Annotated in this window: 60 protein-coding genes, 1 tRNA gene and 1 pseudogene (1 of these 62 running past the window's edge); 33 read left to right on the top strand and 29 right to left on the bottom strand. The window is 71.4% G+C overall.

The genetic code is table 11. The annotated features are described in order from the left end of the window. Window positions 1–55: 55 nt before the first annotated feature. Window positions 56–364, top strand: a complete 309-nt coding sequence (locus DT019_RS01255) for a hypothetical protein (protein ID WP_114034662.1) — start codon at window positions 56–58, stop codon at window positions 362–364. Between the two features lie 13 nt (window positions 365–377). Here DT019_RS01255 and nadE read toward each other — a convergent pair whose 3' ends face one another. Together nadE and DT019_RS01265 are read right to left on the bottom strand one after the other, a co-directional pair. Next, on the bottom strand, window positions 378–1,208 hold the full coding sequence (gene nadE, locus DT019_RS01260) for an ammonia-dependent NAD(+) synthetase (protein ID WP_114034663.1): 831 nt from the start codon (window positions 1,206–1,208) through the stop codon (window positions 378–380). A 133-nt stretch (window positions 1,209–1,341) separates the two neighbouring features. Continuing rightward, window positions 1,342–1,911: a PadR family transcriptional regulator gene (locus tag DT019_RS01265; protein WP_114034664.1), complete on the bottom strand. Its 570-nt coding sequence runs from the start codon at window positions 1,909–1,911 to the stop codon at window positions 1,342–1,344. Window positions 1,912–2,000: 89 nt separating this feature from the next. On the opposite strand from DT019_RS01265, the gene DT019_RS01270 reads away from it, so the two are divergent. Further along, the gene (locus DT019_RS01270) at window positions 2,001–2,432 is read left to right on the top strand and encodes a nuclear transport factor 2 family protein (protein ID WP_114034665.1); all 432 of its coding nucleotides are present in this window, start codon (window positions 2,001–2,003) and stop codon (window positions 2,430–2,432) included. Window positions 2,433–2,451: 19 nt separating this feature from the next. Here DT019_RS01270 and DT019_RS01275 read toward each other — a convergent pair whose 3' ends face one another. Further along, window positions 2,452–3,282, bottom strand: a complete 831-nt coding sequence (locus DT019_RS01275; protein WP_114034666.1) for a helix-turn-helix transcriptional regulator — start codon at window positions 3,280–3,282, stop codon at window positions 2,452–2,454. Between the two features lie 103 nt (window positions 3,283–3,385). Here DT019_RS01275 and DT019_RS01280 point away from each other — a divergent pair, with 103 nt between their 5' ends. The 3 genes from DT019_RS01280 to DT019_RS01290 all read left to right on the top strand — a co-directional run bounded on the left by DT019_RS01280 (window position 3,386) and on the right by DT019_RS01290 (window position 5,786). Further along, window positions 3,386–4,093: an SDR family NAD(P)-dependent oxidoreductase gene (locus DT019_RS01280; protein ID WP_114034667.1), complete on the top strand. Its 708-nt coding sequence runs from the start codon at window positions 3,386–3,388 to the stop codon at window positions 4,091–4,093. Between the two features lie 209 nt (window positions 4,094–4,302). Beyond that, window positions 4,303–4,794 (top strand): (2Fe-2S)-binding protein, encoded by a 492-nt coding sequence (locus DT019_RS01285; RefSeq protein WP_223279244.1) that lies wholly within the window; start codon window positions 4,303–4,305, stop codon window positions 4,792–4,794. Beyond that, window positions 4,791–5,786, top strand: coding sequence for an FAD binding domain-containing protein (locus tag DT019_RS01290; RefSeq protein WP_114034669.1), 996 nt, complete (start codon window positions 4,791–4,793; stop codon window positions 5,784–5,786). The genes DT019_RS01285 and DT019_RS01290 overlap by 4 nt, the downstream gene beginning before the upstream one ends. A 26-nt stretch (window positions 5,787–5,812) precedes the next feature. On the opposite strand, the gene DT019_RS01295 is transcribed toward DT019_RS01290, so the two are convergent. The 4 genes from DT019_RS01295 to DT019_RS01310 form a co-directional block, all read right to left on the bottom strand. Then, a complete protein-coding gene (locus DT019_RS01295) occupies window positions 5,813–6,367 on the bottom strand; it encodes a hypothetical protein (RefSeq protein ID WP_114034670.1) in 555 nt (184 codons plus the stop codon). 82 nt (window positions 6,368–6,449) lie between these two features. Then, window positions 6,450–6,526: transfer RNA gene (locus tag DT019_RS01300), tRNA-Trp, on the bottom strand. Between the two features lie 83 nt (window positions 6,527–6,609). After that, a complete protein-coding gene (locus DT019_RS01305) occupies window positions 6,610–7,176 on the bottom strand; it encodes a cysteine hydrolase family protein (RefSeq protein ID WP_114034671.1) in 567 nt (188 codons plus the stop codon). A gap of 215 nt (window positions 7,177–7,391) precedes the next feature. Further along, window positions 7,392–7,607 carry a hypothetical protein gene (locus DT019_RS01310; protein WP_114034672.1) on the bottom strand — a complete coding sequence of 72 codons (216 nt, stop codon included), beginning with the start codon at window positions 7,605–7,607 and terminating at the stop codon, window positions 7,392–7,394. A 289-nt stretch (window positions 7,608–7,896) separates the two neighbouring features. Between DT019_RS01310 and DT019_RS01315 the strand changes: the two genes are divergently transcribed. From DT019_RS01315 to DT019_RS01340, 6 genes and pseudogenes are all read left to right on the top strand, one after another. Continuing rightward, a complete protein-coding gene (locus DT019_RS01315) occupies window positions 7,897–8,709 on the top strand; it encodes a class I SAM-dependent methyltransferase (protein ID WP_114034673.1) in 813 nt (270 codons plus the stop codon). A 333-nt stretch (window positions 8,710–9,042) separates the two neighbouring features. Next, entirely contained in the window at window positions 9,043–10,593 is a 1,551-nt protein-coding gene (locus DT019_RS01320; protein WP_114034674.1) for an MFS transporter, read from the top strand. Between the two features lie 127 nt (window positions 10,594–10,720). Next, a complete protein-coding gene (locus DT019_RS01325) occupies window positions 10,721–11,164 on the top strand; it encodes a hypothetical protein (RefSeq protein ID WP_147267247.1) in 444 nt (147 codons plus the stop codon). A 234-nt stretch (window positions 11,165–11,398) separates the two neighbouring features. Further along, window positions 11,399–12,757, top strand: coding sequence for a cytochrome P450 (locus DT019_RS01330; RefSeq protein ID WP_189389022.1), 1,359 nt, complete (start codon window positions 11,399–11,401; stop codon window positions 12,755–12,757). A gap of 259 nt (window positions 12,758–13,016) precedes the next feature. After that, window positions 13,017–13,466: pseudogene (locus tag DT019_RS01335) on the top strand (FtsW/RodA/SpoVE family cell cycle protein); the annotation flags it as partial. Between the two features lie 131 nt (window positions 13,467–13,597). Then, on the top strand, window positions 13,598–14,233 hold the full coding sequence (locus DT019_RS01340) for a hypothetical protein (protein WP_114034677.1): 636 nt from the start codon (window positions 13,598–13,600) through the stop codon (window positions 14,231–14,233). Window positions 14,234–14,264: 31 nt separating this feature from the next. Here the strand turns inward: DT019_RS01340 and DT019_RS01345 are convergent, their stop codons facing one another. Then, on the bottom strand, window positions 14,265–15,464 hold the full coding sequence (locus DT019_RS01345; RefSeq protein ID WP_189389024.1) for a cytochrome P450 family protein: 1,200 nt from the start codon (window positions 15,462–15,464) through the stop codon (window positions 14,265–14,267). After that, window positions 15,457–16,524 (bottom strand): cytochrome P450, encoded by a 1,068-nt coding sequence (locus tag DT019_RS01350; RefSeq protein WP_114034679.1) that lies wholly within the window; start codon window positions 16,522–16,524, stop codon window positions 15,457–15,459. Before DT019_RS01350 ends, DT019_RS01345 begins: the two co-directional genes overlap by 8 nt. A 656-nt stretch (window positions 16,525–17,180) precedes the next feature. Here DT019_RS01350 and DT019_RS39300 point away from each other — a divergent pair. Continuing rightward, window positions 17,181–17,327 (top strand): hypothetical protein, encoded by a 147-nt coding sequence (locus DT019_RS39300; protein ID WP_189389027.1) that lies wholly within the window; start codon window positions 17,181–17,183, stop codon window positions 17,325–17,327. 69 nt (window positions 17,328–17,396) lie between these two features. Here the strand turns inward: DT019_RS39300 and DT019_RS01355 are convergent, their stop codons facing one another. The 3 genes from DT019_RS01355 to DT019_RS01365 all read right to left on the bottom strand — a co-directional run bounded on the left by DT019_RS01355 (window position 17,397) and on the right by DT019_RS01365 (window position 21,026). After that, window positions 17,397–18,380, bottom strand: coding sequence for an alpha/beta hydrolase (locus tag DT019_RS01355; protein ID WP_114034680.1), 984 nt, complete (start codon window positions 18,378–18,380; stop codon window positions 17,397–17,399). Between the two features lie 194 nt (window positions 18,381–18,574). Further along, window positions 18,575–20,050, bottom strand: coding sequence for a condensation domain-containing protein (locus DT019_RS01360; RefSeq protein WP_114034681.1), 1,476 nt, complete (start codon window positions 20,048–20,050; stop codon window positions 18,575–18,577). A gap of 604 nt (window positions 20,051–20,654) precedes the next feature. Continuing rightward, on the bottom strand, window positions 20,655–21,026 hold the full coding sequence (locus tag DT019_RS01365) for a hypothetical protein (protein WP_114034682.1): 372 nt from the start codon (window positions 21,024–21,026) through the stop codon (window positions 20,655–20,657). 212 nt (window positions 21,027–21,238) lie between these two features. Here DT019_RS01365 and DT019_RS01370 point away from each other — a divergent pair, with 212 nt between their 5' ends. Further along, on the top strand, window positions 21,239–21,736 hold the full coding sequence (locus DT019_RS01370) for an NUDIX hydrolase (RefSeq protein ID WP_114034683.1): 498 nt from the start codon (window positions 21,239–21,241) through the stop codon (window positions 21,734–21,736). 122 nt (window positions 21,737–21,858) lie between these two features. Here the strand turns inward: DT019_RS01370 and DT019_RS01375 are convergent, their stop codons facing one another. From DT019_RS01375 to DT019_RS01385, 3 genes are all read right to left on the bottom strand, one after another. Then, window positions 21,859–22,146: a hypothetical protein gene (locus DT019_RS01375; RefSeq protein ID WP_114034684.1), complete on the bottom strand. Its 288-nt coding sequence runs from the start codon at window positions 22,144–22,146 to the stop codon at window positions 21,859–21,861. Window positions 22,147–22,245: 99 nt separating this feature from the next. Beyond that, a complete protein-coding gene (locus tag DT019_RS40075) occupies window positions 22,246–22,797 on the bottom strand; it encodes a hypothetical protein (RefSeq protein WP_223279246.1) in 552 nt (183 codons plus the stop codon). Further along, a complete protein-coding gene (locus tag DT019_RS01385) occupies window positions 22,794–23,426 on the bottom strand; it encodes a hypothetical protein (RefSeq protein ID WP_114034685.1) in 633 nt (210 codons plus the stop codon). The genes DT019_RS40075 and DT019_RS01385 overlap by 4 nt, the downstream gene beginning before the upstream one ends. Before the next feature lie 202 nt (window positions 23,427–23,628). Between DT019_RS01385 and DT019_RS01390 the strand changes: the two genes are divergently transcribed. Next, the gene (locus tag DT019_RS01390) at window positions 23,629–23,871 is read left to right on the top strand and encodes a chaplin (RefSeq protein ID WP_411292684.1); all 243 of its coding nucleotides are present in this window, start codon (window positions 23,629–23,631) and stop codon (window positions 23,869–23,871) included. Window positions 23,872–23,964: 93 nt separating this feature from the next. Here the strand turns inward: DT019_RS01390 and DT019_RS01395 are convergent, their stop codons facing one another. Further along, a complete protein-coding gene (locus tag DT019_RS01395; protein ID WP_114034687.1) occupies window positions 23,965–25,212 on the bottom strand; it encodes a lanthionine synthetase C family protein in 1,248 nt (415 codons plus the stop codon). 153 nt (window positions 25,213–25,365) lie between these two features. Here DT019_RS01395 and DT019_RS39305 point away from each other — a divergent pair, with 153 nt between their 5' ends. Both DT019_RS39305 and DT019_RS01400 read left to right on the top strand, forming a co-directional pair. Continuing rightward, window positions 25,366–25,539, top strand: coding sequence for a hypothetical protein (locus DT019_RS39305; RefSeq protein ID WP_189389031.1), 174 nt, complete (start codon window positions 25,366–25,368; stop codon window positions 25,537–25,539). 41 nt (window positions 25,540–25,580) lie between these two features. Further along, window positions 25,581–27,464 carry an ABC transporter ATP-binding protein gene (locus tag DT019_RS01400; protein WP_114034688.1) on the top strand — a complete coding sequence of 628 codons (1,884 nt, stop codon included), beginning with the start codon at window positions 25,581–25,583 and terminating at the stop codon, window positions 27,462–27,464. 70 nt (window positions 27,465–27,534) lie between these two features. Here DT019_RS01400 and DT019_RS01405 read toward each other — a convergent pair whose 3' ends face one another. After that, window positions 27,535–28,140, bottom strand: coding sequence for a TetR/AcrR family transcriptional regulator (locus DT019_RS01405; protein ID WP_114034689.1), 606 nt, complete (start codon window positions 28,138–28,140; stop codon window positions 27,535–27,537). 89 nt (window positions 28,141–28,229) lie between these two features. Between DT019_RS01405 and DT019_RS01410 the strand changes: the two genes are divergently transcribed. From DT019_RS01410 to DT019_RS01420, 3 genes are all read left to right on the top strand, one after another. Next, window positions 28,230–28,667, top strand: a complete 438-nt coding sequence (locus tag DT019_RS01410; RefSeq protein ID WP_114034690.1) for a DUF4345 domain-containing protein — start codon at window positions 28,230–28,232, stop codon at window positions 28,665–28,667. Window positions 28,668–28,893: 226 nt separating this feature from the next. After that, window positions 28,894–30,006 (top strand): alpha/beta hydrolase, encoded by a 1,113-nt coding sequence (locus DT019_RS01415; protein WP_114034691.1) that lies wholly within the window; start codon window positions 28,894–28,896, stop codon window positions 30,004–30,006. Window positions 30,007–30,128: 122 nt separating this feature from the next. Beyond that, entirely contained in the window at window positions 30,129–31,103 is a 975-nt protein-coding gene (locus DT019_RS01420; protein ID WP_114034692.1) for an aldo/keto reductase, read from the top strand. Window positions 31,104–31,203: 100 nt separating this feature from the next. Here the strand turns inward: DT019_RS01420 and DT019_RS01425 are convergent, their stop codons facing one another. Next, a complete protein-coding gene (locus tag DT019_RS01425) occupies window positions 31,204–31,467 on the bottom strand; it encodes a DUF6225 family protein (protein WP_114034693.1) in 264 nt (87 codons plus the stop codon). 160 nt (window positions 31,468–31,627) lie between these two features. Next, entirely contained in the window at window positions 31,628–32,284 is a 657-nt protein-coding gene (locus DT019_RS01430; protein WP_223279247.1) for a peptidylprolyl isomerase, read from the bottom strand. A gap of 252 nt (window positions 32,285–32,536) precedes the next feature. Between DT019_RS01430 and DT019_RS01435 the strand changes: the two genes are divergently transcribed. Further along, window positions 32,537–32,932, top strand: coding sequence for an SH3 domain-containing protein (locus DT019_RS01435; RefSeq protein ID WP_147267248.1), 396 nt, complete (start codon window positions 32,537–32,539; stop codon window positions 32,930–32,932). A 158-nt stretch (window positions 32,933–33,090) separates the two neighbouring features. After that, the gene (locus tag DT019_RS01440; protein WP_114034696.1) at window positions 33,091–33,690 is read left to right on the top strand and encodes a DUF2867 domain-containing protein; all 600 of its coding nucleotides are present in this window, start codon (window positions 33,091–33,093) and stop codon (window positions 33,688–33,690) included. A gap of 56 nt (window positions 33,691–33,746) precedes the next feature. Here DT019_RS01440 and DT019_RS01445 read toward each other — a convergent pair whose 3' ends face one another. Continuing rightward, complete coding sequence (locus DT019_RS01445) at window positions 33,747–34,592, bottom strand: class I SAM-dependent methyltransferase (RefSeq protein WP_114034697.1); 846 nt, start codon at window positions 34,590–34,592, stop codon at window positions 33,747–33,749. A 177-nt stretch (window positions 34,593–34,769) separates the two neighbouring features. Here DT019_RS01445 and DT019_RS01450 point away from each other — a divergent pair, with 177 nt between their 5' ends. Further along, window positions 34,770–35,363: a TetR/AcrR family transcriptional regulator gene (locus DT019_RS01450; protein WP_114034698.1), complete on the top strand. Its 594-nt coding sequence runs from the start codon at window positions 34,770–34,772 to the stop codon at window positions 35,361–35,363. Window positions 35,364–35,373: 10 nt separating this feature from the next. Here DT019_RS01450 and DT019_RS01455 read toward each other — a convergent pair whose 3' ends face one another. Next, on the bottom strand, window positions 35,374–36,162 hold the full coding sequence (locus tag DT019_RS01455) for an amidohydrolase family protein (RefSeq protein WP_114034699.1): 789 nt from the start codon (window positions 36,160–36,162) through the stop codon (window positions 35,374–35,376). 101 nt (window positions 36,163–36,263) lie between these two features. Between DT019_RS01455 and DT019_RS01460 the strand changes: the two genes are divergently transcribed. The 6 genes from DT019_RS01460 (at window position 36,264) to DT019_RS01485 (ending at window position 43,641) form a co-directional block, all read left to right on the top strand. Further along, window positions 36,264–36,710, top strand: coding sequence for a MerR family transcriptional regulator (locus DT019_RS01460; protein ID WP_114034700.1), 447 nt, complete (start codon window positions 36,264–36,266; stop codon window positions 36,708–36,710). Window positions 36,711–36,948: 238 nt separating this feature from the next. Beyond that, complete coding sequence (locus DT019_RS01465; RefSeq protein WP_114034701.1) at window positions 36,949–38,676, top strand: TIGR03767 family metallophosphoesterase; 1,728 nt, start codon at window positions 36,949–36,951, stop codon at window positions 38,674–38,676. 212 nt (window positions 38,677–38,888) lie between these two features. After that, on the top strand, window positions 38,889–39,389 hold the full coding sequence (locus tag DT019_RS01470) for a hypothetical protein (protein WP_114034702.1): 501 nt from the start codon (window positions 38,889–38,891) through the stop codon (window positions 39,387–39,389). A 696-nt stretch (window positions 39,390–40,085) separates the two neighbouring features. Then, a complete protein-coding gene (locus DT019_RS01475) occupies window positions 40,086–41,399 on the top strand; it encodes an alpha/beta hydrolase family protein (protein WP_223279249.1) in 1,314 nt (437 codons plus the stop codon). Between the two features lie 393 nt (window positions 41,400–41,792). Next, window positions 41,793–42,968 (top strand): alanine--tRNA ligase-related protein, encoded by a 1,176-nt coding sequence (locus DT019_RS01480; protein ID WP_114034703.1) that lies wholly within the window; start codon window positions 41,793–41,795, stop codon window positions 42,966–42,968. A 52-nt stretch (window positions 42,969–43,020) separates the two neighbouring features. Then, window positions 43,021–43,641 carry an L-threonylcarbamoyladenylate synthase gene (locus DT019_RS01485; RefSeq protein WP_114034704.1) on the top strand — a complete coding sequence of 207 codons (621 nt, stop codon included), beginning with the start codon at window positions 43,021–43,023 and terminating at the stop codon, window positions 43,639–43,641. 32 nt (window positions 43,642–43,673) lie between these two features. Here the strand turns inward: DT019_RS01485 and DT019_RS01490 are convergent, their stop codons facing one another. After that, window positions 43,674–43,892 (bottom strand): ferredoxin, encoded by a 219-nt coding sequence (locus tag DT019_RS01490; protein ID WP_317617714.1) that lies wholly within the window; start codon window positions 43,890–43,892, stop codon window positions 43,674–43,676. Between the two features lie 5 nt (window positions 43,893–43,897). Further along, window positions 43,898–45,088 carry a cytochrome P450 gene (locus DT019_RS01495; protein ID WP_114034706.1) on the bottom strand — a complete coding sequence of 397 codons (1,191 nt, stop codon included), beginning with the start codon at window positions 45,086–45,088 and terminating at the stop codon, window positions 43,898–43,900. A 113-nt stretch (window positions 45,089–45,201) separates the two neighbouring features. Here DT019_RS01495 and DT019_RS01500 point away from each other — a divergent pair, with 113 nt between their 5' ends. Next, window positions 45,202–45,831: a TetR/AcrR family transcriptional regulator gene (locus DT019_RS01500; RefSeq protein WP_114034707.1), complete on the top strand. Its 630-nt coding sequence runs from the start codon at window positions 45,202–45,204 to the stop codon at window positions 45,829–45,831. A 141-nt stretch (window positions 45,832–45,972) separates the two neighbouring features. Here DT019_RS01500 and DT019_RS01505 read toward each other — a convergent pair whose 3' ends face one another. Beyond that, window positions 45,973–46,164 carry a ferredoxin gene (locus DT019_RS01505; RefSeq protein WP_114034708.1) on the bottom strand — a complete coding sequence of 64 codons (192 nt, stop codon included), beginning with the start codon at window positions 46,162–46,164 and terminating at the stop codon, window positions 45,973–45,975. A gap of 20 nt (window positions 46,165–46,184) precedes the next feature. Next, entirely contained in the window at window positions 46,185–47,405 is a 1,221-nt protein-coding gene (locus DT019_RS01510; protein WP_114035270.1) for a cytochrome P450, read from the bottom strand. 122 nt (window positions 47,406–47,527) lie between these two features. On the opposite strand from DT019_RS01510, the gene DT019_RS01515 reads away from it, so the two are divergent. Then, window positions 47,528–48,199 (top strand): TetR/AcrR family transcriptional regulator, encoded by a 672-nt coding sequence (locus DT019_RS01515; protein WP_189389032.1) that lies wholly within the window; start codon window positions 47,528–47,530, stop codon window positions 48,197–48,199. Between the two features lie 252 nt (window positions 48,200–48,451). After that, window positions 48,452–49,042 carry a hypothetical protein gene (locus DT019_RS01520; protein ID WP_114034710.1) on the top strand — a complete coding sequence of 197 codons (591 nt, stop codon included), beginning with the start codon at window positions 48,452–48,454 and terminating at the stop codon, window positions 49,040–49,042. Window positions 49,043–49,160: 118 nt separating this feature from the next. On the opposite strand, the gene DT019_RS01525 is transcribed toward DT019_RS01520, so the two are convergent. From DT019_RS01525 to DT019_RS01535, 3 genes are all read right to left on the bottom strand, one after another. Further along, a complete protein-coding gene (locus tag DT019_RS01525; protein WP_114034711.1) occupies window positions 49,161–50,375 on the bottom strand; it encodes a permease in 1,215 nt (404 codons plus the stop codon). Window positions 50,376–50,519: 144 nt separating this feature from the next. Next, entirely contained in the window at window positions 50,520–51,176 is a 657-nt protein-coding gene (locus DT019_RS01530) for a DUF305 domain-containing protein (RefSeq protein ID WP_114034712.1), read from the bottom strand. Between the two features lie 101 nt (window positions 51,177–51,277). Further along, window positions 51,278–51,697, bottom strand: a complete 420-nt coding sequence (locus tag DT019_RS01535) for a hypothetical protein (protein WP_223279251.1) — start codon at window positions 51,695–51,697, stop codon at window positions 51,278–51,280. A gap of 258 nt (window positions 51,698–51,955) precedes the next feature. Here DT019_RS01535 and DT019_RS01540 point away from each other — a divergent pair, with 258 nt between their 5' ends. Both DT019_RS01540 and DT019_RS01545 read left to right on the top strand, forming a co-directional pair. Then, on the top strand, window positions 51,956–52,873 hold the full coding sequence (locus DT019_RS01540) for a MurR/RpiR family transcriptional regulator (protein WP_114034714.1): 918 nt from the start codon (window positions 51,956–51,958) through the stop codon (window positions 52,871–52,873). A gap of 354 nt (window positions 52,874–53,227) precedes the next feature. After that, window positions 53,228–53,632 carry a hypothetical protein gene (locus tag DT019_RS01545; RefSeq protein ID WP_114034715.1) on the top strand — a complete coding sequence of 135 codons (405 nt, stop codon included), beginning with the start codon at window positions 53,228–53,230 and terminating at the stop codon, window positions 53,630–53,632. Window positions 53,633–53,641: 9 nt separating this feature from the next. Here DT019_RS01545 and DT019_RS01550 read toward each other — a convergent pair whose 3' ends face one another. Continuing rightward, window positions 53,642–54,038 carry the 3' portion of a saccharopine dehydrogenase family protein gene (locus tag DT019_RS01550; RefSeq protein ID WP_114034716.1) on the bottom strand. 674 nt of this gene lie beyond the right edge of the window, so only the last 397 of its 1,071 coding nucleotides appear in the window; the start codon falls outside the window, past its right edge; its stop codon occupies window positions 53,642–53,644.

Raw genomic sequence — 54,038 nt, forward strand, 5'->3', positions numbered from 1 at the left:
GGCCGTCACGGCCGCACCGCCCCCGCACCCACCAGGACAAGGGAGTACCCAAGACATGGTCCGAGACCGTGACGCGTTCACGAAGCCCGACGGCCAGGACCCCGCACCGGACGCCCCGGCGTCCGCCACCCCGCCCGTCCTCAACGCGGTGCCCGCCGGGGCGCCCGAGCCGACGGCCGCGGGCACCCAGCAGCTGCGGACCGCCCACGTCGTGGCGACACCGCCCGCACCGGACACCGAGACGAAGCGAGGCGGCACGCCGTGGCGCGAACTGCCGTGGCTGACGCTGCTCCTGGCCGTCGGCATCGTCGCGGCGCTGGCCTTCATCGCGGGTGTCCTGGTGGAGAAGCACCACCTCCAGTAGCGGGCGCGGCCGGTCAGGGGGCGATGGGCAGCCGGCGCTTGTGCTCGGTGAGGCGGTAGCGGTTGACGATCGTCTCGAAGGCCCGCGCGTCCACCGGCTTGCCCTCCAGGAAGTCGTCGATGTCGTCGTAGGTGACACCGAGGGCGTCCTCGTCGGCCTTGCCCGGGTCGAGGGTCTCCAGGTCGGCGGTGGGGGTCTTCCACACCAGTTCGGCGGGGGCGCCCAGGGCGTCCGCGACGGCTCGCACCCGCCGCTTGGTCAGACCCGTCAGCGGTACCAGGTCGGCCGCGCCGTCACCGAACTTGGTGAAGAACCCGGAGACCGCCTCGGCCGCGTGGTCGGTGCCGACCACCAGCCCGTTGTGCGCCCCGGCGACCGCGTACTGGGCGATCATGCGCTGGCGGGCCTTGATGTTGCCGTGCACGAAGTCCTGGTGGCCCTCGTCGCGGAAGCCCACCCCGGCGGCCAGCGCCGCCTGGAGCGCGGCGTCGCTCGCGGGCCTGATGTCCACGGTCAGCACGTGATCGGCGCGGATGAAGGCCAGCGCGACCTGGGCGTCGCGCTCGTCGGCCTGGACGCCGTAGGGCAGTCGCATCGCGTAGAACCGCGCCTCGTGTCCGGCGGCCCTGGCCCGCTCCACGGCGAGCTGGCACAGCCGGCCGGCCGTGGTGGAGTCGACACCGCCGCTGATGCCGAGGACGAGGGAGCGCAGACCGGTGGAGGTCAGCCGCTCGGCGAGGAAGGCCACCCGGCGCTCGATCTCCCGCTCGGCCTCGAAGATCTCGGCGACCTCCAGCTCCCGGGCGATCTCCTGCTGCAGGGCTATGGACGCCGACTCGCTCACGTCTGCTCCTTGTTCCGGTTTCACGGTGTTCATGCGGTGGATGTGCTGTCACGCCCACCCTAACCAAGCCGGTCCGGCGCGCCGGGCCCGGACCGATGTGCGCGAGTACACGGATCCCTCGCCGTACGCGCGCTCAGCCCTCGGCGTGGACCGTCCGCCTCTTCTTCAGGACGGCCGCGATCCTCCGGCACCAGTCCCGGTGCTCCTGCTCGAAGGCCAGGCCGCGCAGGCACGTCAGATAGGGGCCGACGCGCTCGCCGTGGAGCAGGAACTCCTCCTCGCTCGCCTCCCCTCTCAACTGCCGCAGCAGCGCGCCGAGCAGCTCGATCTTGGCATCGGCCGCGGCCGCCCGCTCCTCGAGCTGTTCGATCACCGGGGCGGTGCCGATGCGGTCGGCGGTCTGGACCTTGACGAGCAGGTCGTCGCGGATGAAGGACGGCTTCGAGGCGGTGGCGGCGAAGTGCTCCAGCTCGGCGCGGCCCGCCTCGGTGACCCGGAAGAGCCGCTTGTTGGGACGGGTCTCCTGGACCACCTGGCGCCCGGCGACGAGCCCGTCCTTCTCCAGTTTGGTGAGCTCGGCGTAGAGCTGCTGGGGCAGGGCGTGCCAGAAGTTCGCGACGCCGATGTCGAACGCCTTGGCCAGTTGGTAGCCGCTGTACTCGCCGTCGAGCAGCGCGGCGAGCACGGCATGTCGCAGGGCCATCGCGGCTCCCCCTTCCCTTTCCTCGCCCTCCGCTGCATCATACTCAAGGAATTGACTAGTCAGATTATTGAGTATGAGGAGGGGTTGTCATGGAGACCGCCGATCGCTTCCGCGAGGCCGTGGAGAAGCGTGATCTCGCCGCGTTCGAGGACTTGTTCACCGAGGACGTCCGGCTGTACAGCCCGGTGAAGTTCGTCCCGTTCGAGGGCAGGCCCATGGTGCTCGGGCTCTTCGGAGTCCTGCTCCGCGTCTTCGAGGACCTGCGCTACATCGGGCGGTTCGAGGGCACGGCCGAGACCAGCACCGACGGCGAAGAGGCCCCGTCCGTGGTCCTGCCGTTCCGGGCCACCGTGGACGGCAAGCAGATCCACGGCATCGACCTGCTCCAGTTCGACGACGCGGGCCTGATCAAGGAGTTCACGGTGATGGTCCGCCCGCAGTCCGCCGTGCAGGCACTGGGCCAGGCGGTGCTGGCAGGGCTGGTGGCCGACGGACTCGCCCCCGCGCCCGCCGACCATTGACCGGCGCGGCCCGGCCCCGCTATCCGGTCAGGGTCTGAGTGCCCAGGACCGCGAGGAGTTCGAGGCGCTCGGCGTCCTGGCTGCCGGGTTCGGCCGTGTAGATCATGATGCGGAGGTCGCTGCCCGCGACGCTCAGCAGGTCGCAGTCCAGGGTCACGGCCCCCACCTCGGGGTGGTCGACGGTCTTGCGGGACGCCTCGTGGTGGCCCACCGCTCCGCCGTCCCACAGCTCGGCGAACCGGTCGCTGTGCGCCCGCAGGTCGGCCACCAGCCGCCGAAGCCGCCGGTCCGCGGGATACCGCCGCAGCGCCGTACGCAGGTCGGCGACCACCGCGCTCTGCAGCGCGGCGCGTGACTGCGAGGAGTGGCGGACCCGGCCGCCCGGGCCGACGAAGGCGCGCCACGCGCCGTTGCGGTCCCGCCCCTGCCGCTCCCCCATCAGCGCCGTGTACAGCGGGTTGGCGAGCAGCAGCGTCCACGAGGCGTCGGAGACGGCGACGGGCGTGCCGCCCAGCCGGTCCAGCATCCGGTGCACGCTCGGCGTGATGTACGCGGGCACCGTGCCCTGCCCGGGCGGCACGAGCCCCGCGGCGTGGAACAGGTGCTCGCGTTCGGCGGCCGACAGCCGCAGCGCCCTCCCGAGGGCCTCGACGACCTGCTCCGACGGGTTGGCCGCCCGGCCCTGTTCCAGCCGGGTCACATAGTCGACCGAGATCCCCGCGAGCATCGCCAGCTCCTCGCGGCGCAGCCCGGCCGCGCGCCGATGCCCGCCGGTGGGCAGCCCGGCCGCCTCCGGGGCGACCCGGTCGCGCCAGTGCCGCACCATCCGTCCGAACTCCGTGCTCGCCATGCCCCCCACTGTGCACCGTCGCCCGGGCGTCGTCCTGGTACTGGCAGTCCCAGGAAGCGGGGACTCCTGGCTGCCACCCGCCGCGCGCCGTCAGCATGGAGCCATGACCACCACACTGATCACCGGAGCGAACAAGGGTCTCGGTTTCGAGACCGCCCGGCGCCTCGTCGCCGCGGGCCACACCGTCTACCTCGGCAGCCGCGACGAGGAACGCGGCCGGCTCGCCGCCGAGCGGCTCGGCGCGCGGACCGTACGGCTCGACGTCACCGACGACGCGTCGGTGCGGGCCGCGGTCGCGGTCATCGAGGCCGACGGCGGTCTCGACGTCCTCGTCAACAACGCGGGGATCGAGGTCCGGGAGGCCGGGAACGCCGTGGTCGGGGCGGCCGACGCGACCGCCGACCACATGCGGCAGGTATTCGAGACCAACGTCTTCGGCACCGTCCGCGTCACCCACGCCTTCCTCCCGCTGCTGCGGCGTTCGGCCGCCCCCGTCATCGTGAACGTGAGCAGCGGCCTGGCCTCCCTCACCCAGGTCACCGACCCGTCCACACCGGCGTACGGATACCCGGGCGTCGCCTACCCGGCGTCGAAGACCGCGCTCAACATGATCACCGTGCAGTACGCGAAGGCGTTCCCGGCCCTGCGGATCAACGCGGTGGAGCCCGGCTTCACCAGGACCGATCTGAACGGCAACACCGGCGTCCAGACCGTCGAGCAGGGCGCCGACATCATCGTCCGCATGGCCCAGACCGGTCCCGACGGCCCCACCGGCGGCTACTTCGACGCCAACGGCCCGCTCCCCTGGTAGTCCGCCCGTGCCGGGCGCCGGGACGCGGCCGTCGCAATGCCCGCGTCGAGATGCCGGAGGGAGGGAGCTGTACGAGGGTGGGTACGCGGTCAGGCTGCTGGCCGTCCGGACCGAGGAGCCCGTGAACCATGGAAACCAGACACGGCCGAAGTGAAGGCGGCCCGGGGCCTCGCGCCCAGGCCGCTCGCCCGGGTGCGACCGACTCACGTGTGACGCTGCGGGTCAACGACGCCGACCACACCGTCGAGCTGGAGCACTGCACCACCCTTCTGGAGGTTCTGCGCGACAGCCTGGGCCTGACCGGTTCGAAGAAGAGGTGCGACGACGGCCGGTGCGGGGCGTGCACGGTGCTGCTGGACGGTCGGCGGGTCAACAGCTGTCTGCTCCTGGCCGTTGCGCAGGAAGGACGAGAGGTCGTCACCGTGGAGGGACTCGCGGCCACCTCGGGAGCGCACCGCGACCTCCATCCCCTGCGGCGGCCCGCCGTCGACCGGGACGCCTTCCAGTGCGGCTACTGCACCCCCGACACCCCCGCCGGCGCCGGGATGGGCCAGCCCCCCGTCGTCACCGAGATGGAACTCCCCGAGGACCTCCCGGTACAACTCAGCGCCGCCGAGATCCGGGAGCAGCTGAGCGGCAACCTGTGCCGGTGCGGGGCGTACCCGAGCAGGGCCGCGGAGACACAGGACGTGATCACATGAAGCCGGTCGCCTATGTGTGCGCCCGGAACGTGGCGGAGGCGGCCGCCGCGCACGGCGGCCGTCCCGAAGCCCGCTATCTGGGCGGCGGCACCAACCTCGTGGACCTGATGCGGACCGGCGTCGAACGGCCCGACGTGCTCGTCGACATCACCCGGCTGCCCTTCGACCGCATCGAGGAGGAGGCGGACGGCTCGATACGGGTCGGGGCCACGGTACGCAACAGCGATCTGGCCACCCATCCGGCCGTCGCCGAGCGCTACCCCGTGCTGGCACAGGCGCTGCTGAGCGGGGCCTCGGGTCAGCTGCGCAACATGGCGACCACGGCGGGCAACCTCCTCCAGCGCACGCGGTGCGGCTACTTCCAGGACCTGTCCAGGCCCTGCAACAAGCGGGTTCCCGGCAGCGGCTGCGGTGCGCTGGAGGGCGTCAACCGCGAGCACGCGATCCTCGGCCACTCCCCCCACTGCGTGGCGACCCACCCCTCCGACCTGGCCGTGGCGCTGGCGGCACTCGACGCCCTGGTCGAGCTGGTGGGCCCCGGCGGAGCGCGGAGCGTCCCGGTGACCGAGTTCCACCGGCTGCCGCAGGACCGGCCCGAGCAGGACACGGTGATCCGGCCCGGCGAGCTCGTCACGGGCGTACTGCTGCCCCCGGTTGCGGCGGGCACCGTCTCCCGTTACCGCAAGGCGCGCGACCGGGCGTCGTACACCTTCGCGCTGGCGTCGGTCGCCGCCGTGGTGCGGCTGGACCACGGGGTGGTGCGGCACATCGCCGTCGCGTTCGGCGGCCTGGCACACCGGCCGTGGCGGGCCCGCGAGACCGAGGCCGCGCTGCTGGGCACCAAACCGGGCCCCGAGGCCGTCGAGCAGGCGGTGGAGGCGGAGCTGGCCCACGCCGTTCCGCTGCGGCACAACGGCTACAAGGTGGAGCTCGCCCGGGGCCTGGCCCAGGAGGTGCTCGGCTCACTGGCCACCGCGGGCCGCGGGACCTGAACGGCGCCGGGACGGACCGCCCCCGGCTACGCGGACCGCGCCCCGCGCCGTTCCACCTCGGTGGCCGTCATCGGGAAGGTGATGCTGTACACGTCGCCGACCCGCAGGTTGTCCGGGGTGCTGTACTCGCCGTAGGTGCCGACGACCGTGATGCCCACCTGCGCGCCGGGCTGCCAGTACGTCCGGTAGTAGGGGGCGTTGCACGAGTATCCGGAAACCTCCACCAGGGGCACGCCGCGTCGCTCCAGGAGACGGCGCAGCTTCTCGAACCGGAGCCTGGGCGTGAACCGGCCGTACCGGGCACGGAGCGTCTTGTTCAGGAAGGCGGGATCGCGGTGGGCGAGCCGGTGTACCTGCACGGTGACGTGGTGCCCCGCCCAGGGGTCACTGGCGCGCGCACGGCTCCAGTAGAACTCGGCGAGCCCGTAGTCACGCCACATGTTCCCGCCGCCGAAGTCGTTCTCACCGAAGTCGGCGCCCAGCACCTCGGTGACCCGGTCGGGAGAGTCCGATGGGCTGAGGCCGAGCAGGGTCCCGTTGGTGACGACGTCCACGTAGAACGCCAGGGAGTACGGGGTCAACTACTGTTCCTTAAGGCGGGGTTGAGCGGGCCGACGGCATACCGGACACCGCTGGAGAGCCGCCCGGGCGTCCCGCCACAGCTGGCAGGGGTGGCAGGAATCGAACCTGCGGCATCCGGTTTTGGAGACCGGCGCTCTGGCCAACTGAGCTACACCCCTTCGACAGGCGTCACCCTGCCACGTATGGCTCACCGTTCTCCACCACTTTTCCCGGCCCCTCCCAAGAGGGTCCCTCTCCTCGCCTACCGGGGTGTGATCGCCTGGACCCAGTCGTCCACGGTGAGCACGTCCGCCCACTGCGGAAACAGGTTCCCGATGAGGAACCGGTGCACCTCGGGGTCCAGGTCGAGGCAGGCGTCGCTCAGGACGGTGCGACCGAAGTCCAGGTCGTTGGCCTGGCACAGCGTGTGCAGCACCACCCCGCTGGTGGCGATGCCGCAGAGCACGAGGTGGTCGATGCCGCGCACCCTCAGGACCAGGTCGAGGTCGCTGCCCGAGAACGCGCTTCCGCGCCGCTTCGTCACCACGATGTCGCCCGGCTCGGGCGCGATGGCCGGGTGGACCTCCGTGCCGGTCGCGTCTTCGCTGAAGAGCCCTGCCTCCACCGCGGCCGTGACCACCTTGTTGCGCGGGCTCACGTCGGGCTGTCCCGGCCGCAATGCGATGACCACGTAGATCACGGGCAGGCCCGCCGCACGGGCCCCGTCGATCGCCCGGCGAACGCCGGGCAGATACCCCGAGCCCTCCTGGTCGGCCAACTCCACGATGTCCCGCTGGACATCCATCACGAGCAGGGCGCTGTTCCCCATACCTACCGTCCCGTCCCTTCCTCGGACCGCTCCCCCACCGGAAGCGCCGCCAAGTCACCCAGTAAATCAACAGGGTTGAGGTGAGGCGGAAGGGAGGCACTCCGCGAGACCCGCGACGGACGGGCCACCTCGCCGCCGTTGCCGAGGAGGGCGGACGCGCCGACCAGTACCGGTGGGATCTCCGGGACCGATCCGGCACGGCAGCTGACAGGTGGTCAGCTGCGGTAGTGGTCGGTCATCGTCGGCGGGGCGTTGTGGACCGCGAAGGTGCCGAAGGAGGTCCGGTCGCCGTGGGCCCGCATCCGGCTCTGCTGCTCGATGAGGAGGCCGTCCGCGGTCTCGGTCGGGGTGTTTCCGCGCCGCAGCAGCTTGACGATCAGGAACACCGCCGCCGCGACGAGCAGGCCGACGAACACATAGAGCGTGACCACGACTGTTCGCTCCTCCGTTGACCACGGCAGTGCCCGTGGGAGCCACATGATGGGGAGGAACCTCGGTAATGAGCGCCCCCTTCGGCGATCCTACCGAGAGATCGGACGGCGCGACATGGTGGTGCACCATAACCGATGAACCCCCGTCGGTTCGCGGGCACGCGAACTGTTCAACTCGCCAAGCACCGGGGTGCGTAGGGTGCCAGGACGCGCGTCCGAAGGGGCGCGCCGCACGGAGGCCGCGCCACCCACAGCTGTCGCGGCGGGATGGGGAGAGAGGCGGTCACCGGTGGAGTTCACGGCTTTCGACGCGAGCGAGCGGCGGATCTGGGCGGGGCGGGCCCAGGCGTACGCGGACGGCTTCGCCACGTTGTGCGCCCACCCGGTTCCCCGGCTGCTCGACGCCGCCCGGGTCAGACAGGGTGTGCGGGTACTGGATGTGGGGACCGGCACGGGCGCGGCCGCCGCCGCGGCATGTGAGCGCGGCGCGGCGGTGACCGGGGTCGATGCCGAGATCAGCATGGTCGAGCTGGCCGCCCGGGCCGTCCCGGCGGCCGAGATGCACTTGGCCGCTCTGCCTCAACTCCCCTTCTCCGACGGCATGTTCGACGCGGTGACGGGCAACTTCGTCCTCAACCACGTGGGCCGCCCCCAAGCCGCACTGGCCGAGCTGCGCCGCGTGGTGCGCCCGGGCGGCCGGCTCGCCGTCACGATCTGGGCCGCGCCCGCGGCGGCGGGGCAGACCCTGTTGGCCCGGGCCGTGGAGGCCGCGGGCGCGGTCCGGCCGTCCCACGTTCCGGCCCTGGCCCCCGGCGACGACTTCCCCCGCACCGAAAGGGGACTGGCCGACCTGATCACGTCGGTGGGCCTCAAGGACGTGGTCTGCGAGCGGCTCCACTGGGACCACCGCACACCGGCCGAGGAATGGTGGGGTGGCGCGGCGGCCGGGGTCGGCGCCATCGGGCAGACCCTGGCGAGCCAGCCGCATCACACTGTGGCGGAGATCAAGCGCCACTTCGACCTCCTCAGCACCGAATTCGCCGACTCCACGGGCCAGTTGACCCTCCCCCACACCGCCCTGCTCGCCCACGCCCGGCGCTGACCGCCGCTCCCTGACGTAACGGCTCAGCGACCGGCGGGAGCGGAGCCGATGTCCACCACGCGGGCCCACGGGGGGCGCGTCGGGTACATGGTCGGCGTTCCCCTCGTCCCACGACCGGGTGGCGCGGTGGCGCGGGAAAAGCCCCGCGCTGCTGGGCGCGGCGCCGCTCACCGCGGGCCCGCGTCCCGACCGGCCGTCCGGGTCATTCAGGTGGCGCGGCCGTACCGCTCGCCGAGGCGAGCCTTGATCGACTGGTAGCGGCTCATACCAGGGCATAAGGTCGATTAGTGGACGTCAACGCCCACTGTCCCTCACGCGAGGGCAAGGTCCGCCATGACGAGTTCGCAGCCGACACCCACGACCGAGACCGCAGCCCCGGGCAGCAGAGGCGGCGGCAAGGGGATCGCGCTCCTGGTCATCGCCTCGTGCCAGTTGATGGTGGTGCTCGACGTCACCATCGTGAACATCGCCCTTCCGCACATCCAGAGCGCACTGCGCTTCTCGACCACCGGCCTGGCCTGGGTGGTCAGCGCCTATACCCTGACCTTCGGCGGGCTGCTCCTGTTGGGTGGCCGGACCGGCGACATCCTCGGCAGGCGCCGGGTCTTCATGTGCGGCGTGTTCCTCTTCGCGCTCGCCTCCCTGCTCGGCGGCCTGTCGCAGAACTCCGGCCAGTTGCTCGCGGCCCGCGCGGTCCAGGGCGTCGGCGGCGCGATCGCCTCGCCCACGGCGCTGGCCCTGATCACCACGACGTTCACCGAAGGACTTGAACGCAACCGGGCGTTCGGTGTCTTCGCCGCCGTCTCCGCGGGCGGCGGCGCGATCGGCCTGCTCGCGGGCGGCATGCTCGTCGAATGGCTCGACTGGCGCTGGGTGTTGTTCGTCAACGTGCCCATCGCCGTGCTCATCCTGCTGGCCACCCCGCGCCATATCCAGGAGTCGGAGCGCCATTCCGGCCACTTCGACCTCGCCGGGGCACTGACGTCCACGCTCGGCATGGTCGCGCTGGTCTACGGCTTCATCCGAGCTGCCCAGGAGGGCTGGCGCGACCCGTTCACGCTGGGGTCGTTCGCCGCCGCGGTCGTGTTCCTCTCCGTCTTCGTCCTGGTGGAGCGCCGCTCGCGGCAGCCGATCACCCCGCTGCACATGTTCGCCGACCGCAACCGCGCGGGCACGTACGGCATCATGCTGAGCCTCGCCGCCGCCATCTTCGGCATGTTCTTCTTCCTCACCCTGTTCGTCCAGGACGTGCTCGGCTTCACCCCGCTCCGGGCCGGGCTCGCCTTCCTTCCGGTGAGCGCGATCATCGCGGTCGGCGCGGGCCTGGCCTCGCAGCTGCTGCCGCGCTACGGCCCCAAGCCCTTCATGGTGACGGGCGCGATCCTGGCCGCGGGCGGGCTGGCGTGGCTCACCCAGACGGACATCCACTCCACCTATGCGGGAAGCATCCTGGGCCCGATCCTCGTCTTCGGTCTGGGCATGGGCATGAACTTCGTCTCGCTGACCCTCATGGCCGTCTCCGGCGTCCCCCCGCACGAGGCCGGTGCTGCGTCCGGCATGCTCAACGCCACGCAGCAGGTGGGTGGTTCGCTCGGCCTGTCCATCCTGGTGACGGTGTTCGGCACGGCCAGCCGGAACGAGGCGACCGACCAGATACCCAGGTTCCTGGGCCAGGCCGACCCGGCGCAGCGTCAGATGTTCCGGCGGACGGGGCAGCTTCCGCGGCCCTGGAGCGATCAGGTCCTCACGTCCGGAGTGTCCACGGCCTTCATCGTGGCCGCCATCTTCGCGGTGGTGGCCGCGCTGATCGCGCTGCTGGCGATCCAGGTGCGCCCCTCCGACCTCGAACGTCTTCAGGGCGCCCGGCCCACCCCCGGCCATTGAACCCCTGCCCCCGGCAGCTTCGGTCAGGCGCCCGGAGGCCTTCAGATGGCGGCTCCTCATGGACTGAGGCAGGGTGACGAGTAGTCACGGACAGTAATCGTGGACCGCTCGTCTGGAGGAGAACACCATGAACGCTCGCAGGACCGCTCGCCGGGCCGTGGCCGCCGCCGCGCTCGTAGGCATCGGGGTGCTGACGGCCCCCGGAGCCTCGGCCCACACCCCTGGCGGGGGTGACGGACAGTGTGCGCACACCGGCGCCGCCGCGTCCTGCCCCAGCCGCCCGGAACCCGTGCGGGGACCGGCGGGAGCGGCCGGGACGGCGAAGGGCCCCCGCATCTTCCTCAGCCCCCAGATGACGGTCACGCCCGGCGCCTCCGAGACCGCCGTCGCCGGCTGCCCCGCCGGCACGGCGGTCACCGGTGGCGGCTTCCAGTACCGGGGCGGTGACTCCAGCGGTCTCTCCGTGGTGGCCTCGCACGCACTCGGCGACGCGTGGCACGTCACCATGACCAACACCGGCCCCGTCGACCGCGCCTTCCGCGCCCAGGTGATCTGTCTGCCGATGGGCTAGGCCACCCGAATCGCGGCGGACGGGACGGCCGGGTCACCGCTGTCCCAACTCGCTTACACAGAACGGCACTTCAACCCCCGCCTGGATGCACACCGGGGCGCCGGAGAGCGCGGTACCGCGCCGCCCGTGCTGCTTCGCGCCGGGTTCCGCGCCTGCGGGGTGGGGAGGATATTCGGGATCCGGGGACGACGAGAGCCCCACCCTCGGCCGATTTCCTTCCGGAGGTATCCCGCCGTGAGCACGACGCTTCCCGCGCGTACGGGAAAGGCCCCAGGAGCCTGGCCGCTGCTCGGTCACGCCTGGCAACTCCACGCACGCCCCTTGGAGTTCCTGTCCTCGCTCCCCGCCCACGGGGACCTCGTACGCATCGGAATGGGTCCCTGGCCGGCGTACGTGGTCTGTGAGCCCGGCGCGGCCCACCGCATGCTCACCGACTCGCGTACCTTCGACAAGGGCGGGCCCTTCTTCGACAAGGCCCGGGTGCTCTTCGGCAGCAGCCTGCCGATGGCCGGCTGGCAGGAGCACCGCTGGCAGCGCCGCCAGATGCAGCCCGCCTTCCAGAGCGACCGGATCGAGCGGTACGCCGTGGTGATGGGCGAGGAGGTCGACCGCATGACCGGCCGCTGGCGGCCCGGCCTGCGCCTGGACGTCACCGCCGCGCTGACCACCCTGACCCTGCGCATCGTCACCCGCAGCGTGCTCGCCGCCGAAGCCCAGGACGAGGCCGTCGCCGAGGTCCAGCAGAGCCTGCACACCGTCATCGACGGCATCTACCAGCGGGTGATGCTGCCCCTGGGCCCGCTGTACCGGCTGCCCACCCCGGCCAATCGCCGCTACCGCCGCGCCTGCGACCGGCTGCACCGGGCCATCGACGGCATCGTCGCCGACCGCCGCGCGGCACCGGGCGGCGACGACCTGGTCTCCATGCTGCTGGCCGCGCACGACGACGACACCGGCGAGCCGATGAGCGACGTGGACATCCGGGACCAGCTCATGGTCATGATCGGTGCCGGGTTCGAAACGACCGCCAACAGTCTGGCGTTCGCCCTGTGGCTGCTCAGCCAGCACCCGGAGGCCGAGGCACAGGTGCACGCCGAGGTCGACCGGACGCTGGCCGGACGCACCGCCACCACCGGCGACCTCGACGGCCTGCAGTACACCCGCCGTGTCATCAACGAGGTCCTGCGCCTGTATCCGGCGGGCTGGTTCTTCACCCGCGTCACCACCGCCGACACCACCCTCGCCGGGAGCCACCTCCCGAAGGGCACCGCTCTCCTCTACAGCGCCTACCTCCTCCACCACCGTCCCGAGCTGTTCCCGGACCCGGATCGGTTCGACCCCGACCGCTGGGCCACCCAGAGCGCCGACACGCTGCCCCGGGGCGCGCTGGTCCCCTTCGGCGGCGGAAACCGCAAGTGCATCGGCGACCAGTTCGCCCTCATCGAGATGACGCTGGCCCTGGCCACGGTCTGCTCCCGCTGGTCCCTGCACCCCGACCCCGGCAGCACCATGACCGTCCAGGTCCGGGGCACCCTCGGCCCCGGCCCCCTGACCATGACCTGCCGGCCCCGCGGCACGTCGGCCGACGGCTGAACCCCGCGCCCACCAGCCCCACCGGCTCGGCCGCGAACCGGAATCGGAACCGCCCCCCACCCCTCGCCGTCCTTCAGCGCGTGATCACCACGAACGGTGGCGAGGGATCCTGGGCCTCGGGCTCTTGAGCGTGAAGGTCTTACGTGCAGGCACCGACGAGCGCCGCCCGGTCACGGCCCGAGTCGCCCGAGGACGTCTTCAGGCACACGCTGTCGTTCGCCACCTTCGCCCAGGCGCCCGACAGACGGCGCACCGAGGCCTGGCGCTCCTGCTGGCCCCCGCGTTCTTCGGCGCCGACCAGTTCGGCGCCAAGCGGGTGGATCATGCTGGGCCCGCTGTCCGTGCAGCCCGGCGAGTTCGTGAAGATCATGATCGCGGGGTTCTTCGCGGGCTACCTCGCGGTCAACCGCGATGCGCCGGTCCTGTCCGGGCGGCGCGTCCTCGGCATGCGGCTGCCGCCCGGCCGCCGGCTCGGCCCGATCGCGGCGATCTGGGCCCCTTCGGCAAGCTGCTCGCCACCGCAATGGCCGGCGCCCTGGTGCTCCAGGTGTTCGTCGTCACGGGGGGCGGCACGGGGCTGATTTCCCTCACCGGAAAGGCGCTGCCGTTCCTCGCGAAGGGCGGCTCCTCCCTGGTGGCCAACTGGCTGATGGTCGCCCTCTTCCGCATCAGCGACAGCGCCCAGCGGCGCCGCGAGCCGGTGCCGCCCCCGCACTCCCGCTGGTCCAGGACGCCTTCGGAGGCGGACGACCAGGCCCGTACCGCCCGGAACCATGAGGTGTCCATGCCGCGTCCACCCCTGTGGTCACGTCACACACCGTTCCCAGGAGGGGAAACAGCATGGTCGACCCGGGCAGCACGTACCCGCCCAACCAGCGCCGCAAGAAAGGGGGATGCCTCCCCGCCCTGGTGATTCTCGCGGTGATCCTGGGTCTCGGCTTCGGCGCGTCCAAGCTCTTCGGCCACGACAGCTCGTCCACATCCGCTTCGCACGACAGCGGGGGGTGGAAGGTGGGTGACTGTGGAGGGCCCGACCCCGACGACGCGCCGAACGGCTACAAGCCGCTCGCCTGTGACGCGTCGGGCGCCACCTTCAAGGCCCTTGACGTGCAGGGCGCCAGTTTCATGCCGGACGCCATCCAGTGTCCGGCCGGCACCGACCTCATCGTCCAGGTGAGCGTCAGTTACGGCAAGAAGAGCAAGGGCGGCGGCATCCCCTCCAAGACGATCTGCGGACGCAACCTCTCCGCCAGCCACCCAGGCGATCCCGGCGCCGGCGGCGGCCAGTTGGTCAAGGGCGACTGCGTCACGTCCACGGCGAAGGAAGTCCCCTGCGCCTCGGCGGGCGCGGGGGCGTACAAGGTGCTCGACCTCACCAAGGAGACGTCGCAGTGCCCGGCGGGAACCACCGAGCCCATGCGCCTGACCATGGCCCTCGGCCGGCCCTACGACGTGATCTGCGCGGCGAAGCAGTGACGGGCCGCCGCCAGTAGCCCTGCCCCTGCGGCTACTTCAGCCGCAGGGGCAGGGAGAGCAGGCCGCGATGGCGGGGGTTGGCCTGCCACCGCGCCTCGTGGTCCTCGCTCAGCCGCAGCCCGGGGTGGCGGGTCAAGAGGTGCCTGAAGGCGATCTCGGCCTGGAGGCGGGCCAGCGGAGCACCCAGGCAGTGGTGGATGCCGTGGCCGAAGGCGAGGTGCCGGGTGGCGTCCTGCCGGCCGATGTCGAACCGGTCGGGGTCGGCGAACACCCGGGGATCGCGGTTGGCACCGAGCAGCGAGACCTGTACGAACTCGCCCTCCCCGATGGCCGCGCCCCCGGCCATGACGGGTTCGGCGGCGTAGCGCAACGACGCGAGGCCCGAGGGGGATTCGTAGCGCAGGATCTCCTCGACGGCACCCGGCAGGAGCGTCAGGTCGGCCCGCAGCGCGGCGAGTTGATCGGGATGGGCAAGCAGGGTGTAGATACCGTTGGCGATCAGGTTGACCGTGGTCTGGTGGCCCGCGACGACCAGGAGGAAGGCCATCGAGGTGATCTCGTCCTCGGTCAGCGCCTCCTCGCCCTCCTCGTCCGCCCGGAGCAGCGCGGACAGCAGACCGTCGTCGGGCCGTTCGCGTTTGAGGACGAGCAGCGCGCGAAGGTAGGCGGCCATGGACTCGGCCGTGAACACCGACACCTCGCCGTCGCCCTGGCCGCCGTCGAGCGTGTTGCCCCGGATCCGCAACGCCTCGTGGTCGGCGTCGGACGCGCCGAAGAGGTCGAACATCACGGCCAGCGGCAACGGCAGCGCGAACTCGCTGATCAGCTCGGCCTCGTCCCGGCCCTCCCACGCGTCGAGCAACCCGGTCACATGGGCTTCGATCATGGGGCGCAGGGCTGCCGTGCGGTGGGCGGTGAACGCCTTCTGGACGAGCTTGCGCAGCCGGGTGTGGTCCGGCGGATCGGAGTTGAGCATGTGGGTGAACAGGGCACGGCCGGGGCCCTGGGTGAGGCCTACGTGGCGGCCGAACCTCTCCACCGCCCCGCCCTTGGCGAGCCGCCGGTCGGCCAGCAGCCGCTTCGCCTCGGCGTAGGAGGTGACGACCCAGCCCTCGACCGGGGCCGGACCCGGGTACCGGGCCTGGCGCACCCCGCCCTTTTCGCGCCACTGCCGGTAGGTGGCGTGGGCGTCATCGTAGAAGGACGGATCGAGTGTCTCGATGTCAGACATGGCGCACCTTGCTCCGGTGGCCGACATGGACGGTCTTCACACCCAGGAGCCCCACCAGGGGTACGTCGGCGGACCGCTGCCCCGGGGCGACCACGAGGCCGGTGCGGCGGATGTGGTCGAGGAGGAGTTCGGCGAGCGGCATGACCATGTGGCGGCCCCAGCACCGTTCCGAGACGTGCCCGAACGGCATGTATCCGGGGGTGTTGTCCGGGTCGAGGCCCTCCCACCGCTGCGGGCGGAACTCGTTCGGGGCCTCCCACAGGGCGGGGTCGCGGTGGGTGAGGAGCGGCAGCATGAGGAGGTCGTCCTCGGGCCCGATGCGGTCGTCGAGGGCGGGGTATTCGGGCGACCGGTTGCGCAGGAGGTTCCAGGACGGAGGGAGCAGCCGCATCGCCTCGTACAGGATGTCCCGGTTGGAGACGTCGTCGGCGAACGGCGAGCCGAGCCACAGGGCGTTCGCGACGAGGGTGGAGACGGTGAAGCAGACCGGGGCGGCCGCGCGGCGGTAGATGCCCATCGCGTAGCGCCGGTCGTCGTAGCTGCGCGCCTCGGCGAACAGGTTGGCCAGGTGCGTGAGATGGGGCCCCGGCGCGGGCCGGCGGGGCAGCGCCGCCCCGGCCACGATGGTGGTCCAGGTGAGCCGGGGGTCGATCTCCAGCGTGCGCGACATGAGGACGCGCAGCCGGTACGGGTCGTCGCGCAGGACCAGGCCGCTCAGGAACCGGTGCCCCGTGATCGGCCACGGCCCCGACAGGTCCGTCGACTCCGGCAGCGGGTTCGGCTGTTCGAGCGCGGCGCGGACGTCCTTGCCGACCGTGCGCATCACCGAGGACGCCTCCGTCTTGGAGATCGACCGGCCGTGCAGGGGCTTGAAGGTGGGGCGCTCGGTCTCCGTCGCCCGCCTCGCGCCCAGGACGCGGTCGGAGAGTTCCGCACCGGCGATGCCGATGGTGTCGGGTTCGAGGCGTACGAGGTCCTTGCCGAGGTGCTCGTCCAGCAAGGCCTGGAGGCGCGGGGCGAATACCGTGGTGCGACGGGGGCGGGTCAAGGCGGGTGGCATACGGAGAGCTCCGGAAAATGAAATGCGGAGGGCCCGCACACGCAGCTGACCGGAATTCAGTCGGCCTGCGTTGTGTGCGGGCCCGGGATTGGCCTTCGGCTTAGTACCAGAAGTACCAGGCGGCCTGCTTCAGGCTGGGCTCGCTCTTCTTGACCGGACCACGGGCGCGCAGGGCGGCAATAATCTTCGCCATGATGGATCCCTTCCTCTCATGCATATCCGAATGTGAACTGCGGTACCGGGCGCGGCAATTCCGTCACCTGGGGGTAACGAAATGGCCATCGCCGACCGCTGAGGGGAAGTGAAGCTGGCCGCGACGAGCGTTGTCAATGGCTGCGCATTTCTTTGCCCGAATGAACCTTGGAGCCCCTGGGGAACCTCTCGCAAACATTCATTGTGGTGATTCGGAAAACGCTGCCCGAACGGTCATGGGGGCGTGCCCGGATATACCTTTCGACGCCTGTGCGGCCCTGCTAGCAAGGGAATCCACAGGTAGGCTGAAGGCCGCTCCGGCTTCGAGACCCACGAGTACCAACGAGTGAGGACGCCCCGTGCGCTGCCCGGTCTGCTCGTCCCGGCCCTTCCCCTGCCGGGGAAACCTGGCCCCGGGGAGCGCCCCGCCGCCCGGTTGCCCGCTGACCCGCGAGGAGCGGGCCGTGCGCGTCGAGCGCCGCGAGCGCCTCCTTGACCTCAGGGCACAACCGGAGTGGAACCAGGGCCGCCGCAGGGGGCGCGGCAGCCGGCTCGGCGTCCTCGCCTGGGCCGTGCTCGCCCTGGTCGTCCTCGTACTCTTCCTGCTGTGAGCGGGCGGGCTCCCGGCTGCCGCCCGCCCGCAGAGCCGCAGGAGGCCTGCCTCGGCGCCTGGATCGGCGTCAGGCGCGCAATGCGGACAGCAGCATCGGCAGGGACCTGGCCAACTCGCGCTGCCAGTAGGGCCATTCATGGATGCCGGGGCCGTAGAAATCGGTCACGGCCGGGCTGCCGAGGGCACGCAGGCGGGCGGCGAGGGCCCGGTTCTGCTGCTCGAAGAAGGCCTCGCTCGGATCCTTGGCGCCGGGCGGGTCGAACGGGTCGGCCTTGCCGTTCCCGCAGGACAGGAAGATCGGCAGCCCGCGCAGCGAGTCGGCCTGGACGGTGGGGTCGTGCGCGGCCCACACCGAGCGCTGACGCACCGGATCGCCCCAGATGGCATACGGATCGACGCCCACCTGCCGGTCGAGGTTCAGGAACCACTGGGGCCCGAACCCGCCGGGCACCTGGAGCAGCGGGTGCACGGTTCCGCTGTAGGAGGCGACGGCCCGGAAGAGGCCGGGGTGGTGGGCGGCGTACGAGAGGGCGCCGAAGCCTCCCATCGACAGGCCCGCCGCGACGCGCCGTCCGCCCGCGCCGTAGCCGCGCTCGACGATCTGCTTGACCTCGCCGAGGTGGAAGGTCTCCCAGCGGGGCGCGCCGCCCTTGCCGTAATTCCACCAGTTGCTGTACCAGCCCGCCGCCCCGGCCTCCGGCATCACGACCAACACATGGCGCAATTGCGGGAGTTGGGCGACGTCCGTGTACTTCGTCCAGTCGGCGTAGCCTCCGCAGCAGCCGTGCAGCAGCCACAGCGTAGGCCAGTCGTGCCGGCCGGGCGACCAGCCGTCCGGGGTGAGCAGGCGCACGTGCGCGGTCGTGCCCAGGGCCGGGGAGTCGATGGTGAGATCCAGCTGACGGGGGCCGACATGCCGTTCGGCGACGACCCGCGCTCCGTCGTCGGCCCGTACGGGCCGGTCCTGCGCATGGCCGGTGCCGCCCGCGAGGGTACTGGCGAGGACCGCGAGCAGGAACGTGACGAGTGTGACGACCGGTACGCGACGCATCCCGACCCCTTTGTGTGAGCCCCAGGCTCTGTTGGCACCACCGAGCCGTCCGGTGTCCGACGGCTCCAACGGTTTACCAGCCACACCGCTGTGCGCGCGAGAGGCGCTCCCGGCCCAACCGTGGGTTCACCACGTGTGGACCGAACCCACGGAGCGCCACTCCACAGGGGGGCCGTCGCCACTGCGGCCGGGACTCAGAGGGTCAGCCGGGTCGTTTCGCTGCTCGGCCTGGGCGCCGGAACCGCGCGCTCCCCGGGTGCGCGCAGCGGGGTGGGCCGCACGCGGCCGCTGCGAGCGACCGTGGTGATCAGCTCCCGCAGCTGTTCCACATAGCGATGGATGTTCTTGTGTGCGATCGCCGTGTCCGGGTAGCGGATGGCCAGGTGCAGCCCCCCGTGCAGGCGGGTGAACCAGGCACACACCTGGTCCCCGTAGGAGACCCTGAGCATGGCGTACGCCTTCTGCTCGTCCCACTGCCGGGCCCCCGGGATGTCCCGTGCGTCGACGAACGACACGATCGAGTAGAGATCGGGGGACGTCGGGCGGAAGTCCGAGCCGAGCAGACGCAGCACGCGGGCGATCGGCAGATGGGCGAGGGACTTGTTGGCCCGCAGCGCGCCGTGGACCATCGTGAGGGCGTCGTCGAAGCCCAGCGCCCGCGCCACCGGGATCTCGATCGGCGCACCGCCGACGTACCAGCCCACCGAGTCCGCCCAGCGTGACTTGGCCCGGGTGTGGAGGGGCACCACGGTGCGGTAGACGGGTTCGCCGCCGATGTCGTGCACGATGAGGCTGGTCGCCGCCAGGATGCCCACCTGGCCGCCGCCGAACGGCCGGCAGTACGCGGAGAACGTGGCGGCGTCGGCGTCGTCCACCAGCATCTCGTACAGGAGCTTCTGCTCCGGCAGCCTGCCGCCGGGTTCGAGGCCCAGGTCCACCGGGAAGGCGGGCAGCCTGCCGTCGCAGCGGGTGATGAACTCCCGCCAGCGCGCAACGATCGCGTGCGTGTCGTCGACCTGGTCCGCGCTGGCGCGCTCGATCTCGCAGAAGTCGACATAGCTGCCGACCGGCGCCGCCTCCTCGCTCAGCCCCGCGATCCGCGCGGAGTAGAGCGCGTGGATCTCGGAGGGGATGCGCTGGATCGAGTACGCGTCGACGTTGCTGTGGTCGAACGCCATGTACACACTGGTGGACTCGTCCCTGGCCACCGCCGTGTACAGGAAGTTCGGCCAGCCGAGAGCATCCGCCGCCACATCGAAACGGTCCTGGAGATGGTGGCTCAGCTCCTCCCCGTCCGCGAAGTCGCCCACGACGTCCCGTCGCAGTGCCACGGCGTCGGGCGCGGCCGTGAACCGGCGCATCTCGTCACCGACCCAGCGGAAACCGCTGCGCAGCGTCTCGTGCCGCAGCGTCCAGGTACGCAGCGCCTCTTCCAGGGCGTCGAGGTCGACGGGCCCGGAGATGTCGAACGCGGCGCCGAGCCAGGTCGGCACGAACAGGCCGTCCCGGCGCACCGAACGGGCCGTCCGGATGTGTGATTCCTGCACATAGGCGGGAGGCCGGGAGTCATCGGGCTGGCTTGTGGCCGCCTCGACCATGGCGGGGTCAAGACTCCACTCGACCAGCCGTCCGGGACGGACCTCGCAGCCGTGAATGTCGGTAATTCGCACGGGAGTCTTCCCTTCACAAGCTGTCGGGGAGCGCGGGCGGGCAGCAGGCCGAGGGGGCCGGATCCGCCGCGGGGGCACGCCCGCGCGGGCCGGTCCTCCGGGCCGCCTCCGGGGAACCCGCCGGGCAGAGGGCGCGATGCGGGCGGGCACGTACGTCCGCGTGTTCCCGGGGCCTGTCCCGGGGCGGGCGTGCCGCAGCGAACCGGTCAAGGGCCGTTCCGCCGGAGCGGACGCTCTTCAGGGGGCCCGTGAACCCCCCTGCCTGTACACGGAGTTCATCCCGTTCGCGCCCCCGTCCCCGTTGCGCGATGGGGCCAACGCCCGGGGAGGGGCGCGCCGTTCGCGGAGCCGATCGGGGCGGGAAGGCGGCAGCCGCGTACCGCAGCTCAGGAAATACGGTCATGCGGTGACCAACGCGCGATGAGCGCTCTCGGGCACGCAAATCCACCCCATCGAGTCGCGTGCGCCACCCCGCGCGCCATCACGCCCCGGACGCGCCCCGCCGCTCCCCCGCCGCCGAGGGCCCCCTACGACGGCGAACTGACCACGCGCCCAAGCGCCTTGCTCCCCTCGCGCGGTGGGGGGCGGAGGAAGGCGGCGGGAGTCAGCCGGTCTTCGGCACCGTCGGCGTCGTCGGGGTCGTCGGCTTGGCCTGCGCCACGTCACTCTTGACCGTGGAGGCGATCTCCTTCAGCATCGCCTCCACCTCCTTCTTGATGGTGGCGACGTCCGTGTCCACTTCCTTCTTCGTGTCCGCGACGTCCTTCTTCTCGTCCGCGATGAGCTGGTTGATCTCCTTCATCATCTGGGCCAGCTCGGTCTTGAGGTCGTCACCGACCCGGCCGTCCGCCGGCGCGGGCGGCGCCACCGGGGCGGACACGGTGGGCGGCTGATCGGCGGCGAAGGCAGGGGCTGCGGTACTGGCGGCGAGAGCGCCGCACAGGGCGATCGCGGCGACGGTGGCACAACGGCGCATGAACGCTCCTCATCGGATGGACGGCATGGAGAGGTCACCCCACTCTTGATCCACTCTTCGGCACCCCCGGCGGGACGGCCAGCCGGCCTTGCCGAACGAGTGAGCCGGGGCAGGCACTCACGTGGGGCCGCCCCATGTGCGGCCGCCCCATGTGGGGCCGCCCATGTGGGGCCGCTCCATGCACCTCGCGCCCCGTAGGAGAGGATCGGCGCATGGGTGAACAGGTGGAGCGGGTCGACGAGCACGATCGCGTCCTGGGCGTCGTCGAGCGCGCCGAAGCGGTGCGGCAGAAGTGGCTGTACCGCATGGCCATGGTGTTGTGCCGCGATGCGAGCGGCCGCTATCTGGTGCACCGGCGCCCCGAGCACAGCTCACGGTTCCCCGGCGAGTACAGCTGGCTGGTGGCCGGAGCGGTGAACGTGGGCGAATCCTACGAGGACGCGGCACGCCGGGAACTGCGCGAGGAGCTCGGGGTCGCGGCGGCCGAGGTGCGGCCCCTCTTCACGTTCCTGTGCGACGGCGAGCTCAGCCCGTACTGGTTCGCGGTGTACGAGACCGTGGTGGCGGAGGCGGAGGTCGTGCCGGACGCGGCCGAAGTCGCCTGGCACGGCTGGCTGACCCAGGACGAGCTGGGGACGGCGATGGCGAGCTGGAAGTTCGTCTCGGACAGCCGGGACGCATACGCCCGTTACCGCACCCTGACCCACTGAAAGGGCCGGGAACTCTGGACCACCCAGAACTCCCGGCCCTCCCGGACCCCCAGGGCCTTCCCGGCCCTCGTCGAGCTTCCTCAGTGCCTGAGGTCCTTCAGCTCCTTGGGGGTGCTCCCGTGTCAGGGACGGTTCACCCGGCCCGCCACCGCGTGACCGATCAGCAGGTAGACGACGGCGGGCAGCCCGTAGTTGACCACCGTGCGCCACGCGTCGGACCTGATGTTGAACATGTCGCGCGACCAGCCCGAGAGCCAGTCCGCCGCGTGCCGGACCCACGACACGACGTCGTTGGCCGTGTTGGCGTTCATGAGGAAGAAGGCGATCCACAGGATCAGGATCAGTGCCGTCACGTCCGCGATGATGAGGATGCCGGTCGCCGCGGGATTGCCGCCATAGCGCCTGGACATGTCCAACTCCTTGCCTCTACTGGTGCGTTGAGTGTCTGGACCGTGGAACCTTCTGGTGGTGCGGGGGCGCGCCCGTCCGAAGCCGGGGGGTGTCGGGGGTCATAGGCTGAGCAGACGCTCCGCGAGGCGGCGGTACTCACGCAGCGCCATGCGCAGGTCCTCCGTGGCCGTCCCGCCGGACGCGTCCTTCCAGGACGAGCGCATCGTGTCCCGCCGCTGTTCGAGGCTCCGCACGAGCTGCTCGGTGAGGGCGTCGACCACCGAGGCGGCCTCCTTCACGGCGGAACGAGGCTCGTCCACGAAGCCGCCGACCGCGTGCTGGATCCTGAGCTGCAACTTCTCCCGGTCCTGCTGCGCCAGCACCCTGTCGGCCTCCGCGTCGCCCTCGGGCACGGCCTCCCGTGCGGGCCGGCCGGAGTCGGGCCGGTCCGACCCGAGGTCGATGGACACACCCTGAGCTGCGGCGGGCCGCTCAGCCAGGGGCCGGACGGGCACACCCTGCTCCGGTACGCGCCCTTCGGACCCGGGGCGACCCGTCAGGGGCCGGTCGGGCCGGGGCTGCTCGGTCAGGGGCTGCTGGGCTGCGGACCGGTCGGCCAGGGGCTGATCGGGTACGGGCTGCCCGGACTGGGGTCGCTCCGCCTGGGTCATGACTGACTCCCTCGCGCGATGTCGCCGTGCCGCATGCCGCCGCGGAACGCGTGCCGGCCGCTTCGGGGCTCCGTGCCCCCGGACTTGCCTCCTCGGCGTTCCCCGGTCAGCACCGCGAAGAACTCGTGGGCCTGCACGAGGGTTTCCCGCAGCTCTTCCGTGCTGGGCTCATGCCCGTTCGCGCCGTGCGCCACGCCACGTATGCGGCGGTAGCCGTCGAGGTGCTGGGGATGGTGCACCGAGAGGGCGGCCAGCTGCTCCTCCGCGGAGCCGTCCGGGAAGCCGCGCTCCTGCGCGAGCCGGCCGAGCAACGCCTCGGCGTGGGCGACCGCGCGGGTGGGCGAGTCGACGAACTCCTCCTGCACGCGGGCCCATTGGACGGAGTAGCGACTGCGCTCCTCGGGCGTAGGAGGCTCGACCTTCAGGTTTCCGTACCGCCGGACCCGCTCGTCCAGGTCCTTCTCGGCGGCTTTGACGTCGCCGTCGTGCTGGGCGACGGTCCGGTCGTACTCCGGCCCGAAGCGGCGGCGCAGCCCGCTGCCCCGCCGGGCGAGGACCGTTCCGAGAACCGCCGCCACGACCACGATCACCGCGACGGCTATGAGGATGATGAGGACACCACTGGACATGGCCTGCCTTCCCGTCGGTGAACGGCCCGCACCACGGGCCGTCCTGATGCGAGTAGGCGCGAGAAGGCCGGATAAACGCGGTATCCGGCGAGCTCCTTTCCCCGCGGGACCGGGGCGGCGTTCACCCCATCGGGTCACGCGATTTTCCCCCGGGGCCCGGGGCGGAGAGGCTGTGATGGTCATCCCTCACATACAGGAGGAAATCGTGCGTATTCGCACCGCTCTCGTCGCAAGCGTCCTGGCCGCCACCGCCGTGATAGGCAGCGCCGGAGCCGCTGCCGCGGACCCGGAGCCGCCGACCGGCGTGGCCAAGGACTCCCCCGGGGTCGTCTCCGGCAATGTGATCCAGATTCCTGTCGACATCCCGGTCAACGTGTGCGGCGACACCATCGACATCATCGGCCTGCTCAACCCGTCCTCCAACAACACCTGCCACTCGAGCTGATCTTCGGCTCCGCCACACCCCGTCGCCCCGGAACCTCGGTCTGGTTCCGGGGCGGTTGGGCGCCGTCAGCCACCCTTGAGCACCGTCGCTGACCTAGCCGAGGAGCAACGCCGCCTCCCAGCCGAGGACTTCGGGCTCCATCGCGAGGCCCGCACCTCCCTCGACGTAGGTGTGGAGAGCCAACGCCGCCCCGGCCTCCCCATCCAGAAAACCCGCCCCACCTGCCGGATCATGGCTCACCAACTGGCCCGCCAGGTAGGGAAGTTGTCCGGCCATCTCCGCGTCCTCCAGGTCGTACGCCATGCGTGCGGCGATGTGCAGCAGGCCTCCGGTGCCGTGGCAGAGGCCCCTTCCCTCCAGGGCCCGGGGACCGCTCGGGCGCGCGAGTGTCGCGCGCAGTGAGCGGGCGGCCGACTCCCGCCAGCCCCGCTCGTTCAGCGCGCGTCCCGCCAGGAACAGGGCGCGTGCGACACCGGGTGGGCCGTAGCACCACGCGTCTCGCGTCGGCGGGTTCGGGGAGCGCTCGCCGCCGAGCTCGTCCTCGGCCCGCACGGCGAGCGGCCAATACGTTCCCTGGGCTCCCTCGCGCGCCTGCCGGATCAGCCACCCGGCGACCCGCCCGATCGCCTCCTCCTGGCCCCGCACACGGACGCCCTGCTCGTGCGCGACGGCGAGGAGGGCGAGCGGGCCCGGAATGCCGTGCGCCAGGCCGAGGTTGAGGTGCCCCTTGGGGTAGTCCGGGCTCGGGCCCCGCGGTCCGGGGGCGTCCGCCGTCCACCAGCCGGGCAGGGTGCCGTGCGCGGTGACGGCCGGTTCGGCGAGGTCGACCAGGGCCTCCAGGCACTCCCGCACCGCGGGGCCGTGCGGATCGAGCGCGAGGAGCAGCCGGGCGAGGCCCGACAGTCCCGAGACCGTGTCGTACAGGTGTGACGGCGCGCCGGTGCCCGCGGCCCGTCTGGCCCGCAGGGCACGTGCCCGGAGCAGGGCGGCCCCGGCGACGCGCGGCGTGAGGGCGTCCAGGAGCGAACGGTAGGCATCGGGTCCGGTCGCGGCGTGGCGGGCGGCGAAGGCGACGGCCGCCGCCCCGCCGTACAGCCCTGAGGCCCGCAGCCCGCCGACGGGGCGGATGGCGGCGGCGAGGTGGGCGTGGGCGACCGCGCGGGCTTCGGTGTCCCCGCCGGCGGCGAGGGTGGTGAAGAGCAGGGCGATGCCCGGGTGCCCGAAGGCAAGCGAGTCGGCCCGCTCGGGGCGGAGCGCGTCCGGGGCGCGCAGCCGCGCGGCCAGGGAGTCGAGGACGTCCCTCGCCCGCTCCCTGGAGAGCGCCTCGGTCTCGGCGCTCATGGGCGCGGATGCCGAGCGCCTCGAAGCCGCACCTGGCCAGGGCCTGGACGAGGCTTCATCCGGCCTACGCCGACCGGTTCCTCCGGGAGGACCACGCGCTCCACGGTACGCGCTTGTGCACACAAACACCCTTGGTCTCAGACCAGTTGCTGATTGACGCGCTGTCCGCCGGTCACCATCCGGGCCGGGTCCGGGCGCCGGTGCGGTCAGCTCATCGAGCACGCGACCTGCCCTGCGCACGGCCCGGGACGGCCGGTCGCCTTCGGAGCCCTCGGCACCGACGGCGCGCGGACGGTCGTCGCCCGCTCGGCGGTCCTGTTCCGGTGAATCATTGACCTCAAGTCCGGTCGAGGTCGTACGTTCCTCGCATGAGTATGGAAGCCACCGCGTGGACGCAGCTCCACAACGTCATGACCGCCCAGCAGGAACGACGCCCCTTCAACCGGGCCACACTGCGCCGGATCGGCGCGTTCGCCCGTCCGCACCGGCGCCGCATCGCCCTCTTCCTGGTCCTGAGCGTCGCCACGGCGCTGCTCGCGGTGGCCACGCCGCTCCTGGCCGGGCGGGTCGTGGACGCGATCGTCGGCGGCAAGCAGGGCGGAACCGTGACGCGGCTCGCCCTGCTCATCGCCGCGATCGCCCTCGCCGAGGCGGCGCTCGGCATCGTGAGCCGGTGGCTGTCCTCGACGCTGGGCGAGGGGCTGATCCTCGACCTGCGGACCGCCGTCTTCGACCACGTCCAGCGGATGCCGGTCGCGTTCTTCACACGGACCCGCACGGGCGCGCTCGTGAGCCGTCTCAACAACGACGTCATCGGTGCCCAGCGCGCCTTCAGCAACACGCTGTCCGGTGTGGTCAGCAATCTGGTCACCCTGCTGCTCACCCTCGCCGTGATGCTGAGCATCTCCTGGCAGATCACGCTGCTCGCGCTCGTCCTGCTGCCGGTGTTCGTGCTGCCCGCGCGCCGCATGGGCACCAGAATGGCGCGGCTCCAGCGGGAGGCCGCCGAGCACAACGCCGCGATGGGCACCCGGATGACGGAGCGGTTCTCGGCGCCCGGCGCGACCCTGATCAAGCTGTTCGGGCGGCCCGCCGACGAGTCGGCCGAGTTCGCCGCGCGGGCGGGCCGGGTGCGCGACATCGGCGTCCGTACGGCGATGGCGCAGTCCGCGTTCATCACCGCCCTCACCCTCGTATCGGCCCTCGCCCTCGCCCTCGTGTACGGGCTCGGCGGCTACTTCGCGCTGCACGGCACCCTCGAAGCGGGCGCGGTCGTCTCGCTGGCGCTGCTCCTGACCAGGCTGTACGCGCCGCTCACCGCGCTGGCCGGGGCGCGGGTGGAGGTCATGAGCGCGCTGGTCAGCTTCGAGCGGGTCTTCGAGGTGCTCGACCTCAAGCCCCTCATCGCGGAGAAGCCCGGGGCGCGCGCGGTCCCCGCGGGTCCGGTGTCCGTGGAGTTCCACGACGTGCGCTTCGGCTACCCGTCCGCCGACAAGGTCTCGCTCGCCTCGCTCGAAGAGGTCTCCAGCCTGGACACCCGGGGCGGCACCGAGGTGCTGCACGGGGTGTCGTTCCGGGCCGAGCCGGGACAGATGGTGGCGCTGGTCGGCTCGTCGGGCGCGGGCAAGTCGACGGTCGCCCAGCTGCTGCCGCGGCTGTACGACGCCGACGCGGGCACGGTGCGCCTCGGCGGCATCGACGTACGGGACCTGACCGCCGACTCGATCCGGGACACGATCGGCATGGTCACCCAGGACGGGCACCTCTTCCACGAGTCGGTCCGCGCCAATCTGCTGCTGGCCCGGCCGGACGCCGACGAGGAGCAGCTGTGGGAGGCGCTGCGCCGGGCCCGACTCGACGGTCTGGTCGCCTCCCTGCCCGACGGTCTCGACACCGTGGTCGGTGAACGCGGCTACCGGCTGTCCGGAGGCGAGCGCCAGCGGCTGACCATCGCCCGCCTGCTGCTGGCCCGCCAGCGCGTCGTCATCCTCGACGAGGCCACCGCCCACCTCGACAACACGTCCGAGGCCGCGGTCCAGGAGGCCCTCGGCGAGGCGCTGGAGGGACGCACCGCGGTGGTGATCGCCCACCGGCTCTCCACGGTGCGCTCCGCCGATCTGATCCTGGTCGTGGAGGACGGCCGCATCGTGGAACGCGGCACGCACGACGAGCTGCTCCAACTCGGCGGCCGCTACGAGGAGTTGTACCGCACCCAGTTCGAGCGCCCCGGCGGCGCGCCCGCCCTCGGCTGACCGCGCGAGCGGACCGGGGGTGGTCGGGCTCGGCGCGTGGCGCCCGGACCGGTCGGGCTTGTCGGCCGGTTCAGGTGGGCGGCCCAAGGAGCCGGTCGACATCGGTGACGGCGCCCAGCGCACCGCGCAGGGCGCCCACAGCCATGGCGTGCAGCTCGGCCCGGGAGAACGTCTCGTTGGTCAGCCAGTCCAGGCACAGCGCGCGGACGAAGACCAGCCAGGCGGTGAGCGCGGCCGAGACCGTGTCCCGGGTCCGGCCCTCCAGACCGGTCGCGTCGAGTACGCGCCGGCTCAGCTCGGCCAGCTCGTCGTCGATGATGGCCTGGATCACCGGGTCCCCAGCGAGGACCCGGTTGGCGGCCAGCACGGTGTGCCGGTTCGCGGCGAAGTAGTCGAAGTGGACATCGAGCCCGGCGGACAGCTGGTCGCGCAGGGACAGCGCCGGGTCGATCGGCGAGCCGTCCAGGAGCCGGTCGGAGGCCCGCTGATAGATGGCGGCGAACAGCGCGCCCTTGTTGGGGAAGTAGCGGTACAGCAACGCCCTGGAGACACCGGCCTGTTCGGCGACGTCCTCCATGAGCACATCGTCGTAGGGCTTCGCCGCGAAGAGGCGGGCTCCGGTGTCGACCAGCTCCCTGCGGCGCTCATCGGGGCTCAGCCTGCGGCGCACGGTCACGGAGCCCAGGTTACTTGACGCGTGTCTACCAACGAACCTATGGTCGCCTTAGTAGACACTCGCCTAGTAAGGCGGAGGGGGACCCTACCGTGGCCAGGCTCCTGAAGTGGCTTTCCTGGACGATGGGCATCGCCGATGTGCTGATCGGCGCCGTCCACCTCGTCATCGGCATGGATTCCGTGTCCGGCGCGGGCTCGCCCGGCCCGACCGTGGACAGCCTCATGCGCTTCTTCGCCGCGATCTTCCTCGGATACGGACTGGCCTGGATCTGGGTGGCACGGCAGTCGCCGATCCCGGCGCGGGCGGTGCGTCTGCTCGCGGGGGTCTTCTTCCTCGGCGGCGCCTCCCGGCTCGTGTCCTGGGCCGCCCTCGGCCGCCCGGACTGGTTCCAGCTGGTCCTGATGGGCATCGAACTCGCCCTGCCCCCGCTCTATTTCTGGCTCGCGCCCGCCGACGAACGCGCGGCCGCTGCCCGCGTCCGGAAGGCCGGGGAGCCGGTCGGCGCCGCGGCCCGCCCAGCCCCGTAGCGAACGACGCGCACCGGCGCGCCAGACCGGACCAGAGCACGTCCGGGCCCACGACCGGGGGCCGATTACGCCACATTCCGTACGCGGACGAAAGCTTGACGATCACGAGGCAACGGATCGCGCCGGATCCCTGTCTAGTTCGGTGCGCACCCCTGAGTCGGTGCGGCTGGGCGCGTCCGCCGGGGCGGCGTCCGGAACGACCAATTGCAGAGAGTGTTCTTGATCCATGGGGCTGACAAGTACCACCGTTCTGGCCTTGGCCGTGCTCTGCACGGTGCTGCTGTCCCTCGTCGTCGTGTGGCAGTGGCCGCGGTTGGCGAAGCAGGGGTGGCGGCAGGTTGTCGGGCGGGTGGGCCTGATGTGCGCGGTTCAGCTGCTGCTTTTCTCCGCCGTGGGCCTCGCGGCCAACAAGACGTTCCTCTTCTACGGCTCGTGGGCCGATCTGCTGGGCCAGCAGGACGGCGTGGGCGTCCTCGACGCGAAGGCGGTGGCCAGCCCGGGCGTGAAGGTGGTCGGCAAGCAGAAGGTCGACGTCCCCGGCGCCGGGAAGCCGAGCATCGGCGGCGAGGTGCAGAGCGTCTCGATCCAGGGCGCGCGGTCCCGGATAGCCACCCCGGCGTACGTCTATCTGCCGCCGGAGTACTTCCAGAAGGGGTTCGAGAAGAAGTCCTTCCCGGTCACCGTGGTGCTGACCGGCTTCCCCGGCACGGCCGAGAACCTCATCAAGGGGCTGCACTACCCGAAGACGGCGTGGACGCTGTCCAAGGAGAAGAAGACCCAGCCGATGATCCTGTTGATGATGCGGCCCACCGTGGCACCGCCGCGCAACACCCAGTGCATCGACATCCCCGGCGGCCCCCAGACGGAGACGTTCTTCGCCGACGACGTGCGCCAGGCCATCTCGGGCACGTACCGCGTCGGCACGAAGGCACGGAACTGGGGCTTCATCGGCGACTCGACGGGCGGCTACTGCGCGTTGAAGATCGCCCTGGAGCACCCGGAGGCGTACGCGGCGGGCATCGGTCTCTCCGCCGACTACAAGCCGGACGTGGACATGGACTCGGGTGACCTCTTCCACGGCAACAAGCACCAGGAGAAGCGCGCCGATCTCCTGTGGGCCCTCGACCACCTGCCCCAGGGCAACTCCTCCTTCCTGGTCACCACGTCGAAGCAGGGCGAGAGCAACCTGGAGGAGACCAAGAAGTTCATCGCCAAGGTCAAGAAGCCCGCGCGGGTCTCCTCGATCACGCTCGACTCCGGCGGCCACAACTTCAACACGTGGCTCCGGGAGATTCCGCCGTCCCTGGAGTGGCTGAGCGCCCGCCTCAACGCGAACTGACCGGGCGGGCCCGCCCGCCGGAGAGAAACTCGCCTGCTCCGCGCAGCCAAGTCGCCTATCGTCAACGTGATTTCCGGCCGCCGCCCTGTGCGGCCGGAACGACGACGACGTGGAGGACGATTGTGCGCTACCGCGAGCTGGGACGCAGCGGGCTGTCCGTGTCAGAGATCGGTTACGGCGCGTGGGGCATCGGGGCGTCCAGCTGGGTGGGTGCCACCGAGGACGATTCCGTACGCGCCCTGCACCGGGCCATCGACCTGGGTGTGAACTTCATCGACACCGCCCGCGGCTACGGCGAGAGCGAGCGGATCGTCGGCCGGGTGGTGCGCGAGCGCTCCGGCGGCTCGGGCGAGGAGGTGCTCGTCGCCACCAAGGTGCCGCCGGCGAACGGCATATGGCCGCCGCGCGACGGCACCCACGTGGCGCAGGTGTTCTCCGGCGACCATGTCCGCGCCAGTCTGGAGACCAGTCTGCGCGCGAGCGGCCTCGACCACTTTGACGTCCTGCAGTTCCACGTCTGGAACGACGAGTGGGTGGGCCAGGGCGACTGGCTGGAGACCATCGCCGAGCTGAAGCGAGAGGGCACGATCCGCCTGTTCGGCGTGTCCGTCAACGACCACCGGCCCGACAGCGCTCTGGCTCTGGTCCGCAGCGGCGTCGTGGACAGCGTGCAGGTCATCTACAACATCTTCGACCAGTCCCCCGACGACGCGCTGTTCCCGGCCTGCCAGGAGCACGGGGTGGGCGTCATCGTGCGGGTGGCGCTCGACGAGGGCGGCCTCACCGGCCGGATCACCGCCGACACGACGTTCCCCGAGGGCGACTGGCGCAACCGCTACTTCAGGGGCGACCGCCCGGCCCAGGTCGAACGGCGGGTCGCCGCACTCGTCGAGGACCTCGGCATCGCCCAGGACGAGATCGCCGAGACCGCGCTGCGCTTCGTCCTGAGCTCCCCGGCGGTGTCCACCGTCATCCCCGGCATGCGCAGCCTGCGCAACGTGGAACGCAACACGGCCCTCAGCGACGGCCGCGCGCTGACCGCCGACCAGCTGGCCGTGCTGGCCAAGCACCGGTGGCAGCGCAACTTCTACTCCTGAGCCCCGATCCTGCGGCTCCCGGCCCCCGGGCGGGACGCGGTACGGATACCGCGTCCCGCCCGGGTCGTACGGAGCGGACGGCGCCCGGGGTGCGCCCGGGTCAGACCAGGTCTACGTGGTACTGACCCGCCTTGTAGTCGGCGAACAGCGTGTACTCGACCTCGGTGCTGGCCGCCGTGTCCTCGCCGAGGTCCTTCTCGACGGGCTCCAGGTCGACCAGGGCGTACTCGCTGTAGCCCTCGAAGTCTCCGGGGCCGTCCGCGACGGCGATGTGGATGGGGGTGTCGTCGGGCAGGCCGGCGAGGGCTTCTCGCAAGCGGCCCGCGGTCCATACCTGCGGGGCGTGGTGGAAGGTGTCCGTCATGGGCGGAGAGTAGCCGCGCTTCCGGCCCACCCGACGCTCCCCCGCCAACGGAACCGCAACAGCAGTCGCTTGGCCTACGCCGCCGGACGGAGCCGCCCTGCGCGGGCAGTCACCGCGGACCTCGCACACCGCCTTGACCACGCCCTTTCACCCTCCGTGATCACGTCCGCCTGATCTGCACGTGCTTGATGTTCACGGGCAGTGTGGGGTACCCGTCGCCGGGGCCGTTCTGGTCGTCCTCGCCGCCCGCCGCGATCTTCTGCAGGGTGTCGAGCCCGGAGGTGACCCTGCCGAACGGCGTGTAGGCGGGCGAGAGCTTGGTGTCCTTCCAGACGAAGAAGAACTGGCTGCCGTTGGTGTTCGGCCCGGCATTGGCCATCGCCACCGTCCCGGCCGGGTAGGTGGCTCCCGTGAGGTTCTCGTCCGGGAAGGAGTACCCCGGACCGCCGCTGCCCGTGCCGGTCGGGTCGCCGCACTGCAAAACGTACAGCCGGGCGGTGGTGAGCCGGTGGCAGTGCGTCCCGTCGAAGTAGCGCTTCTCGGCGAGGAATCGGAAGGAGTTGGTGGTGCACGGCGCCTTGTCGGTCAGCGCCTTGAAGGTGATGGAGCCCTGGCTTGTGCGCAGGGTGGCGTTGAACGGACGGGCGGCCTTGACCGGGTCGAATTCCGGTATCCCCTTGTAGTTGTCGGCGGGGACGGCCGGGGTGTAGGCGCAGGCCGCGGTCGGTTGCGCCGGGGTGGCGGCGCCGGCCTGCGTCGCCGTGGCGAGCGGGATCAGGACGACTGCGGCGAGCAACGCGCCTTTTCTGCGGTGCACTTGAGGGTTCCTTCCGAAGGGGGACGGGCCTGACATGGGCGCATCATCCCTTCCCCCTCGCCCGCACACCATGCGCCCGGGGGCGGTCCACCCCTCCGGACACTGAAGGCATTCGTCCCGGCCCCGAGAACGTCCGATCTGCACATCAACTGCCATACACATTCCGGACGTTATTCGGTCCAGGTGGAACGGATCGCCGCGATCCACTGTCCTACAGGGCGCACATCCCAAAGGGAACGAAAGGGGAACAGCATGTACGTATCTGGCATGCGCAGGATCGTCACCGCAGGCGCCGTTGCGGCTCTCGCCGGATCGGGAATCCTCCTCGGCGCGGGCGGGGCCTCGGCGGCGACGCCGACGCCGCAGCCCGTCAGCGCCTCCGCCCAGCAGGCACCCGTCGCCACGCCGGCGGCCCAGCCCACGGGCAAGGTCGTCGCCAAGGGCGGACTGTGGGTCCACCAGGAGGCGAACACCACCTCCAAGCGGCTCAACCTGCTGCCCCAGGGCACGGTCACCGCACTGGAGTGCAAGAAGGCCGGCCAGAGCGTCGACGGCAACAAGCTCTGGTACAGGCTCGGCGCGGGCAAGCCCGGCTGGGTCAGCGCCCGCTACGTCCAGAACCTCGCGGCCGTGCCGTACTGCAAGTAGCACCACACCGGAGCGCCAACAGCCGCCTGATCACCGGCTGTTGGCGCCCCCGCCGCCGGGCGTGACCTCCCGGCCCCCGCTCCGCCGCCCCTCTATGGGGCGCCGCACAGCGGTGCTAGCCTCGACTTATACGGAACCGTATAGATTGGGGCCCGGTCATGAGACTCCCCGCGACCGCGCACACGTCCCGCCCGTGGCGGATCCACGAGATCGCGGACGACTTCACCCTTGAGGACGTGTGGGCGCTGCCCACCCCGGGCGGCCCTGACGAACTCGACCGCCTGGTGCGCCTGTTCGCGGCGGGCAGGGCGGCTCAGCCCTCCTCCGCCGTGCCGCGCTTCCTCTTCGCCGTCAGATGGCAGCTCGGGAAGCTGTTCGGCTGGGACAGGCCGGACGCGGGCGTGGGCGGCCGAGTGCCCACGCTGCGCGACCGGCTTCCGGAAGACCTCCTCGCGGGTCCCCGGGGGCCCGCGTTCAAGAGCGGAGACCCCTTCTCCTCCGTCTACCAGACCCATGACGAGTGGGCGGCCGAGCTGGCCAACAAGACGGTGCACGCGGTACTGCACATCGGGTGGGTCCCCGACGAGTCCGACGGCCACCACGGCCAGATGGCCATCCTCGTGAAGCCCAACGGACGGCTGGGCACCCTCTACATGGCGGCCATCAGGCCCCTGCGCCATCTCGGCGTGTACCCCGCGATGATCCGGTCGATCGGTGACCAGTGGAAGGCGAATCCGACCGCGCCGACGGCGAGTTGACGCACGCCCCGCAGGTCGCCGGGCGCGCCTGCGCCCAACCTTCCTGAGTGGCCCGCCTAGTTCGGCCGGTGGGCGGTGATGAGCCAGGCGCTGCTGCGCAGGCGCACCGCGCCGTCGCTCCGGTGGGCGCGCAGGATGCCCGTCAGCTTGTGGCGGGCGCGCTCCCGGGCCCGCTCGTCGACCTGGCCGAGCAGGTGGCGGCCCGGGCCCGAACCGAGCATGAACTCGGTGGCGTCCTCGGCGTCCCGGCCCCATGTCCCGTACGCCTGTGCCCTCGCCACCTCTACGTGCTCGAATCCGGCGGCGGAGAGCAGCGAGCGGACGGCGTCCGGTTCCGACAGGGAGAGCATGCCCGGGCCGCCCGGGGCCCCGAAGCCGCCGACCGGCAGCACGTCGCCCAGCTCCACGAGCGCCTGCAACCATTCGTTGTCCCGGGCCTCCGCGGGGCACACGAACGCCAGACGCCCGCCGGGCCGCAGGGCGCGGGCGATGTTGGCGAACGCCGCGACAGGGTCGTCGAAGAACATCACCCCGAAACGGCTGATCGCCACGTCGTGCGCGCCGGGAACGAAGTCGTGGACCTGGGCGTCGGCCCGCACGAAGCTCACGTTGCCGACGCCTTCACGCCGCGCGGACGCGCGGGCACGGGTCAGCATCGGCTCCGACAGGTCCAGCCCCAACACGGCGCCGTCCGGGACCTGTTGTGCGGCCAACCGCGTGGTGCGCCCGGCTCCGCACCCGATGTCCAGAACCTGATCGCGGTCCGAGAGCGCCGCGGCGGTCAGCAGCGGGCGGTCGAAGCCGCCGTTCACCGCGTCCCAGCGCTCCTGGTGGCGGGCCCAGTGTTCACCTTCGTACCCGTTCCACGCCTGTTCCTGTGCGGTGTTGACGATGTGCCTCATGTCGATGTGCCCCCTATGGGATGCGGCACCCAGAAGCTAGTATGGGCGCTCGCCCAAAGCGTATGGGCGAGCGCCCATACCGGCAATCCCCGTGAGACAAAGGGCCGTTGACGGAGGGCGCGTACGTACGCTTCGTTCCGCCCCCACGTCGAAGACGATGTTCAAGGAGTCGCCCCCATGTCACCGCGCGGAGTTGCCATCCCCGATGTCCGCGAGCGGCTCTTCGACGCCGCGGTACGGGTGCTGTCCCGCGAGGGCCCGGCCGCGCTCACCAGCAGGGCCATCACCAGCGAGGCGGGCTGCGCCAAGGGGATGCTGCACGCGCACTTCGACGGCCTGGACGAGTTCGTCGCGGAGCTGGTGCTGGACCGGTTCGCCCGCTGCGCGCGACAGGCCGCGGAGCTGCCCGGCCAGGCCGGCCGGGCCCACGTGGCCGATAACCTCGGGGAACTGGCTCTCGCCCTGCTCACCTCCCTCGACCCCACGGTGGCGGGCCTCGCGATGACCCGCCCCGCCACCTCCCTGCGCATCCGCCAGGCCCTGGACGCGGGCGCGCCGGCGTTCGGAGCCATCCAGGATTCGATCGCCGCCTATCTGGACGCCGAGGTCCGCCTGGGCCGCCTCGCGGAGACCACCGACACGGCTTCGATCGCCCTCGCCCTGGTCGGTACGCTCCACCACCTGGCGATGACCGGCTGGGCGGGCGAGCCCGACCCGCGCGACCAGGCTCTGCGACTGGTCGACCTCCTCGTCGGAGGCGCCCTGCGCTGACGGCACGGGGTCAGAGGATTCCGAGCAGCCGCCCCAGGGTTCCGCCGAGGACGAGGTCGCGCAGCTCGCCGGGCGGAGTGACGCGCTCGACGGTCGCGCGGGCGAGCACGGGGTCGCCGTAGGGCGCGTCCGAACCGAAGAGGGTGCGCTCGGGGAGTTCCTGGACGGCCAGCTTCACGGCGAAGATGACGTTGGCCGTGGAGAGCTCCAGGTACATGTTCGGTGTGTCCCGGGCCAGTTCGATGGCGGTCATCCAGTTGAGGCCGCCGAGCTGGCTCACGATCAGCGGCACTCCGGGGTATCGCACGGCGAGCCCGGCCAGCGTGTGGAGGTCCTCGGCCGTCGTCGGGGCGAAGCCGTGCACGACGACCGGCAGCCCTCCGTGCTCGTGCGCCGCCTCGATGACGGGCGCGAGCCGTGCGGCCTGGCCGGGGGGCGGGGTGAGCTCTCCGATGCCGTGCAGCCGGCCTCCGACGACGTCCCGCTCGACCGCAGCGGCGATCTGCGCGGCGGGAAGGTCCGTGCGCACGGACCCGAACCCGATGAACCGCTCCGGGTGAGCGGCCAGGGCGTCGTCCAACTCCTTTCGTGCGACGCGGAATCCATCGTCCGTATCGCCCTCGCCGGCCAGCGCCCGGTGCAGGGCACCCATCTCGTGGCGCAGCGAATCGAGGCCGGTGGCCCGCTCGGGGTGAGGACGGGTCCCGAAGAGCACGGCCCGGTCCACCCCCGCCTCGTCCAGGAGCCGGAGGTGGACGTCCACCGGGTCGTGCACATGGCTGTGGGCGTCGATGATCACGGAGGTCCCTCTCCTTCACGGGCCGCGGGAATGCGGCCGACGACGCCCACTGTTGCTCCCTGACACTGTTGGAAGGTCAAGTACGAAAAGGGTGGACGCGCATGCTCATCGGTGAGCTGGCCGAACGGACCGCGACCAGCGAGCGCCTGCTGCGCTACTACGAACGGATGGGCCTGCTCACGCCCCAGCGCCGCCCCAACGGCTACCGGGTCTACGACGCCGACACCGAGGACTCCGTCACGCGCATCCGCGCCCTCCTCGCCGCGGGCCTGCCGACTCGCGTCATCAGGCAGGTGCTTCCCTGCACGACGCCGAGCGCCGCGGTGATGCCGTGCCCGGGTGTACTGGCTTCCCTGCGGCGGCAGTTGAGCGCCCTGGACGAGCGGGCGGCCCAGATCGCCGCGGCGAGGGAGATCCTGGTGGGAACCATCGCGGCGACCGAGCAGGCGTCGGCGGCCTCCGGGGCGCATCCGGTACCGCCGCGGGAACTCGACGAGGGCGGGGCGGGAGCTCCGTCCACGGAGGGCCCCGCCGCGAAGCCCGTGTAGGCTCGCGTGGGCCCGTGCAGGAATGGCCGCCGACGCGGCCCTCCCACCGGTGTGTGCGCACGACCCGTTGGCAGACGCCCCGGAGTGTGGCGTTTTCGTCGAGCGCTGACCTCTCTTGTTTCCCACAAGTTTCCTCCTGGCACCTGTACATACGACTACCCGCCAGTAGTGTGTGGCCGCACGGACGTGGCCGATAAGCGCCGTGCCCTCAATTGACCGCATGACCAGGGGGATACCCATGCGCGGGATGAGCCGCCGCCAGTTCGTTTCGAGGATGTCCGCCGTGGCCGCGGGGGCCGCCCTGTGGTCGGCGACGGCGCAGGACCGGGCGCTGGCGGCCACCGCCGCGCGGGCCGTGCGCATCGGCGGTACCACCCTCGAACAGGCCGCGATGCCGGTCGGCAACGGCCCGTACAAGCGGCTCGTGGCGGGACCGGGATGGCCGCTGGTGGTCCGCGGTGAACTGGCCGCCGCCGGTTCCGGCCGGGACGACCGGCGCACCGGGCTCGCCTCCTTCGTCCAGTTCACCGACCTGCACCTGGCGGACACCGAGTCGCCCGTACGGTTCGAGTACCTCGCCCAGTACAACGACAGCGCTCACCGCCCCCAGGAGACCCTGACGGTGCGCGGTGCCTCCTCACTCGTCGAGCGGGTCAACGCGGTGCGCCAGGGCCCGTACACCGGAATGCCGTTCGGCATGGTGATGGCCACCGGCGACAACACCGACAACCACGAACTCATCGAGCTCGACTGGTACTTGACGGTCATGAGCGGCGGCCGGATCACCCCGAGCAGTGGCGACCCCGCGCGCTACGAGGGCGTCCAGAACTCCGGCAGCGCGGACTACTGGAACCCCGAATCGTCCTTCCAGGACACCTACAAGGCCAAGGCGCTCCCGCAGATCCCCGGCTTCCTGTCGGGCGCCGGCCGCCCCTTCGACGCGCCGGGGCTGAGCGTGCCCTGGTACACGACCGTCGGCAACCACGACGACAGCATCGAGGGCAGCCTGCCCGACCTGGGCCTCCTCAACGACCTCTACACCGGCGACCGCAAGATCGAGGGCTGCGACGACGCCACCGCGGCGAAGCTGGCGTACGCGCTGCGCCACGACCCGGCCCAGGCGGCCATCCTGCTGGGGAAGCTGCTCGCCAACGGCGGGGCGATCCGCCGGGTCACCCCGGACGAGCGCCGTCGCCCGTTCACCCCGGCCGAGTTCGCCAAGGCGCATCTGAACCCCGCCCACACCGGCGCCGGGCCGATCGGCCACGGCTTCACCTCGGACGCGGCGAGCAGCGGCCACCTCTACTACACCTTCCCGCTGGCGAGCGGCGTGCTCGGCATCAGTCTGGACACCACCAACAGGGCCGGATTCGCGGACGGTTCACTCGGCACCGCCCAGCTCAACTGGCTCGAGTCGGTGCTCAAGTCGCACAGCAGCCGCTGGTACGACACCGACGGGCATGTGGTGCGCGGCGGTTCGAGCGACTCGCTCATCGTCCTGTTCAGCCACCACACCAGCGCCACGATGGGCAACCTGCTGCCCGACCCGTACCACCCCTTCGAGGGGCGCCACGACGGGAACGCGCTGGTCGCGCTGCTCCAGCGCTACCCGAACGTGGTGGCGTGGGTGAACGGCCACACCCACGAGAACCGGATCCTCCCGCACGGCCACGCCGTCCCCGAGCGCGCCTTCTGGGAGATCAACACCGCCTCCCACGTCGACTACCCGCAGCACGCCCGCATCATCGAGATGGCCGACAACGGCGACGGAACCCTGTCGCTGTTCACCACGCTCATCGAGTCCGCCGCGCCCTACACGACGGACTTCGCCGACACCTCCGACCGGGGACTGGCGGCCCTCTACCGCGAGCTGTCCTACAACGACCCGTACGCCACCCCGGCCGTCAAGCTCGGCACCTCCCTCGACCACAACACCGAGCTGCTCCTGGCCCACCCCGGCAAGTAACGGCACTTCATGCCAAGGCCGCGCTTCCTGTTCAGGGGGACGCTGTCCGTCACCCCCGGTTCGCCTCGGCGGCCTCCGCTGACGGCCGGTGGAGCCGACGCCGTCGACGGGCCGGTGCTCCGACGGCCGTGTCCGCCTGGCGGGGCGGCCGGGCGGGCGTTCCACTGGGAGGGCCGGGAGCCGGGCGACACACGACGAGGAGTACACCTGCGATGGCGGACACCCACCACGTTCTGCTGATCTCGTTCACCGACGCGGAGCGGTGCCGCGCGGCCTTCGAGGAGGCCGTTTCGCTGCCGGGGCTGCGCCAGGCGGCCATCCTGGAGCGGTCGGCCGAAGGATTGCTGGACGTGCCCGACAACCATGTGCGGGGTGTCGGTGTGCCCACGGTGGGCGGTGGTCTGGTCGGCGGTCTCGTGGGGCTTCTCGGCGGCCCGATCGGCGTCCTGCTCGGCAGCGCGGCGGGAGCCACCCTGGCCAACGCGGCGGAGAACCGTCAGCTCCTGGAGGACGGCGCCGGCCTGATCGTCCTGAGCAGCAGGGTCGAGGACGGAACGTCGATGCTGGTCGTCGATCTCCACGAGTCCTCGCAGCAGCCCGCGGACGAGCTGGCCCAGCGCCACAGCGGGCGCCTCCAACGCCTGTCGGCCAAGGACTTCGCCGCGCAGGTGGAAGCGGCGGAACGGGCCGCACAGGACACCGAAAAGGCGTGAGGAACTCACGCGACCCGGCCCGGCCGAACGGCGCGGACAGTAAGCAGCGCCAGCTCAACCTCGGTGCCACACAAGCCGGTTGACGCATGTTGAAGCGCGCATCGCTGTCCGTCACCGTCCAGAATCGACCTGTACAGGACAGCTGGCCGCTGCGATGGTGAAGGCAGAGGTGAGAGACCTGTCTTTCTGGTGGCAAGGCCGGTCCCGACCCGCTCGGCCCGAACGCACCATCACGCGCTCCCGGTGTGCAGTACCAGGCACAGGGCAGCCGTCGCGGGAGTTCCTGGCCGCCCATGCCGCCACCGGGAAGGCGCCCGGCGAGTGGGACGACAGGTTCCCTGGTACTCCCCCCACCAGGCGAGCCCCTCACTCGCCGGGCCCGCTCCGCCACCCTCGACGGACGGGGCGGCTTCCGCTCCCGCCCGCGACACCGCCCGGGCGCCGCCTCGCACTCCCCCTTGAAAGCGCGACGCGCATCGGCCGATAAAGTCCAGCACGCATATGGCCGGGGATCGCGATGGGGGTATGAGGCGGCGGTCTCAAGTTGTGCTGTATGAGCGCGAGTTGCGGCCTGCGCGGCGGGCATCAGGGACGCGGAACATCGGGTGCGCCCTGCCGGGGGTTCGGAAAATCCGAACCCCCGAAGCGGGTGGCTCCACGATGGTGGGAAAGGGGCCGCTGCGTCAGCCTTGATCCATGACCACTTCGTCCTCCCGCAGAGTGCTCCTGTCCACCGCCGCGCTGGCCATGGCCGCGTGCCTGACGTGCGCGGCGACGGCCAGCGCCGCGCCCGCGGCCCCGCCGGGCCCGTCGCGCCCATCGGGCCAGTCGAGCCCACTGGGCCTGGCGAGCCTGCCAAGTCCGGCGGCCCTGGCACGGATGTCGCTGCCGACGCCGACGGGGAGCTACCCGGTCGGCACGACTTCCCTCCATCTCACCGATCGCGGCCGGCCCGACCCCTGGGCGGGCTCCCAGCCGTACCGCGAGCTGATGGTCAGCGTCCGCTATCCGGCACGAGGCGTGGCCGGGCACCCGCGGGCCCCGCAGATGCTGCCGGGCGAGGCCGCCGGGTTCGACGCGATGAACAACCTGACCGGCATACCGCGGGGCCGGGTCGACTGGGCGGCCACCCGCAGCCATGCGTACACCGACGCGCCGGTCGCCCGGCACCGCGCGCGGGGCTTCCCCGTGGTGCTGTACTCGCCGGGGGTTGGGGACCCTCGCACCCTGGGCACCACGCTGTGCGACGGGCTCGCCTCGCGTGGCTACGTGGTGGTGATGATCGACCACACGTATGACGCGGGGGCGGTGGAGTTCCCGGGCGGCCGCGTGGAGAAGACCGTGCTGCCCCAGGAGTTCGAGAAGGCGGACAGGGCCGGGAGGGCGGAGGTCACCGCTCTGCTGAAGAAGACCGTGGCGGTGCGGGTGGCCGACACCCGGTTCGTGCTGGACCAGTTGGGGCGGCTGCCGGGCGCGCTGCGCGGTGCGCTCGACCTGAATGCCGTGGGAATGTTCGGGCAGTCGGCGGGCGGCTTCACGGCCGCCCAGACGATGCACGACGACCCGCGGATACGGGCCGCGGCCGACCTGGACGGCGTCATGGGTTACACCCAGCACGACGACGACCCCGCCAACCCGTCCTCCGTCGGCACCGACGGAGTCGACCGGCCGCTACTCCTGATGGGCAAGGAGGGCAACAACCATCACTCGGTGGCCTCCTGGGACGCGGTGTGGCAGCACAGCCGGGGCTGGCTCAGGGACCTCACCCTCGCCGGCTCCGGGCATGCGAGCTACACCGACCTCCAGTCCGAAATACCGCAACTGGCACGCGATGTGGGGCTCTCCGCAGGGACTGTCGCCGCCAACGTGGGCACGGTCCAGCCCCGGCGCTCGGTGGCCGCGCAGGAGGCATACATAACGGCCTTCTTCGACCGGTGGCTGCGCGGACAGGACCGGCCCCTGCTGGACGGCCCCTCCGCCCGCTTCCCGGACATACGGTTCGTGGACTGACCCGGGCACCATCCGCCGCGCGGGCCCAGGCCGCCACGCGACGACGAAACGTCGTCAGGATGGGACGCGGGGGAACTCCCGCGCACCACCCTGCCCGAACCACCCCGGCAGGAATTCGGGTGCCCCACGGCCATGTGCCCGGTACCGTGGAGGGCATGAAGGTCATCAGCCGTATCGACAGCGCGACCGCGCGAGCGACCAGCTCGCCGGTTGCCGCCGCCTGACCTCATTCCCCACTCCCCCGGCGACCGGAAACGGCCCGCCGGTGGTGCGTCGGACTCCTTGTTCCGGAATCCTCTCGGGATTCCCGTTCCGGAATCCCGTTCTGGATCTCTCATCCCGCCCCGTGCCCGCGGACCCTTCCGGCTGCCCCACACCGAAGGATCCGCAGTCATGAAAACCGAGAACATCATCCGTACCTTCGTCGAGTTCTTCGAGGAGCAGGGTCATCGGCGCATCACGGGGTCGACGCTGCTGCCACCGAAGGGCGATCCGGTGCTGTTCACCACGTCGGGCATGCATCCACTCACCCCCTACCTGGAGGGCCGCCGCCACCCCCTCGGCAGGCGGCTGGTCAACGTTCAGCGCTGTCTGCGCACGACCGATCTGGACGAGGTCGGCGACGGCAGCCACCTGACGGTCTTCGAAATGCTGGGTTCCTGGTCGCTCGGCGACTACGGGGGCTCACTGAGCCTGCGCTGGGGTCACGACCTGCTGGTCAAGGGTTTCGGCGTCGACCCCGGGCTGCTGCACGCCACGGTCTTCGGCGGCGACGAGGACTGCGGACCCGATACCGAATCACTGCGCACCTGGGAGGAGCTCGGGGTTCCGGTGGAGCTGACCACCGAGGAGAACTGGTGGTCCAACGGCCCCACCGGCCCGTGCGGGCCGGATTCGGAGATCTTCATCTGGACCGGAGACACCCCGCCCACGTCCACACCGACCGGTGACGAACGATGGGTGGAGGTGTGGAACCACGTGATGATGCGCCATCGTCGCGGCGAGGACGGCACGCTCGGCCCGCTGCCCCGGCCGAACGTCGACACGGGGATGGGGCTTGAACGGCTCGCCGCCGTCCTCCAGGGCAAGGGCTCGGTCTTCGAGACCGATCTGTTCGAGCCGTGGATGCGCTCCGTGCCGTCGCTCTGGCCCCTGGACGAACCGTCGCTGCGGCTGGTCTGCGACCATCTGCGATCCGGCATCGTCGTGATCGGCGAGGGCGTGGTGCCGTCGAACACCGGGCGCGGCTACGTCCTGCGGCGACTGGTGCGGCGAGCTCTCACCACCCTGTGGCGGGGCGACCCGTCCCGCTCGCTCGGCGATCTGCCCGAGGACCTGATCTCGCACACGCTGGACCACTTCGGGCAGCCGGTGCACACCGGCCCGGTGCGCGACGTGCTGCTCGACGAGGAGCGGCGCTTCTCCCGGCTCCTGGAGCGGGGCCGCCGCGTCCTGTCCCAGAGCCGGTTCTCCGGCCCGCTGGGCGAGGAGGACTACGGCTATCTGCACGACACCCACGGCCTGCCCCGTGACCTGGTGCGCGGTCTGCGGGGCGGCACGCCGGGGTGACACCCGGCATCGGCGCGGCGGACCGGCAGCCCTCGGACCTTAGACTCGGCGGATGGCCAAGTACTTTGACGTGCATCCCGAGAACCCCCAGCGGCGCACCATCAGCGGTGTGGCGGACAGCATCCGGGCCGGCGCGCTCGTCGCGTACCCCACGGACTCCTGCTACGCGCTGGGGTGCCAGCTGGGCAGCCGTGACGGCATCAACCGGATCCGGTCGATCCGCGAGCTGGACGACCGCCACCACTTCACCCTGGTGTGCCAGAACTTCGCCCAGCTGGGCCAGTTCGTGCAGATCGACAACGATGTGTTCCGCTCGATCAAGGCGGCCACACCGGGCAGTTACACGTTCATCCTGCCCGCGACGAGGGAGGTGCCGCGGCAGCTGCTGCACCCGAAGAAGAAGACGGTGGGGGTGCGCATTCCCGACCACGCCGTTGCCCAGGCCCTGCTCGCCGAGCTCGGCGAGCCGCTCCTGTCGAGCACTCTGCTCCTGCCGGACGAGGACGAGCCGCTGACTCAGGGCTGGGAGATCAAGGAGCGCCTCGACCACGTGGTGGACGCCGTGCTCGACTCCGGGGACTGCGGCACCGAGCCGACGACGGTCATCGACTTCTCCAACGGCGAGATGGAGATCGTGCGCCGGGGAGCGGGCGACACCTCGCGCTTCGAGTAGTCGCCCGCCGCCCGCACGGGTTTGGCGAGCTGTCAGTCGCGGCGGGGCCCGATGACGCGGCTCCCGTCGGACACCGTGATGGCCTGCGCGGGGCAGGCGTCGGCGACGTCCAGGATCCGCTCGTCCGGCTCGACGGCCTCGGTGAGCACCCGCGCGTGCTCACCCTCCAGTGCGAACACGTCGGGGGCCGCTCCGGCGCACATGCCCGAGGCCAGGCACAGCCGCGGGTCCACACGTACGGTCCAGGGCACGGCGCTCACCACGCGACCGGCATGACGCGCGGGCCACGGACCAGCATCTCGGACTTCCAGGTCACGTCCCCGGCCAGTTTCAGTCCGGGGAAGCGGTTGATGAGGGCGCTCAGGGCTTCCTGGAGTTCGAGCCGGGCCAGCGGGGCGCCCAGGCAGTGGTGGACGCCATGGCCGAAACCGAGGTGCTGGTTGCCCTCGCGGGCGATGTCGAGCACGCCGGGGGCGCTGAAGCGCAGCGCGTCGCGGTTGGCGGCGCCGGTCGCGACCAGGACGGGGGTTCCGGCCCGCACCAGGGTGCCGCCGACCTCGACGTCCTCGGTGGCGTACCGCGCCTGACCCGCCCCGCTGCCCAGCGGCACGAAGCGCAGGAGCTCCTCCACCGCGTTGGCGATGAGCTCGGGCCGGGCCCTGAGCCGCGCCAGCTGGTCGGGGTGTTCGAGCAGGGTCAGGGTGAAGTTGGGGATCTGCGAGGCAGTGGTCTCGTGTCCGGCCACCAGGACCGCCACGCACAGGTCGACGAGTTCGAGCTCGGAGAGCCGGTCACCGCCGTCGCGGGCCTCGATGAGCGCGGTCATCAGGTCGTCCTGCGGGTCCTGCCGGTGGCGCTCGATCAACTCGCCCATGTAGGCCCGCAGTTCCTCGCGGTTCGCCTCGAACTCCGCCGCGGTGAGGGAACTCGTCGACAGGGCCGCGTCGCTCCACACGCGAAAGCGCGGACGATCCTCGGTGGGCACGCCGAGCATGCGGCAGATCACCGCCACCGGAAGGGGCAGCGCGTAGGTATCCACGAGGTCGGCGGGCGGTCCGGCCGCTTCCAGGTCGTCGAGCAGGCTCGCGGTGAGCTCACGGACCTGGGGGCGGAGCTTCTCGACCTGCCGGACGGTGAACGCCCGCGCCACCAGGGAGCGCAGCCGGGTGTGGTCCGGCGGATCCATGCCCAGGATGCCGCTGTCGGTGCGCCCTTCCGACTGGCGGGGCTCGTCGTGGGCGGCGCCCTCGGCCCGGCTGAAGCGCTGGTCGCCGAGGACGAGCCGCGCGTCCGCGTAGCGGGTGACGAGCCAGGCGGGCTCGCCGTACGGCAGCTGCACGCGTAACAGGCCCGGCAGGTCGCGTACGCGCTCGTACTCGTCGGCGAGCTGGAGTCCGTCGGAGGTGTTGAAGGGATAGGCGAGGGGGGTGGTGTCGGCTGTCGTCACTGCGGCCTCCCGGATGTAAGCAGCTGCTTACAACCGTAGGGGCGCCCTCGGGGGCGGTCAACGGCGCATTGTGGCCGTTATCCTGACGGGCCGTCTGAGAGGATCCGTCGCCCATGGAAGATGCCCCCGACTCGCCTGCCGGTGAGCGCCGCCGTGATGCCGGAGCCACCCGCCGACGGCTGCTCGACGCCGCCCGGGACCTGTTCGCCGAGCGGGGCTACGAAGGCGCGACGGTCCGCGAGATCGCCGAACGAGCGGGCGCCAACCAGGCCTTGCTCTTCCGGTACTTCGGCTCGAAACAGGGCCTGCTCACGGAGGTCGTCGCGCAGGGCGGCCTGGAACAGCTCCGGGCGACACCGCCCGAGGAACTTTTCGAAACGGCGCTGCGTTCGATGCTGACCAGCAGCGCGTCGGGGACGGCCGACCGCTCCCTGGAGGTCTACCTGCGCTCCATCGGGCGGGGCGACGAGGCGACCGGGACACTGCGCGAGCTGGGCGAGCAGTACCAGAGCGCTCTGGCCGCGCTCTCCGGAGCCCGGGACGGCGCTCTGCGCGCGGATCTCGCCATGGCCTGGCTGCTCGGCATCGGACTCATGCGCACGGTCGTGGCACGCGAGCCCCTGGCCAGCGCGGATCCGGACACCGTCTGCCGCCTCGTGGTCGACACGCTCGACCACCTGTGGTCCGCGCCGGAGGGCGATGACCCCGCAGGCCTCGACTCCCGTTCCGCGGAAGGCGGATGAGTCGGCGGGTTTCGTGGAGCGGCCCGGCGCGCAGCGGCCCGGGCCGTCCCGGGTTCGCGACAGGCCCGTGGCGGGGTGGAGGCGCACGGCGCCGCGTCCGGGCCGGAGCCGACGAGCGGCCCGACACGGACGCGGCGGGGACTACTCGGCGATCTGGACGGCGCCGGAGGGGCAGAGATTCCCGGCCTGGCGCGCGGCAGGCTGCTGATGGCCGTCGGGATCAGGCGTGATCACATCGACGAGGCCGTCGTCGTCCTGGTCGAAGACGCCGGGCGCGGTCAGCGCGCACAGTCCGGCGCCGACGCAGATGCTCCGGTCGGCGGACACCCGCATGGAACCTCCTTCCTGACCGGTCACCACGTGACCGGAAGTTCGTTGACGCCCTGGATCGTAGTGCCGGGACGGAGCGTCAGCTCCGCCACCGGGACGGCCAGTCGCAGCGTCGGAATGCGCTCGAACAGCGCGGTGAGGATGACTTCGAGTTCGAGGCGGGCCAGGTTCTGGCCGAGGCACTGGTGCACCCCGTACCCGAAGGAGAGGTGGTGCCTGGCCGATCGGCGCACATCGAAGGCGTCCGGATCAGCGAAGACCGAACCGTCGCGATTGGCGATGGAGTTGGTGACGATCACGCCCTCTCCCGCACGGATCAGCTGACCGTCGATCTCGATGTCCGCCTTGGCCACACGGCCGCCCGCGATGTCGGCGATGGCCAGATACCGCAGCAGTTCCTCCACCGCGCCGGGCAGCAGAGCGGGGTCGGCGCGCAGGGCGGCGTGCTGCTCGGGATGTTCGAGCAGGGTGATCACGCTGAGGGAGGTCATGGAGGCCGTGGTCTCGTGGCCGGCGACGAGCAGGAGCAGCGCGGTCGAGATCAGCTCCTCGCGGTCGATCTCACCCGCCGCCAACTGGCGGGTCACCAGGGTGTGCAGCAGGCCCGGCCCCGGCTCGGCCTGCATCTTCGTGATCAGCCCGTCCAGATAGTGCTGGAAGTCGTCGCGGGCGGCGGCCGCACCGGCCGCGTCCGACGCCTGCACGAGCCGCCTGCTCGCGTCCTGGAAGAAGTCGTGGTCGGCGTACGGAACACCGAGCAGCTCGCAGATCACCATGGAGGGGACGGGCAGCGCGAACTGGCTGACCAGGTCGGCGGGCGGACCTGCGGCGAGCATCTCGTCGATGAATCCGTGCACGATCCGCTCGACGGCCGGGCGCATGCCCTTGATGCGCTTCACCGTGAACTCGCTGATCGTCATGCGCCGCCGGGTCCCGTGCTCAGGGGGGTCAAGTCCGATGAAGGCGGGGCGGGCCTCGCGGATCGCCTGGAAGCGCGGCGAGGTGGCGGGGAAGTCGGGGTGGGTGCGGTCGGAGGACAGCCTCGGGTCGGCGAGCAGCCTGCGCGCCGCCTCGTGCTTGGTGACCACCCAGGCCCGGCGGCCGTCGAAGAGGGTCACGGCCCGGAGCGTCTCGGGCTCGTCCCGTAACTTGCGGTAGGAATCGGGCAGTTGGTAGGGGCACGTACGGTCCGCCGGGAAGGCGGGCGCCTCATGTGTGCGCGGCGCTGCGGTGGTCTCGGTCATGTCGGTCATCGAATCCCTCGAAACCTCAGCCGTTTAAAGAACGGACAGTTCTCTAGGCGAGAGGCTAGGCTGCCCCCATAGAGAACGCAACGGCCCCTATCGGACACACCCGGGAGGCATGGGTGCCCAGCAGCGCCGACACGGCCACCGAACCGCCCGCTGACCACCGCAAAGGCCCCCGCCGTCGCGGCGAGGAGCTGGAAAGCGCCATTTTGCTGGCGACCCTGGATGAACTCGCCGAGGTCGGTTACGCCGCCCTGACAATGGAGCGGGTCGCCACCCGGGCCCGCACCGGCAAGGCCGCCGTCTACCGCCGCTGGTCCAGCCGGGCGCAACTGGTCGTGGACGCCTGCAAGTTGGGCAAGATCTCCGATGTCGGGCTCCCCGACACCGGCGAACTCCGTGCGGACGTGCTGGGCCTGATGCGGCAGATGTCGGCCAAGATGGCCAGCCCGCTCGGCGACATCATGCGCGGACTCCTCGGCGAGATGACCCGCGACCCCGAACTGGCCGAGCTGATCCGGCAGCGGGTCCACACCGTCGGCCCGTCCACCATCCAGGTCGTCCTGGAACGGGCGGTGGGGCGCGGCGAGGTCGAACCATGGGTCCTGGCCTCACGGCGCGCCTCCGTCGCCACCGACCTGTTGCGCAACCACTTCCTGATGTTCGGCGCCCCCGTGGACGACGAGGTCCTCACCGAGATCGTGGACGACGTGTATCTGCCCCTGATCCTCAGCCCGGCCCCGGTCACCGGCCGGAAGCCGGTGCCGGACCAGGCGGACAGCACCGAGTAGGCCGCGGCGAATCCTTTCGCGCGGGCAGGCGGGTGCGGACGCCCGCCCGCCGCAGTCGGCCCACGACCGGTCGCGGCACCCGCGTCGGCGCCCGTCCCTCCTCCCGGGGGGCCGCGCGCGCTGGAGTCCCGCCTCCCGTTGGCCTAGCCAGAATCGCGCCCGAGTGCGGCCCCGCTTAGCGTCGGGTCCGATGGACCGCGGCCGTCCCCATCGGCCCACACCCGTCGGCCGCGGTGGAACAGGAACGCGACCATGCGCCGACTCCGCATACCCAGCGCAGCCCTCCTGGGCGGCGCCGCGCTCGTCCTGGCGGCCCCCGCCGCCGTCGCCGCCGGCAGCGCGGGACCCACCGCCACGGTGAGCCCGGCCACGGCGAGCCCCGGCCAGACCATCACGCTGACGCTGCGGGGCTGCGACGACCCCAGCCAGGGAGGCCGGGCCGAAGGGGAGTTGGTGGGCAACGGAACCACCGGCAGAACACCCATGGAGGCCACCGACCTCAAGCCGGGTGCCGACGGTGCACTCGTCGGCACGGCCGCCGTCTCCCCCGGCCTCAAGTCCGGCAGCGTGGCGACGATCAGCTTCGCCTGCGGCTCCAACCCCAATGCCGTGGTCACCGCCCCGCTCACCATCGCCGCGGGCCCGACCTCGCGCCTCGTCACCCCCTCGGCGCGGACCGCTCCGGCAACATCCCAGGCGCCCCCGACGGGTGTCGACGCGGGGCTGGGCGGCAGCATCACGCACGGCAACGCGGCGGAAGTCGCCCTCGGCGCGCTCTCCGTCACCGCGGGAGTCGGCATCGCCCTGGCGCTCCGCCGCCGCAACGCCAAGTCCCGCCGCTGAACGGAGCGCTGTCCGGACGATGGCAAGGGAGGACGCCTCAACGGTCGTTGAATGGGTACGTCAGCAGCACTTACCAGACCGCGGGACCACCGGGCTCGGCACCTCCGCACCCCCCGGATCAATCCATGGACCCGTGCCCCGACGGGTCGTGCCCGTGCCCGCCGTGCTCCGAGCCCGAACCGCTCCCCTGCCCCATGTCCCCGTCGGGAGATCCCCCCATCATGCGGAGCATCCCTCTCCCGCCGGTACGGAGAAAGCGCACGACCAGAGCGGCCGCCACCAGCAGGAACACCATGTTCAGCCACGTCGTGTAGTTCCAGGAAACGCCCTCTGTCGGGATGGTCGCAGATCCCCGGCCAGGCACGAGTCCCAGGCCCCCGAACGCGAACTCCACGACATACCCGGCGACCACCATCGCCAGGTAGAACGTGCCGAGGAGGAAGGCCGCCATACGGGCGCCGTAGTACTTCCGGTAGATGGTGAGGATCGGCAGGATCAACAGGTCCGCGAAGATGAACGCGACCACTCCGCCGAAGCTGATGCCGCCCTTCCAAAGGACCACCGCCAGCGGCACGTTGCCGATGGAGCAGACGAACGAGGCGATGGCGACGAGCGGTCCGATCAGCGGGCCCCAGAGCCTGGCCGCCAGCGGATGCCCGTCGAAGAAGAACGTACGCCAGAAGGTGTCCGGCACCCAGGCGGCGATCGCGCCCGCGACGACCAGGCCGATGACGAGATCCCGCAGGATGGCCGCCCACTCCATGACGAAGACGTGCGCGGTGGAGGTGAACCCCTCGGCCGAGAACAGCCGCCCGGCGAACGAGCCCTCCTTCCGCACGGACATGTCCATCGCGGCATGTCCCTCCATCGATCCGGCAACCCCGCGCTCGGCCTGGTCGCGCGCCTGGTTGAGCAGTCCCTCGCGCAGCAGGAGCCGGAAGAGCACCGCGAGCACCGCGATCATGATCGGTCCGCCGACGAACTCGGCCGCCGTGAACTGCCAGCCCATCAACAGGGCCAGGATCACGCCCAGTTCGACGACCAGGTTGGTCGAGGCGATCTCGAATGCCATCGCCGCGGTGAAGTGCGCCCCCTTGCGGAAGAGCGAGCGGGCGAGCGCGACGGCGGCGTATGAGCACGAGGACGAGGCAGCACCGAGCCCGGCCGCCAGGGCGAGGGTGCGCGGCCGGTCGTCGCCGAGCAGGGCGACGATCGTGGACCTGCGCACCACCGCCTGCACGACAGCGGACAGGGCGAACCCGAGGACCAGGGCCCAGGTGATCTCCCAGGTCATGGAACCGGTGATACGCAGGGCATGCAGTACGGCGTCCATGGGCGGGCCTTCCATCGGTTGCTTGCCGACTGTCAACGGTCAGGCTGTGACCGACAGCCGGTAGCCGTAATCGGCTACCGGCCATCGGTCGCCTGTTACCTGTTACTTGTCACCTGTTGCCTGTCATCTGCCGTCCGAAATCTGTCACTTGAGCCGGTCCAGGATCTTGTTCATCTGCTCGATCTCTGCGTTCTGCGCCGCGATGACGTTGCCCGCGAGCCTCTTCGCCTCGGGGCTGCTGCCGTTCTTCTGCTCGTCCTTGGCCATGGTGACGGCCCCCTGGTGGTGGCCGATCATCAGCCGGGTGAACTTCCGGTCGAAGTCCTTGCCCTTGGCCGACTTGAGGTCACTCATGTCCTGATCGGACATCATCCCGGCCATACCGGAGGAGCCGTGGTTCATCCCGGGCATGTCGCCCATCGAGGAGGAGGCCGAGGGGAGCGGCTTGCCCCACGACTTCAGCCAGCCCTTCATCGTGTTGATCTCGGGGTCCTGAGCCTTCTCGATGGCGGTGGCCAGGGTCTTGACCTCGCGGTCCGCGGCCCGGCCGTCGGCGAGCCCGGCCATCTCCAGGGCCTGCTGGTGGTGCGGGATCATCTGCTGCGCGAACGTCACGTCCGCGTCGTTGAAGGTGCCACCGGGGGACTGGGCGCCGCCCGGCCCGTGGTTCGTTTTGGGCGTGGCCGGGTCCTCGGACGGGGATCCGGAGGAACCGCAGGCCGCCAGAGCCAGAGTGAGGGCGAGGACGGTGCCGACGGCCGCCGGCATGCGGCGGCGGGCAGCGGTGAGCGAAACGGACATCAAAGGGTTCTTTCCAGGTGGACGCACCCCTGCCGGGGCACGCGAACGGGCAGGTCGCTCGGCCGGGTTGGGCCCAGGAGGGCCGAACCGGGCAGCACCTGTCACGTCCGCGCGACGCACACCTGAAGGAGCAGACTTCTGCCCGTGAGCGGCGGCCCACGCCGTGCCGCCCGGAGCAGGGCCGCGCGGCGCCCGCCGAGACCCCATACGACGAGGACGACCAGGCCGAGCGCGGCGAGCAGCCCGGTCGCGCCCAGCGGCAACCGTTCCCGAGCGGGGGTGGACACGCAGAGCTCGCCGCTCATTCCCGAGGCGACGGGCGCGGCTCGCACGTCGCTACGCGCTGCTCGCTCCATGACGTGGCCCGCGCTCATGGGCGCGGCCGCGGGCATCGCCCCGGGCGCGCTCATGGCGGCTGTCATGGACGTCTCGCCGTGGCAGCCCGCGGCGGCGCTCGCCGGAGCCCCGTGCATGGAGAACAGGCCGAACAGGACGGCGCACAGCACCAGCAGCCGGGACATTCCCGGCCTGCGCGTGCGCCCGCGGTCCACAGCTGCTCCGCCACCTCTCGCTCGTACTACTCCTGCGTCCGGCCCCGACCATACCCCCACCGGGTGTCCGCCGGGGCGCCCCCACCCCGGGCAGTGCTGATCGCGGGCGCCCGCTCCCGCCACCAGGGCGCTCATTGAAGTGACCAGGTCAGTGGTGGAATTTGGGCTGGTCCGCCACAAGGGTGAGCTATGTTTTGAGCACACGTGGCATGAGAAGGAGGCCCGCCGGTGTCATCGGGGCAGCAGGTACGCGCCCAGTCGGCCGCGATCACGCCGAGCGGGGAGCCCTCGGACCACGAGCGCGCGCCGGGCGACCGGGTGCGCGCGCTGTTCGACGGTCACCGCCTCTCCCCCGGGCAGCGGCGCATCGCCCAGTACCTCATCGATCACCTCACCGACGCCGCCTTCCTCTCGATCACCGAACTCGCAGAGCGGGTGGGCGTGAGCCAGCCGTCGGTGACCCGCTTCGCCGCCTCACTCGGTTACAGCGGCTACCCCGCCCTGCGGGAGGTCCTCCAGCCGATCGCCCTGAGCGCGGTCGCGGGCACCCCCGAGGGACGCGAGGAGAGCCGCCACAACGAGCTGCAGGCGGCGGTCGACGCCGAGATCGAGAATCTGGAGAACGTGCGCCGCCTGGTCGCCAACACCACCCAGGTCCTCGAAATCGGCCGGGAGCTGGCGTTCTCGGTGCCGCTGACGGTCCTGGGACTGCGGATCTCGGTGTCCCTCGCGGAGTACTTCGCGTACGCGGCCCGGCGCATCCATCCCGATGTGCGGCTCGTGACGCGGGGCGGCAGCGTCGCCTACGACGCGCTGCTGCAGTCCCGCTCGGCGGGCGGGACCTGGGTGCTGGCCTTCGCCATGCCCCGGCACGCCAAGGAGACCCTGGCCGCGCTGCGGGCGGCCCGCAGCGCCGGGCTGCGCATCGCGCTGGTCACGGACACCACGCTCGGCCCGCTCGTGGACGAGGCCGACGTGGCGCTGACCGCGGGCACCGGCTCGCGGCTGGTCTTCGACTCGTACGCGGCGCCCGGAGTGCTGGCCGCGGCGCTGCTCCAGGCGATGGCCGACGCCGATCCCGAGCGGACGCAGGCGCGGCTGGAGGAGTACGAGCAGGCCGCCGACAAGCACGGCTTCTTCCTCTAGGCACCGCCGGACGGGATTTTCCGTTTCTTCCCCCCGGGGCCTGATTCGCCCCGGGCGCTGCGCAAGATCTTCACACGTGAAGTACGCATGAATTTTTTCATACCCTTGTTTACTCAACGGTATATATGTTTACTGAGCCGTGGCGGCCACCGATCTCCCCCATGCCAAGGAGAGCGACCCCCAGTCCCTCTGAGAACGAACACCCGGCGTGATGCTCCCCCTCCTCTCATCACGTTGGTGTCCGATCCAGGCTGTCGGACCCGGTGGAACGCCCGTGGCGGCCTCGGTTAACCCCTGAGCCGGGGCCGCCCCCACCTCTCGATCAGAGTTCGACAACCATCGGAAGCGACGAGAATGCCCTCTACGGCCCCGACCATCACCCTCAGCCCGGACTGGCCCTGCCAGGTCAAATCTCCGGGAAGCCGTGACTGGGAGCGCACCGCCACCCGTTGGCTGCGCGACCTGCTGCCGGCCCGCTACGCCGGCTACTCACCTTTGATCCGCCACCACGTCCTGCTCGCGCGGCACGCCCAGATCCAGGTGCAGCACGAGATCCGCGCGGTGCGCGTCGCCCTCCAGACCAGCCGCGCCGAACTGCCCACCCTGGGCGTGGCCCCGGCCGTCATCGAGAACACCATCAGGATGTACGCGATGGAACTCGAACAGCTGGGCCGCCTCGCCCGCGGGGTGCGGCTCGTCATGGAGGCGCTCATGGACGACGGCCTCCCGCCGCGCAGGACCCACGTCCCGCGAAGGTGACCCCGGGGTCTACGCGGCGGGCAGGTCGAGCCGGGAGAGGTGGCCGGGGGTGAGCGCGCGCAGGAAGTCCGCGGCGTCGAAGGCCTCCCCGACCGCGACCACGCCCGTCGCACGGGCCCGGCCGTCGAGGACGCGCGCGAGGGCCTCGACGACGAGCGGCGCCGTGACCGCGTAGATGTCCCGCCCGCCCGCGACCGCGCGCCGCGTCTCGTCGCCCTTGCGTACGGCCGCCTCGACGAGGAAGGTCTGCGCCGAACGCCCGCTGCTGTCGGCGGGGACGGGCTCGGGCGTGGTCGCGTCCCGCACGTCACGCAGCGGGGCGAGGTTCATGACCGCCCGCACCTCCGGCGTCCGCACATGGCGCGGGATGGTCACCTGGTCCGCCGTGGCGAACGGCGCGGCGTCC

Source organism: Streptomyces sp. SDr-06, assembly GCF_003324565.1.
Lineage (GTDB): Bacteria > Actinomycetota > Actinomycetes > Streptomycetales > Streptomycetaceae > Streptomyces.

Coding starts and splice junctions, on each gene's coding strand:
- DT019_RS01450 (WP_114034698.1), top strand. CDS start 34,770: ATGTCACCGCGCGGAGTTGCCATCCCCGATGTCCGCGAGCGGCTCTTC.
- DT019_RS01275 (WP_114034666.1), bottom strand. CDS start 3,282: ATGGCGAGCACGGAGTTCGGACGGATGGTGCGGCACTGGCGCGACCGG.
- DT019_RS01440 (WP_114034696.1), top strand. CDS start 33,091: ATGAGACTCCCCGCGACCGCGCACACGTCCCGCCCGTGGCGGATCCAC.
- DT019_RS01480 (WP_114034703.1), top strand. CDS start 41,793: ATGAAAACCGAGAACATCATCCGTACCTTCGTCGAGTTCTTCGAGGAG.
- DT019_RS01350 (WP_114034679.1), bottom strand. CDS start 16,524: ATGCCACCCGCCTTGACCCGCCCCCGTCGCACCACGGTATTCGCCCCG.
- DT019_RS01545 (WP_114034715.1), top strand. CDS start 53,228: ATGCCCTCTACGGCCCCGACCATCACCCTCAGCCCGGACTGGCCCTGC.
- DT019_RS01425 (WP_114034693.1), bottom strand. CDS start 31,467: ATGACGGACACCTTCCACCACGCCCCGCAGGTATGGACCGCGGGCCGC.
- DT019_RS01525 (WP_114034711.1), bottom strand. CDS start 50,375: ATGGACGCCGTACTGCATGCCCTGCGTATCACCGGTTCCATGACCTGG.
- DT019_RS01465 (WP_114034701.1), top strand. CDS start 36,949: ATGCGCGGGATGAGCCGCCGCCAGTTCGTTTCGAGGATGTCCGCCGTG.
- DT019_RS01255 (WP_114034662.1), top strand. CDS start 56: ATGGTCCGAGACCGTGACGCGTTCACGAAGCCCGACGGCCAGGACCCC.
- DT019_RS01460 (WP_114034700.1), top strand. CDS start 36,264: ATGCTCATCGGTGAGCTGGCCGAACGGACCGCGACCAGCGAGCGCCTG.
- DT019_RS01265 (WP_114034664.1), bottom strand. CDS start 1,911: ATGGCCCTGCGACATGCCGTGCTCGCCGCGCTGCTCGACGGCGAGTAC.
- DT019_RS01385 (WP_114034685.1), bottom strand. CDS start 23,426: ATGTCCAGTGGTGTCCTCATCATCCTCATAGCCGTCGCGGTGATCGTG.
- DT019_RS01325 (WP_147267247.1), top strand. CDS start 10,721: ATGAACGCTCGCAGGACCGCTCGCCGGGCCGTGGCCGCCGCCGCGCTC.
- DT019_RS01415 (WP_114034691.1), top strand. CDS start 28,894: ATGGGGCTGACAAGTACCACCGTTCTGGCCTTGGCCGTGCTCTGCACG.
- DT019_RS01500 (WP_114034707.1), top strand. CDS start 45,202: ATGGAAGATGCCCCCGACTCGCCTGCCGGTGAGCGCCGCCGTGATGCC.
- DT019_RS01305 (WP_114034671.1), bottom strand. CDS start 7,176: ATGGGGAACAGCGCCCTGCTCGTGATGGATGTCCAGCGGGACATCGTG.
- DT019_RS01485 (WP_114034704.1), top strand. CDS start 43,021: ATGGCCAAGTACTTTGACGTGCATCCCGAGAACCCCCAGCGGCGCACC.
- DT019_RS01345 (WP_189389024.1), bottom strand. CDS start 15,464: ATGTCTGACATCGAGACACTCGATCCGTCCTTCTACGATGACGCCCAC.
- DT019_RS01320 (WP_114034674.1), top strand. CDS start 9,043: ATGACGAGTTCGCAGCCGACACCCACGACCGAGACCGCAGCCCCGGGC.
- DT019_RS01280 (WP_114034667.1), top strand. CDS start 3,386: ATGACCACCACACTGATCACCGGAGCGAACAAGGGTCTCGGTTTCGAG.
- DT019_RS01355 (WP_114034680.1), bottom strand. CDS start 18,380: ATGCGTCGCGTACCGGTCGTCACACTCGTCACGTTCCTGCTCGCGGTC.
- DT019_RS01505 (WP_114034708.1), bottom strand. CDS start 46,164: ATGCGGGTGTCCGCCGACCGGAGCATCTGCGTCGGCGCCGGACTGTGC.
- DT019_RS01470 (WP_114034702.1), top strand. CDS start 38,889: ATGGCGGACACCCACCACGTTCTGCTGATCTCGTTCACCGACGCGGAG.
- DT019_RS01535 (WP_223279251.1), bottom strand. CDS start 51,697: ATGTCCCGGCTGCTGGTGCTGTGCGCCGTCCTGTTCGGCCTGTTCTCC.
- DT019_RS01270 (WP_114034665.1), top strand. CDS start 2,001: ATGGAGACCGCCGATCGCTTCCGCGAGGCCGTGGAGAAGCGTGATCTC.
- DT019_RS01340 (WP_114034677.1), top strand. CDS start 13,598: ATGGTCGACCCGGGCAGCACGTACCCGCCCAACCAGCGCCGCAAGAAA.
- DT019_RS40075 (WP_223279246.1), bottom strand. CDS start 22,797: ATGACCCAGGCGGAGCGACCCCAGTCCGGGCAGCCCGTACCCGATCAG.
- DT019_RS01395 (WP_114034687.1), bottom strand. CDS start 25,212: ATGAGCGCCGAGACCGAGGCGCTCTCCAGGGAGCGGGCGAGGGACGTC.
- DT019_RS01435 (WP_147267248.1), top strand. CDS start 32,537: ATGTACGTATCTGGCATGCGCAGGATCGTCACCGCAGGCGCCGTTGCG.
- DT019_RS01520 (WP_114034710.1), top strand. CDS start 48,452: ATGCGCCGACTCCGCATACCCAGCGCAGCCCTCCTGGGCGGCGCCGCG.
- DT019_RS01365 (WP_114034682.1), bottom strand. CDS start 21,026: ATGCGCCGTTGTGCCACCGTCGCCGCGATCGCCCTGTGCGGCGCTCTC.
- DT019_RS01530 (WP_114034712.1), bottom strand. CDS start 51,176: ATGTCCGTTTCGCTCACCGCTGCCCGCCGCCGCATGCCGGCGGCCGTC.
- DT019_RS01475 (WP_223279249.1), top strand. CDS start 40,086: ATGACCACTTCGTCCTCCCGCAGAGTGCTCCTGTCCACCGCCGCGCTG.
- DT019_RS01370 (WP_114034683.1), top strand. CDS start 21,239: ATGGGTGAACAGGTGGAGCGGGTCGACGAGCACGATCGCGTCCTGGGC.
- DT019_RS01400 (WP_114034688.1), top strand. CDS start 25,581: ATGAGTATGGAAGCCACCGCGTGGACGCAGCTCCACAACGTCATGACC.
- DT019_RS01375 (WP_114034684.1), bottom strand. CDS start 22,146: ATGTCCAGGCGCTATGGCGGCAATCCCGCGGCGACCGGCATCCTCATC.
- DT019_RS01510 (WP_114035270.1), bottom strand. CDS start 47,405: ATGACCGAGACCACCGCAGCGCCGCGCACACATGAGGCGCCCGCCTTC.
- DT019_RS01445 (WP_114034697.1), bottom strand. CDS start 34,592: ATGAGGCACATCGTCAACACCGCACAGGAACAGGCGTGGAACGGGTAC.
- DT019_RS01290 (WP_114034669.1), top strand. CDS start 4,791: ATGAAGCCGGTCGCCTATGTGTGCGCCCGGAACGTGGCGGAGGCGGCC.